A 57,503-nucleotide genomic window follows, 5' to 3' on the forward strand; every position below is an offset into this window, starting at 1 on the left:
GCCCAGGCGTACCGCCCGCCCGAAATGGTCCAGGGCCTCCATGTGCCGCCCCTGGTCGAAGCAGCACCGCCCGGCGTTCTCGTGCACCACGCTGCGCAGCACCTCCGGCGCCTCCGAACTCGCCGCCTGCTCGAACAGCCGGTCCGCCTCCGCGAAGTCGCCGCGCAGCCGCAGCACGTGCGCCAGTTCCGCCTGCGAGATCACCAGAGCCTGGGCGTCCCCCGCGGTCTCCGCGTGCGCCAGCGCGAGCCGGCTCGCCGCCGCCGCCATGCCCAGCTCACCGAGCAGCCGGTACACCTCCGCCCGTACGCTCAGCAGCCCCGCCCGGGCGACATGGTCGGTCTCCGCGGCGATCGGCTCGTCCAGCCGCTCACCCAGCTCCCGCAGCGCGTCCCGGTCGTCGACCACCTCCCGCAGCGTGCCGCCGTCCAGCCGCCACCGGATCGCCTCCAGGTCGGCGGCGGAGAGCGGCTTCAGCTCACCGCCCGGCGCCGGGATCTGCTCCGCCGGGGGCGCGGCCGTGGTCGCGCCGGGGGTGACGGCCGGGTGTTCACCGGTGGCGCTCTGGTGGGCCGTGACGGTGGGCTGTTCGCCGGTCGTGGTCCCGGGCCGGGCGATGGCCGGTTGTTCGCCGGTGGCGGTGCCGGCGGTGGCCCGGTGCGGGGTGACGGCCGGTTGTTCGCCGGTGATCGTGCCGAGGCCGTTCACCAGGCCGGTGATGTCGAAGTCGAGCACCAGCCCGTTGTCCGGTTCCGCGGTGGCTTCCGCCGGGGCGGCCGGGTCCATGGTGGCTTCGGCGGCGGTCCGGGTCTCGGTGGCCTTTCCGGAGCCGGACGTGTCCGCGCCGACCGGGGCGGGTGCGGGGGAGACCGGAGCGGACTGCGGCTTGGCGAACCAGCTTCCACCCAGATCGGCGTCGGCGTAGCGGCGCGGGCCGTCCGGACCGGCCGTGGCCAGTCGGGCTACCGGTTTCGGATCGGCCGTGGCCGGCCCGGCTACCGGTTTCGGATCGGCGGAGGGTTGCGGTGCGGTCGCGTTCCGGTCCGGGGCCGCCGTCGCCCGGTCTTGCACCGTCGCCCGGTCCTGCGTCGTCGCGGGGCCTTGCATTGTCGCCGGGCCGTGCGTCGTCGCGGGATTTTGCCTCGTCGCCGGGCTTTGCTGAGGTGCCGTCTGTGCTGGTGCAGTGGCGGACTCGGCCGGCCGTGGCGCCGCCGGCGCTGTGCCGTGCCGCGGAACCGTGGTGGCTGCCGTTTGCCGCGGCGGCGCAGCGACCGGGATCTGCGGCGGTGCCGTCGCGGCCGGGAACGGTGCCGGCACTGCCGAGACGGGCCCGGCCTGTGGCAGTGCGGACGTGGGCCGGATCTGCGGCGACGAAGTGGCGGCCCGGTCCGGTCGTGGCCGGGCCTCCTGCGCTGCCGGGGACAGCGGCGCTGCCGTGGACTGCGGCGCTGCCGGGGACTGCGGCGCTGCCGTGGACTGCGGCGCTGCCGGGGACTGCGGCGCTGCCGTGGACTGCGGCGCGGGCGGGCGGAAAGCCGACGGCTCCGGACCGCCCAGCGGCTCGTCCTGAGCCGGCACGTCCACGATGCGGCACCGGCCACCGTTGATCGGCGTGGGATCGACCCGGGGATGGACGCGCGGCGGCTCGGTCACCGGCGGCACAGCCCGGGCGTCCCGGGGCGCCAGCACCTGCGGACCCCGCCAGGCGTCGACCGGTGGCTGGGCCCCGAGCACCGGGTACCCCTGCGGCGGCGTCGGGACGTCCGCAGCCGGGTTCCCCGCGACCGGACCGGTGACGTCGCCGGCGTGCCGGTGCGCGCCCCGGCGAACCGTGGGCATCCCCTCCGGCGGAGTTCGCCCAGGTCCGGGCGGCCGACCGGCGGACCACGGGGACATCTCGCCCGGCGCGGCCATGGGGTTTCGGGCCGCCGACGAAATCTGGCCCGGCAGCGGAGGACGGTGCACCGGCGACGCCATCGGGGCGCGCGGCGAGGAACCCTGTGCCGGTAGCTGAGGCAGGCCGGGTGCGCGCAGCTCCTCCGGACGCGGCGGCGGAGCCATGGCCGGCGGCGGGGGCGAGGGCGTGGCCGGCGGCGGGGGCGCGGCTTGGCGCGAGGCGGCGGGAGCCTGCCCAGCGAGCTGCGGCACGCCGTGATCCGGTCCGCTGCCGGGCAGTCCCGCAAGGTCCGACGCGGCCGCTGGCCGGCCTGCCGTGCCGGTGTGTTCGGTGGGGTCGGGTCGCTGCGCGGGTGGCCGTCCGGTCATGCCCGACCGGGCTGCCGGCTGTCCCGCGCCGCCCGGCCTGGTTTCCTGACGTCCGGCGGAGGCCGGCCCGCTCTCCTGACGTCCGGCGCCGGTCGGCCCGCTGTGCGACGGCTGGTCGGCACTCCCGCCGACCGGCCGGCGGGCAACGTCGCGCTCGTCGAGCGGCGGGCGCGCACTTCCGTCGGCCGCGGCCGGCCGTGCGGGCTCGGCGGTACCACCGGCCGGGATCGGCGGCGGAGCCGGCGTGACCACCCGAGGCGGCGTAGCGGACGGCGGCGCGTCGACCACCCGCGGAACGGCCGGCGGGTCAGCCTTCTTGATCACCTTCGGCGGGGCCGGCGGCGCCGCCTTGCTGATCACCCGGGGGGTGGTGGGCGGCGCGGCCTTGCTGATCACCCGCGGGCCGTCGCTGGACTCGACCGTCCCACCACGGTGCTCGCCATCGGGAAGCGCACCGGCCCGCTGCCCGCCCACGAAACCCTCAGACCGTCCGTCGCTCCGGAGGTCGTCGGACCATGGGCCGCCTGGAGTCCCGGATGGCCGCTGGTCGCCTCGGGCGTTGTCGGACCACGGGCTGTCCGGGATTCCGTCGGGCTGCTCGTCGCTTCGGGTCCCGTCGGGCCGGGGCCGACCCGAGAGCTCGCCACGCCGATCCTCACCCGAGCGGGCCGCGCGCCGTTCGTCGTCCGGGAACCGCGCCGGCTGGTCGAACTCACCCGGTGCCGTCCGTCCGCGTCCACCCGGCCCGGACGCATCCGGAACGTCGTGGAACGCCGCGGGCACACGGTCCGTACTCCGGCGTGGCGGCCGGTACACCTCGAGCGGATCTTGGTCCACCGGCCGGTCCTCCTGCGGAGGCGCCGGGACCCGTGCCCGTCCGGCGGCGGCCGGTGGCGGTGGGGGAGTCGCGTCGAAGCCGTGCTCGGCCGGTCGCGGTTCCGGATTGGCCGGCCGGCGGCGGCGTCCACCGGGCGGCCGGATCGGGCCTTCCTCGCCGCCGTCATCCCACACGATCGCGGCCCGACCGAGGTCCCGCCGGGCGTCGAAACCGCGCTCACGAGGCTCGGACTCGCCGGACAACCCAGGTTCACCCGTCACCGGCCGCCCGGAGGCAACGCGCCCGTCCGCCGCAGCCCGCCCGGGAGCGCCGGCCCGCCCGGGAGCGCTGCGCCCATCCGTGGCGGCCCGCCCGGAAGCGTTGCGGCCGTCGGTGCCGGCCTGCCCGGGAGCGTTGCGGCCGTCGGTGCCGGCCTGCCCGGGAGCGTTGCGCCCGTCCACCGCGGCGCGGCCCGAGGCGCCCAACTCGTCCGCTGCGGGCCGTCGGTCCTCTGCCGGCCGTCCGTCCACTCCGGGCCGCCCACCAGCGACGCCCCGTCCGTCCGTGACGCCTCGGCGGTCTGTCGTGGCTCGGCCGTCCGCCGAGGCCCGGCCGGTAGCCCGCCGCCCGTCGGACCCGGGCCGGTCGGCCGGGGAGCCTGCGCCCGACCGCCCTCCCGGCGGGGTCAGACCCGCGGGGGTCGCGCGCCCAGGGTCGTCGGCGTTCTTCCGGTCGCGCCGCTTACGCCGCCCCCGGTCCAGGTCGATGACCCCGGCGCCGGTCTCGTCGAGGTCGATGACCACCCCGGCGTCGGGATCCACGTCGATGACGGCGTGCTCGTCGTCGAGATCGGTGAAGGCCACCCGCGGATCCCGATCGCGCTGGAAGACGGCCCGGTCCCGGTCGCGCTGTGCGGCCTCGCGCTCGTCCCAGGGGGGTCCGGCCGGCGCGGCCCGTCCGGCGGCGGGCGGACGAACCGGAACCCGGCCCGGCGGAACCCGGCCCGGCGGAACCCGGCCCGGCGGAACCGGACCCGGAGAAACCCGGCCCGGCGGAACCGGACCCGGACCCGGACCCGGACCCGGGGAAACTCGGCCCGGCGGCACCCGCCCCGGCGGAAGTCGGTCGGGCGCGGGCGGCGGGTCAGCGAGCGGCGCCCGGGCGGAGGCGGCCACGTCGTCCCGGGACCGTCCCGGCCGGGCGTCGCGCTCGGGCCGGCGCGGTGTGGCCCGGCCGGCGCCGCGGGACGGCTGCCGTTCGTCGTACCGATCGCTGCGGACCGGTGCCCGCCGCGGGCCGGCCGCCGGCCGCGTCACCTCGGGTTCCCGGTAGTCCGGCGCGTCGAAGTCGGCGCCGAGTTCCGGCCGGTTGACGTCGACGACGTCGTCGTCGGCGAGTTCGGTCGACAGATCGTGCGGCACGAAGTCCGGATCGTCCAGCCACCCGGGACGTTCGCCGTCGAAGGCCGACTGCATCAGCTTGTCGCGGCTGGCCGAACGCTGATAGCTGTCCCGGCGCTGCCGGCGGGCGGCCAGCTCGTCGTGACCGGACTCGTCGGGCTCGTCGTCCCAGGACGGTGGCCGGGCCGGGCGGCGGTTCTCGGAGCCGGACGGGCGACGGGTGGGCAGCACCGGCTCGACCATGTCCCGACGCGGGGAGTAACGATCCTCGGCGACAGCGGCGTTGTCTGTGTACGACATCGAGGAATAGTCGGAGTACTCCCCGTCCCAGTACTCGTCGTCCTCGAAGCTCATGCCGCAACCACACCGAATGGGCCGGCCGAACCGGTGAAAATGGCGGGTCGGCGGCGCAACACACGGCGGCGGTCGATGATCCGCCGGCGCCGCTGCCGCATATCCCGCCCCCGCTCTCGACGTCGTTGCCGCACCCGTCCGCGCCCCCCAGCGCGGGTGTTCGGGAAGCGTAACCACGGGTTCGGCACCCGCGCCACCACCCGTGGGAGCGCTTCACCCGCCCCGGCGGTGCCGTTGCGGGCGTCGTCCGGCCCGGCCGCCGGACCCGGCGGGACGGGTCGTTCCACAGACAGTACGTACCCGGATGCGATCTGGTTCACCACCACCGGGCAGGACGTACGTCGGATCCCGGAAATTGACGGACGGTAACCATTCCGTCGGAACGCCTGCCATTCTCAACGCCGGTCGGGACAGCGCTTCCCGCTCGGCGGGCCCGACGGAATTAAGCCATTCTTAATGGCCCCCTCAGCATCCCCACGACAATGCCGCCCGGGGTACGTCATTACGTGTCGTGACCAACGCCACCGGCGCGTTCCACGGATCAAGGCCGCCCCGGATGTCACGGTGGAGGAGCGGTCCAGCCGGGGCGGCCCGGCGTGGTGCCGGCCTGGGCTGGACCTGCGAGCCCACCGGCCGGCGGCAGCCGCCCCCGACAGTAAGTCCGCCGACCGGTCCCGGAACGGCGGCGAGGTGCACCTCGCCGCCGTTCACCCTCGATCGCCCGCCCCCACGTTCAGTACCGGCCGTCACCGACGAACGGCCCCACGTTCTCCGGCAACACCATCCCGGCGGCGGCCAGGTCCCGCAGCAACCCGGACAACTCGCCGCGGGTCAGGGCGCCCGGCATGTCCGGCTCCCGGTGCGGGACGTCGAGCGCCTTCGCGGCCTCGATGGCCCGTACCCCGATCGCGGCCTCCACCGCCCACAGCCGATGGGCGCGCATCGCCAGGTGCGCCGACGCACTCAGGTCGCGGTGCAGCCGCAGCAGCCGGCGCAGGTCCGCGGCGAGTTGCTGGATCGGCGGTCCGAACGGCTCGGGTGTCCGGCCGGCCCGCTCCGGCCAGATCTCCGCAAGGAACGCACACCAGCGCGGCGCATACACCACCGCCGCCCCGAGCAGGGTCGGGGTGGCGGCGATTAGGACGAGTTTGCCCACGTCCATGAGGGTCACGGCGCACTCCAGCGGAGGCGGTGCGGTGCGCCTCCACTCCCGACGATCCGCGTGACCGGGAACACCGTCAAGGCCACTTTGTGCGACATCTGACATCGATCATCGGGTACGCCTACCGGTCACGCGCGGCCCGGTGGCCTGCCGCCTTCCGGTGCGCGGCAACCGGGTGTTCACACCACGACCGCGCGCCGACCCGAGTCCGGCCCACCCTGCGCGAGTCCTCCACCCACCGGTGTGGGTAACGTGGCCGAGGTTGCGGTAAGGAGGTAGATGTGAGCCGATATGTCCGGGTCGTCGCCGCCACGGCACTGGCCGCCCTGCTGGCCGCATGCAGCGACCAGCCACGCCCCCAAGCATCCGCCCCGAACCCGGCCGCCTCCGCCCAGCCGCCCGGCGCGGGCGCGCGGTCGAATCCGGCACCGTCCGGCCCCGCACGATCCGGCCAACCGGCCGCACCGGCCCCGCCCGGCGGCGCACCCGCGCCGGGCCGCCCGGCCCAACTGCCGCTGGGCGGCACGAAGCTGTTCCCGGCCTACCGCGTGGTCGCCTACTACGGCACTGCCGGCACCAGCGTGCTCGGCGTGCTCGGCGAGGGCACGCCGGACCGGATGCTGCCCAAGCTGCGCGCGGCGGCCCGCGGCTTCGCCGGCGACCGCAAGGTTCAGGTCGCCTACGAGCTCATCGCGACCGTCGCGCAGGCCAAGCCGGGCAGCGACGGCGACTACAGCCAGATGATCGAAGAGGCCAAGATCCAGCGGTACGTCGACCAGGCGCGCCGCAACAAGGTGCTGGTGATCCTGGATCTGCAGCCGGGGCGGGGGAGTTTCCTGCCGCAGGCCCGGCGGCTGGAGCGGTTCCTGGTGCAGCCGCACGTCGGGCTGGCGCTGGATCCGGAGTGGCGGATGCCGCCGGGCAAGGTGCCGGGGCGCACCATCGGCCGGGTCAGTGCCGCCGAGGTCAACAGCGTCTCGGAGTACGTGTCGGGGCTGGTCGCCCGGCACCGGCTGCCGGAGAAGCTGTTCGTGCTGCACCAGTTCCGCTCGTCCATGATCCCGGACGTCGGCAAGGTCCAGAAGCGACCGGGCCTCGCCATGGTGCAGCACATCGACGGCTTCGGCACCCGCTCGGAGAAGGACGCCACCTGGAAGCGGTTGCGCCGGCCGCGGCAGTTCCACATGGGATACAAGCTGTTCTACGACGAGGACATCAAGCGGTACCGGGCGCGGGACGTCCTGAAGTTCAAGCCGGTGCCGGATCTGGTCAGCTTCCAGTGAGCCGGTTCGACCCGAGGATCCGGGTGATCGTCACCTCGATCACGACGCGCTGCGGGTTGGGCCGGGGCACGCGGTAGCGCTCGGCGTACCGTCGTTCCGCCTCGGCCACCGCGGCCGGGTCGTCGCGGATCACCGCGAGCCCTTCCACCGTGCTCCACCGGGCGCCGTCCACCTGGCAGATCGCCACCCGTCCGTCGCCGGCCCGCACGTGCCGCACCTTCGCCGAGGTGCCCGAGCTGATCACCCGGGCCAGCCCGGACTCCGGGTCCAGGGTGGCGCCGACCGCGACCACGTGCGGTGAGCCGTCGGCGCGCAGCGTGGTGAGCGTGCACAGGTGCCGTTCCACCCAGAACTCCCGCAGCGCCGCGGACTCCAGGGAGAGCCGCCCGCTCACGCTGGGCTGCCTTTCGCGTGCGCTCCTGGCCCTTGCTTCGCTGCGGTGCAGTCGCTCACGCTGGCTCCGCGGGGAGCACGCCGCGCCGGACCGCGTCCACCAGCCGGGCGTGGTCGCTCTCCACCTGGTCGGCGTACGCCCGGGCGAACCGGCACAGCGCCTCGTCGAGCTTGCCGCTGTTGCCCGCGTACCCGGCGATCATCGATGCTCCGCTGGTCCGGGCGTGGCTCTTGGCCAGCAGGTATCCGCAGATGCCGGCGTAGTCGGCCAGCGCTCCCGCGCTCATGTCCTCCACCAGGATGGCGCCCTTCATGTCGCGGAACTGTCGCACGTAGAACTGCAGGTCGCCGACCGTGGTCCAGCCGAGCAACGGGTCGCTGACGGTCTGCAGGGCGTGCTGGTACTCGACCACCCGCTGGCCCTGGTGCCGGTGCCAGGCCGAGTCGCCGTGCAGGTGCGGTGCGATCACCGAGCGGCGGGCCTGCTTGAGTTGCAGGAACACCACGTCGTCGGGGCTGCTGCCCTCGCACAGCGCGACGTAGGCGCGCAGTCCGACCGAACCCACGCCCACCACCTTGTGTGCGATGTCGACGATCCGGTACCCGGCCAGGATGCGGGCCCAGTGCGGTGGCAGCGTGCTGAGGTATCCGTCCAGCGCCTCGGCGAGTTGCTCGGCGTCGGCCGGGCTGGGCCGGGTGATCAGCGGCGGTTCCTCGATCAACCGGACCGACCCGTCGCGCTGCTCGGTGAACCGGGGCAGTGCCCGGTCGCTGGTGCGGCGGCGGGCCCGGCGGGCGGCGCGGTCGATCTCCTCGCGGAAACTGGCGCGGCTGGTGGCGGCGCGCAACCGGTCCACGTCCAGCCGGTCGAACGAGCGGGCCAGCAGCGGTTGCGCGGCGAGGTGGCCGATCTGCTCGCGGTACTCCTCGACGCAGTGCACGACGGCGTCGCCGCAGGCGGTCTCCCGGAAGCCGTTCTGCCGGCCCGCCACGTACACGCTGACCACCAGCCGGCGCAGGTCCCACTCCCACGGGCCGGGATGCGCCTCGTCGAAGTCGTTGAGGTCGAAGACCAGTTCCCGTTCCGGGGAGGCGTAGAAGCCGAAGTTGCCCAGGTGGGCGTCGCCGCAGATGACCGGCGTGATGCCGGTGGCCGGCAGACCGGCGAAGTCGTCCGCCATGACGCCGGCCGAGCCGCGCAGGAACGCGTACGGCGAGGCGGCCATCCGGCCCACCCGCACGGGTACGAGTTCCGGCACCCGCCCGGTGTGCGCGTCGGTGATCTGGCGTACCGGGTCGGCCCGGTCCGGTGGCGGCGACCAGGCGGCCAGGTCCGACCGGTGGGCGCGTTCGCGCAGCGAGCGGCCCAGTTCGTAGCGTTCGGCGCGCGGCGGGGCGGGCCGGCGCAGCGAGGCGAAGCGGTCGTCGCCGCGGGCGCCGACGCCGATGAGGCCGCGGGTGCTCGGTGCGTTCATCACCGCCGAGCCTACGTGCCGGACACGCTGATCTGCGCGCGGATGTTGACGCCGCCGCTGTTATCGCTAACATCAGGGGGTCGGGTTGCGGGGCCGGTCGACGCTAGTCTCTCCTCGAGGCCGAACACGAGGACGAGGTGCGTGAGTGGACATCAGGGGGTCCCGCAGCCCGGCGATGACGGACGTCGCGCGGCTCGCCGGTGTGTCGCACCAGACCGTGTCGAGAGTGCTCAACGGGCACCCGAACGTCAAGGAGCAGACCCGCCTGCGGGTGCGCGCCGCCATCGCGGAACTGGGCTACCGCCCCAACCGGGCGGCCCGGGCGCTGGTCACCGGCCGTTCCCAGCTGATCGGCATCGTCGCGCTCAACAGCACGCTGTACGGCCCCTCCTCGCTGCTCGCCGCGTTCGAGCAGGCGGCCGCGGAGGCGGGCTTCGCGGTGAGCGTGGGCAGCGTGGGCCGGCTCGACCGGGAGTCGATCGCCGGTGCCGTGGACCGGCACCTGGACCAGCGGGTCGCCGGCCTGGTGGTGATCGCGCCGGTGGCGTCGGCCGGCGAGGCGCTCGAGGAGATCGCGACCGGGGTGCCGCTGGTGACCATCGACGGTGATCCGCGGCGGGCGCACGCGCTGGTGACCGTCGATCAGGTGGCCGGGGCCCGGGCCGCGACCCGGCACCTGCTGCAGGCGGGACACCGTACGGTGTGGCACGTCTCCGGCCCGGCCGACTGGTACGACGCGGCCGGCCGGATCGAGGGCTGGCGCCAGGCGCTGGAGGAGGCGGGTGCCGAGGTGCCACCGCTGCTGCCGGCCGACTGGTCCGCCGCCGCCGGGTACGCCGCCGGTCAGATGCTGGCTCGGATGCCGGAGGTCACGGCGGTCTTCACGGCCAACGACCACCTCGCCCTCGGCCTGCTGCGCGCGCTCAGTGAACGCGGCCGCCGGGTGCCGCACGACCTGAGCGTGGTGGGCTTCGACGACGTACCCGAGGCGGCCTTCTTCATCCCGCCGCTGACCACCGTCCGGCCGGCCTTCGACGCGGTGGCCCAGGCGGGCCTTGATCTGCTGCTCGCCCAGATGGTCGACACGGCCGACCCGGACAACCGCATCGTCATCGCTCCGTCGCTGGTCAAGCGCGAAAGTGTGGCGCCGCCCCGATAGTCCGGACGGCCGGGTGGACCAGCCGTTTCGGCTACGTGTCGGCAATGTTGCCGCCAGCCGTTGACACTTCAAATGTTAGCGATAACACTCGACCGCACGCCGCTCGTCCGTCGCGGAAGGTGCATCCCCCATGAGTGTTGGCAGTCCCACGTCGTACGTCATCGGTGTCGACTTCGGCACGCTGTCCGGCCGCGCGGTCGTGGTCCGCGTCGCCGACGGCGCCGAACTCGGCTCGGCGGTGTACGAGTACCCACACGCGGTGCTGACCGAAACGTTGCCGGACGGCACCCGCCTGGGTCACGACTGGGCGCTCCAGGTGCCGGGCGACTACGTCGGGGTGTTGCGCAACGCGGTACCGGAAGCGGTGCGCGCGGCCGGCGTCGACCCGGCCGACGTGGTCGGCATCGGCACCGACTTCACCGCCTGCACGATGGTGCCCACCCGGGCCGACGGTACCCCGCTCAGCGAGCTGGACGAGTTCCGCGGCCGGCCGCACGCGTACGTCAAGCTCTGGAAGCACCACGCGGCCCAGCCGCACGCCGACCGGATCAACCACCTCGCGGCCAAGCGCAACGAGCCCTGGCTGCCCCGCTACGGCGGGCTGATCTCCTCCGAGTGGGAGTTCGCCAAGGCGTTGCAGGTGCTCGAGGAGGACCCCGAGGTCTACGCCGCGACGGAGCGCTGGGTCGAGGCCGCCGACTGGATCGTCTGGCAGCTCACCGGCGCCTACGTCCGCAACGCCTGCACGGCCGGTTACAAGGGCATCCGCCAGGACGGCCGGTACCCGTCGCCGGAGTTCCTCGGCGAACTGAACCCGGACTTCGCCGACTTCGTCCGGACCAAGCTGGATCAGCCGATCGGGCAACTGGGCGACGCCGCCGGGCGGTTGCGTGCCGAGGCCGCGGCCTGGACCGGCCTGCCCGAGGGCATCGCGGTCGCGGTCGGCAACGTCGACGCGCACGTCACCAACGCCGCCGCGCAGGCCCTCGAGCCGGGGCAGATGGTCGCCATCATGGGCACCTCGACCTGCCACGTGATGAACGGCGACGAGGTGCGCGACGTACCCGGGATGTGCGGCGTGGTGGACGGCGGCATCGTCGCCGGCCTGTGGGGCTACGAGGCCGGGCAGAGCGGGGTGGGCGACATCTTCGGCCACTACGTCGCCCGGCTCGGCGGCGAGCACACCCATGAACGGCTCACCGAACTGGCCGCCCGGCAGCGCCCGGGCGAACACGGCCTGCTGGCGCTGGACTGGCACAGCGGCAACCGTTCCGTGCTGGTCGACCACGAGCTGTCCGGGCTGCTGGTGGGGGAGACGCTGGCGACCCGGCCGGAGGACGTCTACCGGGCGCTGATCGAGGCGACTGCGTACGGCACCCGCACCATCGTGGAGACGTTCACCGCGGCCGGCGTGCCGGTGCGGGAGTTCGTCGTGGCCGGTGGCCTGATGAAGAACCCGTTGGTCATGCAGATCTACGCGGACGTGCTGCGGATGCCGTTGTCGGTGATCGGGTCCGACCAGGGGCCGGCGCTGGGCTCGGCGATCCATGCGGCGGCCGCCGCCGGTGCGTACCCCGACGTGCGGTCCGCCGCCGCGGCGATGGGCCGCAAGCGGGAGGCGGTGTACCGGCCGGATCCGGACGCGGCCGCGGTCTACGACGAACTGTTCGCCGAGTACACCAAGCTGCACGACTACTTCGGCCGGGGCGGCAACAAGGTGATGCGTACGCTGCGGGCGATCCAGCGCCGGGTCGCCGGGACCGGTGCCGCGTGAGTCTGCTGGGGGCGGTCCGGGACACCGTCGAACAGCTGCGCCGGCAGGTCGCCGACCTGCACGCCGAACTGCCCCGCAACGCGCTCGTGGTGTGGACCGCGGGCAATGTCTCGGCCCGGGTGCCCGGCGCCGACCTGTTGGTGATCAAGCCGTCCGGGGTCAGCTACGACGAGATCACCCCGGAGAAGATGGTGGTCACCGACTTCGACGCGAACCTGGTCGACGGCGAGCTGCTGCCGTCCAGCGACACCGCGGCGCACGCCTACGTCTACCGGCACATGCCGGCGGTCGGCGGCGTGGTGCACACCCACTCCACCTACGCCACCGCGTGGTCCGCGCGGGGCGAGGCGATCCCATGTGTCCTCACCATGATCGCCGACGAGTTCGGCGGCGAGATCCCGGTCGGCCCGTTCGCGCTGATCGGCGACGACTCCATCGGCCGCGGCATCGTCGAGACGCTGCGGCACCACCGCTCGCCGGCGGTGCTGATGCGCAATCACGGGCCGTTCACGGTCGGCAGGGACGCCCGCGCCGCCGTCAAGGCCGCGGTGCTCTGCGAGGACGTCGCCCGTACCGTGCACATTGCGCGCCAGCTCGGTGAGCCGGTCGCGATCGACCGGGCGGACGTCGACTCCCTCTACGCCCGCTACCAGAACGTCTACGGACAGGAGCCCACACAGTGAAGCCGCAGATCTGGTTCCTGACCGGCAGTCAGCACCTGTACGGCCCGGAGACCCTCGACCAGGTCGCCGCCCAGTCGGGGCAGATCCAGCAGACCCTGACGGCCGGCGGGCTCAGCGCGGAGCTGATCGGCAAGCCGGTGCTGACCGACTCCGCCGCGATCCGGGACGTGATGCTCGCGGCCAACGCCGACCCGGCCTGCATCGGGGTGGTGGCCTGGATGCACACGTTCTCCCCGGCCAAGATGTGGATCACCGGCCTGGACGCGCTGCGCAAGCCGCTGCTGCACCTGCACACCCAGCTCAACGCGTCGCTGCCGTGGGCGTCCATCGACATGGACTTCATGAACCTGAACCAGGCCGCGCACGGCGACCGGGAGTTCGGCTACATCCAGTCCCGGCTCGGCGTGGCCCGCAAGACGGTGGCCGGGCACACCTCCGACCCGGAGGTGGTCCGCCGGATCGACGGATGGATCCGGGCCGCCACCGGCGCGCAGCACCTGCGCACGCTCAAGCTGGCCCGGTTCGGCGACAACATGCGCGACGTCGCGGTCACCGAGGGGGACAAGGTCGAGGCGGAGCTGCGGTTCGGCGTCTCGGTCAACACGTACGGCGTGAACGACCTGGTCGCGGTCGTCGACGCGGCGGACGACGCCGCGGTGGACGCGCTGGTCGGCGAGTACGCCGACGCCTACGAACTGGCGCCGGAACTGCGCAAGGACGGCGCCCGGCACGATGCGCTGCGCTACGCCGCGCGGATCGAGGCCGGCCTGCGGCAGTTCCTCACCGAGGGCGGCTTCGGCGCCTTCACCACGAACTTCGAGGACCTCGGCGGGCTGCGGCAGCTGCCCGGCCTGGCCGTGCAGCGGCTGATGGCCGACGGCTACGGCTTCGGCGGCGAGGGGGACTGGAAGACGTCCGCGTTGCTCGCGGCGGTCAAGGCCATGGGTACGGGGACCGGCCGGGGTACCTCGTTCATGGAGGACTACACGTATCACTTCGGGCCGGGCGAGCCGAAGATCCTGGGCGCGCACATGCTGGAGGTCTGCCCCAGCATCGCCGCCGCACGACCGTCCTGCGAGATCCATCCGCTGGGCATCGGCAACCGGGAGGACCCGGTGCGCCTGGTCTTCGACGCCGGTGCCGGTCCGGCCGTGGTGATCGGCATGGCGGACATGGGGGACCGGTTCCGGCTGGTCGCCAACACCGTCGAGGTGACGCCGCCGGACGAGCCGCTGCCGAACCTGCCGGTCGCCCGGGCGGTCTGGAAACCGGCGCCGTCGCTCTCCACGTCGGCGGAGTCCTGGCTGACCGCGGGCGGGCCGCACCACACCGTGCTCACCCAGGCGGTGGGGGTGGAGCCGCTGCGCGACTTCGCCCAGATGGTGCAGACCGAACTCCTGGTCATCGACGAGAACACCACCACGCACGATTTCGCCGATCGGGTGCGCTGGAACCAGGCGTACTACCGACAGTTCCCGAGGTAGTTCAAGGGCGTTGCTGTTTGTAACGCACTCCTAACAACACTGTCTGAAATTGTTTACTTCTGAGCGTACGCGCGGGAAAGTTGCGCCGTCGTGCGCGTCATTGGGGACCCTCACCATCGCAAGGAGAGAACGATGAAGTTGACGAGGTTCGCGTCAGTGGCTGCGGCCGCGACGCTGACGGTGGCTCTGGGCGCCTGTGGCTCGGCCGAGAAGACCGCCGACAAGGAAGGTGCCGGTGCGGCCGACAACGCCGGTGCGCTGATCGGCGTGACCATGCCGACGCGTTCCTCCGAGCGGTGGATCGGTGACGGCGACAACCTGAAGAAGCAGCTCGAGGCCAAGGGCTACAAGGTCGACCTGCAGTACGCCGAGGACGACATCCCGACCCAGGTGAACCAGCTGGACAACCAGATCACCCGGGGCGCCAAGCTGCTCATCATCGCGTCGATCGACGGCACGGCGATCACCACGCAGCTGCAGAGCGCCAAGGAGAACAACATCCCGGTCATCGCCTACGACCGGCTGATCCGGGACAGCCCGAACGTGGACTACTACGCCACCTTCGACAACTTCAAGGTCGGTGTGCAGCAGGCGACCTCGCTGCTCGTCGGCCTGAAGCTGCTCAAGGAGGACGGCACCACCAAGGGTGACGCCAAGGGTCCGTTCAACATCGAGCTGTTCGCCGGCTCGCCGGACGACAACAACGCCACCTTCTTCTTCAACGGCGCGATGTCGGTGCTGAAGCCCTACATCGACAACAAGACCCTGGTGGTCAAGAGCGGCCAGACCGACTTCAAGCGGGTCGCGATTCTGCGGTGGAAGCCGGCCGTCGCCCAGGACCGCATGGAGAACCTGCTGACCTCGACCTACAAGGGCGGCGCCAAGGTCGACGGCGTGCTCTCGCCGTACGACGGCCTGAGCATCGGCATCCTCTCCGCGCTGAAGAGCAACGGCTACGGCACCGCCGGTCAGCCGTACCCGGTCGTCACCGGCCAGGACGCCGAGGCCGCCTCGGTCAAGTCGATCATCGCCGGTGAGCAGTTCGCCACCATCTACAAGGACACCCGCAAGCTGGCGGACACCACGGTGCAGATGGCGGACGCGGTGCTCAAGGGCCAGAAGCCGACGACGAACAACGACAAGGACTACGACAACGGCGTGAAGGTCGTCCCGGCCCAGCTGCTGGACTCGGTGATCGTCTACAAGAGCAACTACAAGAAGGAGCTCGTCGACTCGGGCTACTACCAGGAGTCGGACCTGAAGTAACGCCACTCCGGTGCCCGTCGCTGAGCCTCAGCGGCGGGCACCGGTCCTTCTCCGTGCCGACCCTGGGGGATGAGCATGAGCGACACCATCCTGCGCATGCAGGACATCACCAAGACGTTTCCCGGGGTCAAGGCGCTCCAGGACGTCAACCTGTCGGTGACCCGCGGCGAGATCCACGCGATCTGCGGTGAGAACGGCGCCGGCAAGTCCACGCTGATGAAGGTGCTGTCCGGGGTCTACCCGCACGGCTCCTACGACGGCGAGATCACCTTCGAGGGCGAGGAGTGCCGGTTCTCCGGCATCCGCGACAGCGAGCACCGCGGCATCGTCATCATCCACCAGGAGCTGGCGCTGGCCCCGCAGCTCTCCATCGCCGAGAACATCTTCCTCGGCAACGAGCAGGCCACCCGCGGGCTGATCGACTGGAACCGCACCAACCACGCCGCCGGTGAGCTGTTGCGCCGGGTCGGCCTGCACGAGAGCCCGGTGACCCCGATCCTCGATCTGGGTGTCGGCAAGCAGCAGCTGGTCGAGATCGCCAAGGCGCTCTCCAAGAGGGTCAAGCTGCTCATCCTGGACGAGCCGACCGCGGCGCTCAACGACGAGGACTCGTCCCATCTGCTCGGCCTGCTCCGTGGGCTGCGGGACGAGGGCATCACCTGCGTGATCATCTCGCACAAGCTGAACGAGGTCATGGCCATCGCCGACCGGGTGACGATCCTGCGCGACGGCCGCACGATCAGCACCATGGACCTGCAGGCCGACGAGGTCACCGAAGACAAGATCATCTCCGGGATGGTCGGCCGGGACCTCGACCACCGCTACCCGCCGCACTCCTCGCACGTGGGCGAGGAGGTGCTGCGGATCGAGGACTGGACCGTGCACAGCCCCACCCAGCACGGCCGGGTGGTGGTCAGCAACGCCAACCTGACCCTGCGCCGCGGCGAGATCGTCGGGCTGGCCGGGCTGATGGGCGCCGGCCGTACCGAGCTGGCGATGAGCGTCTTCGGCCGCTCGTACGGCACCGGCATCTCCGGGCGGCTGATCAAGGACGGCCAGGAGATCCACCTGCGCTCGGTGCGCGACGCGATCAAGCACGGCATCGCGTACGCGACGGAGGACCGCAAGCGGTACGGCCTGAACCTGATCGAGGACATCAAGCGCAACATCTCCGCGGCCGCCCTGGGCAAGCTCGCGAAGCGCGGCTGGGTGGACGAGAACGAGGAGTTCAAGACCGCCAACGGGTTCCGGGACAGCATGAACATCAAGGCGCCCAGCGTGCTGAGCGTCACCGGCAAGCTCTCCGGCGGGAACCAGCAGAAGGTCGTGCTGTCCAAGTGGATCTTCACGAATCCGGACGTGCTGATCCTGGACGAGCCCACCCGGGGCATCGACGTCGGCGCCAAGTACGAGATCTATACGATCATCAACCGGCTCGCGGACGAGGGTAAGGCGGTGCTGGTCATCTCCTCCGAGCTGCCCGAGCTGCTGGGCATCTGCGACCGGATCTACACGCTCTCGGCGGGCCGGATCACCGGTGAGGTGGCCCGCGCCGAGGCCACCCAGGAGAACCTGATGACGCTGATGACCAAGGGAACGGAGTAACCCGCGATGTCTGTCGCACCCACCAACGCCGACTTCGCGGTGGCCGAGACACCGGCCGCACCGGCCGGCCCGACCGGGGACTCACCCCGGCGCTACAACCTGAACCTGCGCCAGAGCGGCATCTACATCGCGTTCGCGCTGATCGTCCTGCTGTTCACCGTGCTCACCGGCGGTGACCTGCTGGCGCCACAGAACATCAGCAACATCATCGTGCAGAACTCGTACATCCTGATCCTCGCCATCGGCATGATCCTGATCATCATCGCCGGCCACATCGACCTGTCGGCCGGCTCGGTGGTCGCGGTCTGCGGCGCGGTGGCGGCGGTGCTCATGGTCGAGCACGACGTGCCCTGGCCGCTCGCGCTGCTGATCACCCTGGTCGTCGGTGGCCTGATCGGGGCCTGGCAGGGCTACTGGATCGCGTACTTCGGCATCCCGGCGTTCATCGTGACCCTGGCCGGCATGCTGCTGTTCCGCGCGCTGACCCTGACCATCCTCGGCAACCGGGGCATCGGCCCGTTCCCCGACGAGGTCCGGACCCTGTCGAACGGCTTCACCGAGGGCTACCTGGGCAACATCGGCCTCGGCGCGCTCGGCGGCGCCGACCTGTTCAGCCTGCTGGTCGGCGTGGTGGCGGTCGCCGGCATCGTCTTCACCCAGTGGCGCACCCGCTCGGCCCGCCAGCAGTACGGCCAGGTCGTCGACCCGATGCCGCTGTTCATCGGCAAGATCGCCGTGGCCTCGTTCCTGGTCATCGCGGTCATCGTGCAGCTCGCCCGGTTCAAGAACCTGCCCTGGGTCCTGGTGCTGCTGGCGTTCCTGGTGCTGGCGTACTCGCTGCTGACCAACCGGGCGGTCTTCGGCCGGCAGATCTACGCGGTCGGCGGCAACCTGCAGGCCGCGACGCTCTCCGGCGTCAAGGTCAAGTCGGTGATCTTCTGGATCTTCGTGAACATGGGCGTGCTGGCCGCGCTGGCCGGCGTCATCTTCGCCGGCCGGCTCAACCAGGCCAACCCGACCGCCGGCGCCAACTTCGAGCTGGACGCGATCGCGGCGGCCTTCATCGGCGGCGCAGCGGTCCAGGGCGGCGTGGGCAAGGTCGTCGGCGCCATCACCGGCGGCCTGATCATGGGCGTGATCAACAACGGCATGTCGCTGATCGGCGCGCAGAGCGAGACGGTCCTGCTGGTCAAGGGCGCGGTGCTGCTGGCCGCGGTCGCCTTCGACGTCTGGAGCAAGCGCCGCGCCGGCGCCAGCCGCTGAGCACAGCCTCCGGGTCCGCGCCCGGATGCCCGCCGTACCGTCCCGGCGCCCGGTGGTCCACTGTGACCGCCGGGCGCCCGGCCGGTCCTGCGGGTCGTCTCCCAGGACAAAGTGCTCCGCGCCGTAACGCCACACGGTTGGCGGTGGCGCGTGTGGTTTTCGGGTGGTGTCCGCGCCGCAACTCGGCACGACCTTTGGCGGGCGGTTGGATGTGGAGGTTCTGGGTGCGGGACACGCCGAAACTCGACACGTAGGTAGAGGACTCGTTGGACCCGGCCGGGGGCGACGCCGACGGAGACCGCCGGGTTCCGGGTTGGCGGTTCGCCGCCGCGGAACCGGTCTGCTCAGCGGGCCGCCGCCAGCCCGAACGACGACGGCGCCACCGACGGGAACACCTCGCTCAGCGACCCGAGCCCGCACCGTTTCTGCAGAACCTCCCCGATCACCGCCCGATAGTCGGTCACCGCGGCCAGGTCGCCGTCCATCAGCGCACCCGGTGCCAGCCCGGGCCACGGTCCGTACACCCGGCCGCCGCGCACCCCGCCACCCAGCAGCAGCATCGCGTTGCCGTGGCCGTGGTCGACGCCGCGGGAGCCGTTCTCGGTCACCCGGCGCCCGAACTCGCTCACCGTCACCAGCGTCACGTTCGCCAGGCCGGCCGGGCCCAGGTCGGCGGCGAACGCGGCCAGGGCGGTCGCGGTGGCGTGCAGGTTGTCGTACATCCGCTGGCCCTTGACCGCGGTGCCGAGCCCTTCGTGCATGTCCCAGTCGCCGGAGTCGACGGCGGCGGCGGTCAGCCCGACGTTCGCCTTGATCAGCCGGGCGATGTCGCGCAGGGCGGCACCGAGCGGCGTGTCCGGGTACACCGTGCCGTTGGCCGGTGTGTAGCCGGTGCCGCGCAGGGCGGCGGTGGCGGTGAGCGCCGAGTCGGCGGCCACCGCGGGCGCGGCCAGCAGGTCCGGCGCGCCCTGGTAGAGCTGGCGCAGCGCGGCGGCCATCGGGCGGCGGGCGGACTCGCCGGCCAGCATGAAGCCGTCCACCGAGGCCATCGAGACGTCCGCGGCGGGGCCGGCCAGGAGCCGGGCCGGCATGGCGCTGCCCATGGACACCGCACCCAGCGGGCCGGTGGCGCCGGTCAGGCCGAGCATCCGGTCCAGCCAGCCGGTCCGCAGCGAGGTGCCGGCGGCGGCGCGCTCCATCTCCTCCATCGCGGCGAAGTGCGAGCGGGTCCGGTTGGGCTGGCCGACGGCGTGCACGGCGGCCAGGTTGCCGTTCTGCCACATCGGCAGCAGCGGGGCCAGCGCCGGGTGCAGGCCGAACATGCCGTCGCCCGCGATCACCTGGCTCTTCGGCAGCGCGATGGTGGGCCGGGCCCGGTAGTAGTCGGCGTCGCCGATCGGGGCGACCGCGGTCAGGCCGTCGAAGCCGCCGCGCAGCGACAGGACGACCAGCGTGTCGCCGGTGTAGCTGCCGGCGGCGAACGCCAGGTTGGTGGCCAGGCCCTCGCCGGCCAGGCCGGCGAGCGCTCCGGCGGCGCCGGCGGCGGCCGTGCGGCCGAGCAGGCGGCGCCGGGTCAGGTTCCGTTGTTCGGCACATCCACATTCGGTACGGGCGGTCATGGTCGTCACCTCAGCTGGAAGTAGGGCGAGTCGAGTACGAGCGCGACCAGGTACGGCAGGCTGCCCGTGACGGACGTGTCGGTGCTGGTGAGGGCGCTGCCCGGGCGTTTGCCGGCCACGGTCAGCACGGCGGCGACGTGCTCGGGGCGCATGGTGACACCGAGCAGGCGCCTGCTCAGCGCGTCGACGAGGCCCCCGTAGGTGGCGGGCCGGACCGGCACCAGAGCGGTCAGCATATTCGCGGGGCGGACCAGTTGTCGGGGATACCAGCCGGTTGCCAGGTTCAGGTGGTTGTTGCACCGCATCAGGAACGCGGACGGCGACGCCCAGGCGGCGGCCACGTCCGGGTAGCCGTTCGGCGGCGCCCAGCGCAGCGGCGCGTTCCCCGCGTTGACGAGCATGTGGTAGAGCGCGTCCAGGCCCTTCACGCCGGAGGTCTCCGGGGCCAGGCCGAGCGCCCGTACGGTGGCCGTCAGGTCCTCGAACGGGGTGCGCACCTTGCGCCCGGCGGACGCGGCGAACTCGGCGGAGGTGAACAGCGCCCGCAGCACCGGGGTGATCGCGGTGTCGTGCTGCTGGTACACGTCGGCCAGCGTGGCGACCAGGGTGGCCGGGGCCTCGTCGGCGACGAACCGCACGCACAGCCGGGTGGCGATCCGTTCGGCGGTGGCGCGGTGCCGGGCCAGGTGGTCCAGGAACGCGAGCGCGGCCGCTTCGCCGCCCTCGGCGGTGGCGTTGGCGTGGCTGAAGCCGAGCACGGCGACCGGGCCGGTGGCGTGCCGGGTGCTCTGGTAGGCGTACGTGCCAGTGGCGTTCACGGTGAGCCCGGTGAGCAGCCGCGCCGCCGCCTGGACGTCCGCCTCGGAGTAGATCATCCCGACGGTGTGCAGTTCCATCAGCTCGCGGGCGTAGTTCTCGTTCGGGTGCGACCGGGTGGACGACCGGTTGTCCAGGTAGGTCAGCATCGCCGGGTGCCGGGCCGCGGCCTTGAGCATGTCGGCGTACCGGCCGAAGGCGTGTTTGCGGATCACCTGCCGGTCGTAGTCGGCGCGGCTGTCCCAGACGCCGTTGGACGGGGCGGCGACGTGCAGGTGGTTGTTCCAGACGTGCACGGTCATCTCGAACAGCTGCCGGTTGCTCCACACGGCGCGCGCCACGGTGGCCCGGCCGAGCTGGTTGAACGCCTCGTAGGAGTGCTTCGGCAGGGCGGCCCGGACGGCGGCGACGTCCGCACCGGCCAGCGGCAGCCGGGTCAGCAGCGCGTCGCAGGTGGCGTCGGTGATCGTGGCCGGGTTCAGCTGCCGGTCGAGCCATCCGGACACCCCGAGTTTCGCCGCCTCGGCGAGGCTCGCCGGCGTGGGGCCGAACGTGGCGCGCCGGACCAGGTGCGCCACCGGGTCGGCGGGCAGCAGGCCCGCCGGGCCGGCCGCGGCGGCGGGTGCGGCGGCGGCCGCGTCCACCACGAGACCGCCGGCCACGGTGGCGGCCAGCGCGGCGGCGCCACCGGCGAGCAGGGTCCGGCGGGAGGGCTGCGATCCAGTCATGGCAGGCCCTTCGGCCGGCGCGGCGGACCGCATCGGACAACCCGCGGGGCGCTACCGAGCCGCAATCGCCGGGCACCCGTTCCGGCCCGGCGGCCCGGGACGTAGGCTTTGTGTTGTGGATCACACGGATGCCGCATTCCCGGCCATACCCGCGCGTACCCCGGCGTCCTGGGTCGTTGTCGGCCTCGACAACGGCGGCACCTGCAACAACGCCACCGTGCTGGACGCCACCGGCCAGTTCCTCGTCGACCGCCTGGTGGAGAACGCCAGCCTGGTGAACGAGGGCCCGGAGTCCGCGGTCGAGCAGCTCGCCGAGGCGTTCGACGGCATCCTCCAGCTGACCAGCACGCCGCGCACCCTGGTCCGGGCGGTCGGCCTGGACACGCCCGGCCCGGCCAGCGCGGACGGCGTGATCTCGTCCAAGGGCTCGACGAACTTCAACCAGGTCTCCTGGCACGGCTTCGACATCCGGGGCGCGCTGCAGGCCCGGATCGGCCTGCCGGTGATCTACAACAACGACGCGAACGCCGCCGCGCTGTACGCCCACCACCGGCACTTCGGCGCCGCGGCGGCGGAGCGCTCCTCGGTGTCGGCGATCGTCGGCACCGGGATGGGCGGCGGCGTGGTGGAGTCCGGCCGGGTGATCCGCGGCGCGGCCGGCATGGCCGGCGAGCTGGGCCACGTGCAGATCCCGTTGCACGACGTGCTGGAGCCGGGTCAGCCGGTGCCGCAGTGCAACTGCGGGTTCGCCGGCGACGTGGAGAGCGTGGCCTCGCTGACCGGCATCACCAACAACCTGCTGCCGTACTGGCTGGGCCGGCACCCGGACCACCCGCTGGCCGCCGAGCCGGTAGCCCGTGCGGCGAAGATGCTGCGCGGCTACGGCGAGAAGGAGGATCCGCTGGCGCTGTCCGTCTTCGGTCAGCAGGCCAAGGCGATCGGGAAGCTGTTCACCATCGCGGCCCAGTTCACCGACCCGTCGGCGTACTTCCTGGGCGGCGGCGTCGTCGAGGCGACGCCGAAATTCCGGCAGTGGTTCCTCAACACCGTGCGCGAACACACGCAGCTGCGCACCGAACAGACCGCGGCCGCGACGTTCGCGCTGGTACCGGACCTGGACATGGCCGGAGCCCGGGGCGCCGCGGTGGCCGCGCTGGACGCCGTGCGATCCACATAGGTCAACTTCTTAACATATGCATCATTGACCGTACTAGATATTGATCGTCCCCTTCAGTAGCGTCGCCAGTGCCGTCCGAGGCGGGGGCCGCGGACGCGCTGAAGGGGGAATTTTGATGCGACGAAGCATCGCGACTGCCGGAGCTGTCCTGCTCGGGCTCGTTGCGCTCACGCCGGGCGCCGCGCCCGGCGCGCCGTCCACACCAGATCCGGGGCTCTCGCCCGCCGAGAAGGCGGCCCAGAGCGTCGGCATCTCGGTGACCGCCAAGGCGGCTCCGGGCAAGAAGCCGGCCGGACCGAACCCGTTCCTGGCCCTGCTGCCCGAGGGCAGCAAGGCGGACTACAGCGGCTGGGCCCGGTACATGTCGGAGCAGGCCGCCAAGAAGGCCCAGGCCAAGCTGCGGGCGCAGGCCGCGCCCGGCGCTCGCGCTGCCGCGTCGCCACTGCTCGCCGACGAGGACGAGCCGGACGGCACCCGGGGTGCCAACGACAACCCGGCGTCCGCCCAGCGGATCAACGGTTTCGGCACCGCCGCCAACCAGAACTCGAAGCTGCGGATCCTCGGCCAGCTGGACCCCGAGGCGGTGGCCGTCGAGACGGTGGCCGCGAACGCCGAGGACGACGGCTCGATCCCGCTGGCCGGCGACACCGGTATCGGCGAGAGCCGGGGCGGCATCGAGACCAGCGCGGAGATCGGTGACGGCCCGCACGGCTCGGCCGGCAGCGGTTCCGGTGACTTCGACTTCTACCGGGTGCAGGCGGAAGCCGGCGAGGTGCTGACCGTGCAGACGGCCACCCCGACCGGCGAGCTGGACACCATCGCCGCGGTGTACTCGGCGGACGGCGAGCTGCTGGTCGGCAACGACGACTTCGGTGGCGAGCTGGACAGCCGGGTGACCTACCGGGTGCCCGCCGCCGGGACGTTCTACGTCCTGGTGTCCGGGTTCTTCGCCCTGCCGGCCGACCCGAACGACTCGGGCAGCGGCGAGGGTGCCGGCAGCGAGGGGCCGTACTCGGTCACCATCACGGCGGGGGAGGCCGACCAGGACTTCTTCGCGGTCAAGCTGCGCGCCGGTGACGTCATCGGTTCCACGGTCAAGGGCGCCGCGACGTACCTCACGGTCTACGACACCGTCCCGCGCGAGGTGCACGGGTCCGACCAGGACGCCAGCTTCATCTTCCCGGCGGAGTCGCCGCTGCCCGGTGGCGGCAACGCCACCACCGACTACGTGGCGACCGAGGCCGGCTGGCACTACGTCGGCGTGTCGTCGGGCGACGGCAACTACGACGTGACGGTCGAGGCGTACCGCCCGACGCTGCAGGGTGACCGGCCCAACCAGACGCTGTTCCTGGACTTCGACGGCGCCCGGGTCAACACCGCGATCGGCGGCTGGGGCGGCCCCGGCGTCCGGCAGCTGAGCCCGCTGGCCGCGTTCCTGGCCCAGTGGGGTCTCACCCGGGACCAGGAGGACGAGCTGATCGACGCGATCGTCGCCAGCGTCTCCGAGAGCATCAAGCACGACCTCGCCGAGGCCGGTCTCAACGGCAAGTTCAAGCTGAAGATCCTCAACAGCCGGGACCACGCCGACCCGTGGGGTCAGGCGAACGTGAGCCGGATCGTGGTCGGCGGCACGATCGAGGAGTCCGGCGTGCCGACCATCGGCATCGCGGAGAGCATCGACCCGGGTAACTTCGCCACCGAAGAGACCGCGCTGGTGCTGCTGGACGTGCTGAGCGAGCCGACCGGCCCGGAGACGTCGCTGAACACCTACATGACGTCCGCCAGCGACCGGGTGGCGTTCGTCGGCCAGGCGGTCGGAAACGTGACGGCGCACGAGGCCGGCCACTTCTTCGGCAACTGGCACACCGACAACACCAGCGAGCACGTCAACCTGATGGACTCGGGTGGCGCCAACTACCAGAACCTGTACGGCGTCGGGCCGGACGGCGTCGGTGGCACGGCGGACGACCCGGACGTCGACTTCGGCGACGACGTGTTCAGCGCCGAGGAAGGGTTCGTCGGTACCGAGGACACGCTCGGCCGGATCGTTTTCGGCGTGACGAGCTGACCCGGTAACGGATCACGAGAAGGGGTGTCCCGGCGTCTGCCGGGGCACCCCTTCCGCGTGGGTCAGTCCGCCAGCGCCGTGTCGACGTCGGGGTGCAGCGACAGGTAGTCGGTCAGGCCGAGCGTGGTGAGCAGCCGGCTCAGGAAGCCGGACGGCGCGGCCAGGCGCACCCAGCCACCGCGTTCCTGGGCCCGGCCGTGCGCGGTGACGAGCACGCCGACGCCCATGGAATCGCAGAAGTCGAGCCCGGACAGGTCGACCACCACCCGCGGGCTGGGGCGCTCGACGAGCCGGTTCAGATTCGCCTTCAGCGCCGGCGCGGTGTCGATGTCGAGCGATCCGCGGAGAACCAGTACGGCCGTGTTGGGTGGGTGGTGCGCGACCGATACCTGCATGGCTCCACCCTAGGTCAGCCCCGCCCGCGGGCCGAAATCCGCAGGCGGGGGAGACCGGGACCTGACTCAGATGTGGTTGCGCCACTTGCGGCCGCTGCGGCCGATCAGCCGGTCCGCGTCGGTGGGGCCCCAGGACGCCGCTTCGTACGTCGGGATCGGCGACTGGTCGTTCGCCCAGTGCTCGATGATCGGGTCGACGATCCGCCAGCACTGTTCCACCTCGTCGGAGCGGATGAACAGCGTCGGGTCGCCGACCAGGGCGTCCAGCAGCAGCCGCTCGTACGCCTCCGGCGACTCCTCGCGGAACGTCTGGTCGTAGGAGAAGTCCATGCTCGCGGTGCGCACCCGGAACGAGTGGCCCGGCACCTTGGCGCCGAAGCGCAGCGAGATGCCCTCGTTGGGCTGGATCCGCAGGATCAGCGCGTCCGCGTCCAGCTCGGTCAGCTGGGCGGTCGGGATGGGCAGGTGCGGCGGGCGCTGGAACTGCAGGGCCACCTCGGTGACCCGGGCCGGCAGCCGCTTGCCGGTACGCACGTAGAACGGCACCCCGGCCCAGCGCCAGTTGTCCACGTTCAGCCGCATCGCCGCGTACGTCTCGGTGCGCGAGAGCGGGTCGACGCCCTCCTCCTCGCGGTAGCCGGCCATCAGGTCGCTCCGGGTGCCGCCGCGGGTGTACTGCCCGCGCACCGCCAGGTCGGCGACGTCGCGGTTGGTGGGCAGCCGCACCGCCTGGAGCAGCTTCACCTTCTCGTTGCGCAGCCCTTCGGCGTCGAACGAGGCGGGCGGCTCCATCAGGGCCAGCGCGAGCACCTGCAGGACGTGGTTCTGCACGATGTCGCGCATCGCGCCGGCGTGCTCGTAGAAGCCGCCGCGGGTGCCCACGCCGAGCGTCTCGGCCACCGTGATCTGGACGTGGTCGACCCAGGAGCGGTCCCAGATCGGCTGGAAGATCGAGTTGGCGAAGCGCAGCGCCAGCACGTTCTGGACGGTGTCCTTGCCCAGGTAGTGGTCGATCCGGAAGACCTGCGGCTCGTCGAACGCGGCGTGCACGACGGCGTCCAGCTTGCGGGCGGTGTGCAGGTCGTTGCCGTACGGCTTCTCGATCACCAGGCGGGCGAACGCGCCCTCGCGGGCGTGGTTGAGCCCGGCACCGGCCAGGCCGTTGATCACCGGTTCGAACGCCTCGGCCGGGGTGGACAGGTAGAAGAGGCGGTTGCCCGCGGTGCCGCGCTGGGCGTCCAGCTCGTCGAGGACCTCGGCGAGCCGCTTGTAGGTGTCCGGGTCGTCGTACCCGCCGGGCACGTACCGGATGCCGCCCTGCAGCTGGGGCATGTCGCGCAGGCCCTTGTCGCCGAGCGCCTTCGCCACGAACTGCTCGTCGTTCATCGCCGTGCGGGCCACGCCGACGAGCGCGAACTCGCCGGGGATGCGGTGGTGCCGGGCCAGGCTCTCCACGGCCGGGATGAGCTTGCGCCGGGTCAGGTCGCCGGACGCCCCGAAGATCACCAGAGTGGCGGGTGGGGCGCTGCGCTCCTGGGCGAGTTGTGGGGCGGTGTCCATGGGTGCGTTCGTCCTCCGGCCGGGCGTCTCGAGCGTCTGACTGAACCTTACGGGGGCGCTGCGGGTCACGGTTCATTCCGGTACGCCGATGCGACAAGGTCCATAGCCATAAAAGTGGCATATTGGGGTAGAAGCCATGTGAGGGGGAGTCTCGTGAAGTACCGCCTTGTGACCCGCAGCGACTTCGACGGTCTGGTCTGTGCCGTCCTGCTGCAAGTCCTGGACCTGATCGACGACATCACGTTCGTGCACCCCAAGGACGTGCAGGACGGGACGACGGAAATCACTGAGCGTGACATCCTGACGAATCTCCCGTACGCCCCGGACGCGCACATGGTCTTCGACCACCACCATTCCGAGACGCTGCGTAACACCGGCAACAAGAACAACCACGTGATCAACCCGGACGCGCCGTCCGCCGCCCGGGTGATCTACGAGCACTTCGGCGGCGCGGAGCGCTTCCCGGAGGTGCCGGACGACCTGATGCGCGCCGTGGACCAGGCCGACTCCGCCGCCTACTCGATGGAGGACATCCTCCATCCGACCGGCTGGACGCTGCTCAACTTCCTGATGGACAGCCGTACCGGCCTGGGCCGGTTCCGCGAGTTCCGGATCTCCAACTACCAGCTGATGATGCTGCTGATCGACGCCTGCATCCAGATGGACATCGACGAGATCCTCAAGATGCCGGACGTGGCCGAGCGGGTGGACCTCTACCAGGCGTGCTCGGCGATGTTCGTGGAGCAGCTGCAGCGGGTCAGCCGGGTGGAGGGCGACGTGGTGGTGGTCGACCTGCGCGACGAGGATCTGATCCAGGCCGGTAACCGGTTCATGGTGTACGCGCTGTACCCGCAGTCCCGGGTGTCGATCCACATCATCTGGGGGCGGCAGAAGCTGAACACGGTGTTCGCCTGCGGCAAGTCGATCCTCGACCGGACCTCACCGGTCGACATCGGCGAGGTGATGCTGCGCTACGGCGGCGGCGGCCACTTGGCGGCCGGCACCTGCCAGGTCCCGCACACCGAGTCCGAACGGGTGCTCGGCGAGCTGCTCGACGCGCTGAAGACGCCCCGGCCGGTCAGCGTCTAGCAGGCGCACATCGGGGCGGGAAGTGGTCTTCCCGCCCCGTCGTGCGCGGGTCGTGGGCCATGCCCTGTGGCCCCACCCGCCCGTCGTGACCCGCGCCCCACGCGCTTCGCACGACACCCGCGCCCACCTGCGCGGGACAATCGGAGTTACGGGCCGTCCCGGTAGCTCCAGGCGCCCACCTTGGCGCCGGCGCCCACCGGCTCGCCGGCGTCCGCCGGCTCCGTCTCCGCGGCCGGCGCCTCCGCCGGCCCGGCACCCCGCCGGCGCCCGCGGATCAGCGCCACCACGGCGGCCGCACCGGCCAGGGCGGCGACGATCCAGCCGGCCGCGGACCAGAAGCCGCCCCCGCCGTCCTCGGCCTGTGCCTGCCCGACCAGCTCGGCGAACTGCTCGTCCTCGGTGGCCGGCCCGGTGCCGCCGTGCCCCGAGGTGTGCCCGGGCGCCTGCTGGCCGTCCGACGGCGTGAGGGTGAGCGTGGCCGCGGGCAGCGCCGGGCCGGGCTTGCCGCCGGCGTACGTCGGCTCCAGCGTGAAACGCATCTGGCTGACCATCGGCAACGGGCCCAGTGCCACGCTCAGCTCGGTCGACTTCCCGGGCGCGAGGTTGCGTCCACCGGCCGCGATCCAGGTGATCGCGGCGGCGGTCTCGGTCACCGGCGTACCGCCGTGGATGCTGGTCAGCGGCTTGGTCAGCTTCATGTTCTCGATCTGCGGCGCCCAGTCCGGCACCGACAGCGGGAACACCTCGGCCACCGGGGTGTCCTTCGGCAGCACGAGCCGTACCTTGGTGATCGCGGTGGGTGCCGTGTTCGTCACGCGGAAGGTGACGTTGGCGCCGCTGCCCTGTGCCGCGCTGGGCGGCTCCACGGTCACGTCGGCGGCGGCGGGCGCGGCCGCGCCCAGGACGGCGGCGGTGACCGCGACGGCGAGCACACCAGCCCGGCGCGCGAGGAGATTTCGGCTCACGCGAGGTAGTTCGGATCGGGCGCGCGAATGGTTCAACCTCGCCCGGATTTTTTCCGCCGGCCGGCCGGGGGAGGATGAGGTCATGCGTGACGTGCCGATCGACGGCGACATGATCCGACTCGGGCAGTTCCTCAAGCTCGCCGACCTGATCGACACCGGGGGCGAGGCCAAGATCCTGATCTCCTCCGGCGACGTCACGGTCAACGGCGAGGTGGACCTGCGCCGCGGCCGCCAACTGCACCGCGGCGACGTCGTGCGGGTGCGCGGGCACGGGGCCCGGGTGGCCTGAGCGCCCGATTTCCACTCCACATCGGACGCGAAGCGTGCCCGAACGGGCATTCCCTGGCAAGCCGTGACCGATGGTTGACTTCAGTCGATCACAGGCATGTACTGATGACCGATGTGTTACCGGCATCACACAGTCGGTGACCGCCTCGCCGGGGAGGCCGCATGTCTCGTGCCCACGCACGTGCCGCTCTGTCCGCGTCCGCCGCCGCCGTTCTGGCCGTGGCCCTCACCGGCTGCGCCGGCTGGGGCGGCGATTCGGCCGGGGACGGCGGAGCCAACAGCATCAACGTGCTGATGGTCAACAACCCGCAGATGATCGACCTGCAGCGGTTGACCGCCGAACACTTCACCCGGGAGACCGGCATCGGCGTCAACTTCACCGTGCTGCCGGAGAACGACGTCCGCGACAAGATCAGCCAGGAGTTCTCCAGCCAGGCCGGACAGTACGACGTCGCGTCGCTGTCCAACTTCGAGATCCCGATCTACGCGAAGAGTAGATGGATCGCACCGCTGGACGACTACGTCGCCGCGGACACCGCGTTCGACCAGGCCGACATCCTGGCGCCGATGACCGAGTCGCTCACCGCCGACGACGGCAAGCTGTACGGCGAACCGTTCTACGGCGAGTCCTCCTTCCTGATGTACCGCAAGGACGTGCTCGACGCCCAGGGTGTCCGGATGCCGGCCCGTCCCACCTGGACCGAGGTCGCCCGGATCGCCGCCCAGATCGACGGCAAGGTGCCCGGCATGGCCGGCATCTGCCTGCGCGGCCAGCCCGGCTGGGGCCAGGTGTTCGCGCCCCTGACCACCGTGGTCAACACGTTCGGCGGGACCTGGTTCGAGCAGGACTGGACGCCGAAGGTGAACGCGCCGGAGTTCCGGCAGGCCACCCAGTTCTACGTCGACCTGGTGCGGGCGCACGGCGAGGTCGGTGCACCGCAGGCCGGCTTCACCGAGTGCCTGAACAACCTGGTGCAGGGCAACGCCGCGATGTGGTACGACGCCACCAGCGCCGCCGGATCGCTGGAGGCCGCCGACTCGCCGGTCAAGGGCAAGATGGGGTACGTCGCGGCGCCGGTGGAGAAGACCCCCAGCTCCGGCTGGCTGTACGCCTGGTCCTGGAGCATCCAGCAGGCCAGCGAGAAGAAGGACAACGCCTGGAAGTTCATCTCGTGGGCCTCCAGCGCCGAGTACGAGCGGCTGGTCGGCGAGCAGGTCGGCTGGTCCAGCGTGCCGGCCGGGAAGCGCGCCTCGACCTACCGGAACCAGGACTACCTGCGGGTGGCGTCCGCATTCGCCGCGCCCACCCGGGACGCCATCGCCGGCGCCGACCCGCGCAATCCGGGCGTGCAGCCGCGCCCCGCGATCGGCATCCAGTTCGTCGACATCCCGGAGTTCACCGACCTGGGTACGCAGGTCTCGCAGTACGTCAGCTCGGCCATCGCCGGGCAGATGAGCGTGGACGAAGCCCTCGACCGCGGCCAGCGCCTCGCCGAGGACGTCGCCGAACGCTACAAGTCGCGTGAGGAAGGCTGAGGTGCGCCCATGACGTCCGTGGCCGAACAGACCGACAGCCGGGCCGGCACCCCGGCGCCGCAGCCCGGATCGGCTCGCCGGGCCACCGCCTGGGCCCGCCGGGCGCCGCTGCTGCCCGCACTCATCTTCATGATCGTGGTGACCCAGCTGCCGTTCGTCGCCACGCTGGTCATCTCGTTCATGGACTGGAACGCGTACTACCCGGAGGAGCGGGGCTTCGCCGGCTTCGACAACTTCGTCCGGGTCTTCACCGACATCAACATGCGCGACGCGGTCTGGACCACCATCCTGCTCACCGCCGGCGTGGTGCTGATCAGCCTGCTGCTGGGCCTGGGCATCGCGCTGCTGCTGGACCGGAAGTTCCGGGGCCGCGGCGCGGTCCGCACCATGATGATCGCGCCGTTCCTGGTGGTTCCGGTGGCGGCCGCGCTGCTCTGGAAGCACGCGCTCTACAACCCCGAGTACGGCCTGTTCAACGGCGCGCTCACGTGGATCTGGGGGCTGTTCGGGGCGGATCCGCCGCAGCCGGACTGGATCAGCAACATGCCGCTGTGGTCGGTCATCTTCGCGCTGGTCTGGCAGTGGACGCCGTTCATGATGCTGATCCTGCTGGCCGGTCTGCAGGGCCGCCCGCTCGACGTGATCGAGGCCGCCCGCATCGACGGCGCCAGCACCTGGCAGATCTTCCGCAGCATGACGCTGCCGCACCTGCGCCAGTACCTGGAGCTCGGCGCGCTGCTCGGCTCGATCTACATCGTGCAGAACTTCGACGCGGTCTTCACCATCACCTCCGGCGGGCTCGGCACCGCGAACCTGCCGTACACCATCTACACGATCTTCTACAACGCGCACGACTACGGGCGCGCCTCCGCGGCCGCCGTGATCGTGGTGATCGGCACGATCCTGATCGCGACGCTCGCGCTGCGCACCGTGTCGTCGCTGTTCCGAGAGGAGTCCGGCCGATGAGCGTGAATGCCTCTGTCACGGATACCGGGCCGGTGCCGGCCACCCGCGACGAGCGGGGCGCGCCGGTGAAGAAGCGGCGGGAACGCGGCGGAGTGTGGCTGACGCTGCTCGCCTGGGTGACCGGCATCCTGTTCGTGCTGCCGGTGGCGTGGATGGTGCTGACCTCGTTCCACTCCGAGGCCGACGCCGCGCAGAATCCACCGGCGGTGTTCGCGCCGCTCACCCTGGAGGGCTACCGCGAGTTCTTCTCCGGCGGCGCCAGCCCGTGGCCGCCGCTGCTCAACTCGCTGACCGCGAGCCTGGTCTCCACCCTGCTCGTGCTGCTGCTGTCCTTCCCGGCCGCGTACGCGCTCAGCATCAAGCCGGTGAAGAAGTGGACCGACGTGCTGTTCTTCTTCCTGTCCACCAAGATGTTGCCGGTGGTGGCCGGCCTGCTGCCGCTGTACCTGTTCGCCCAGAACACCGGCCTGCTGGACAACATCTGGCTGCTGATCGTCTTCTACACCTCGATGAACCTGCCGATCGCGGTGTGGATGATGCGCTCGTTCCTGTCCGAGGTGCCGGTGGAGATGCTGGAGGCGGCGGCGATGGACGGCGCGGGGCTGACCAGGACGCTCCGGTCGGTGATCGCCCCGGTGGTTCTGCCCGGCATCGCCGCGACCGCGCTGATCTGCTTCATCTTCAGCTGGAACGAGCTGCTCTTCGCCCGGGTCCTCACCGCCACCGTGGCGGAGACCGCGCCGGTGTTCCTGACCAGCTTCGTGACCAGTCAGGGACTGTTCCTGGCGCAGCTGTGCGCCGCCGCGTTCGTGGTGTCCCTGCCGGTGCTGGTGGCCGGGTTCGCCGCCCAGGACAAGCTGGTCCAGGGGCTGTCCCTAGGTTCGGTGAAGTAGCGGCACCGGGGCGGGCTGCGGGCGGACCAGGCCGAGATAGGCCAGCTTCTGCTGGATGATCTCCGGCGTGAACGGCTTGAGCACGTACTCGTGGGCGCCGGCGGCCAGCGCGCGCACCATCTGACTGTGTTCGGCCTCGGTCGTCACCATCATCATGCACATGTCCCGCAGCGGAGGCATCTTGCGGACGTGGCGGATCAGCTCGAGCCCGTCCATCACCGGCATGTTCCAGTCGATCAGCGCGACGTCCGGCACGGTGGGAATCTCCACCAGCAGGTCCAGGGCTTCCTGCCCGTTGCCGGCCTCGTACGCGGCGAAGCCCAGCCCGCCCACGATGCGCTGCAGGATGTGGCGCATCGTGCTGGAGTCGTCGACCACGAGAGCCAGCATTTCAGTCGCCCTTCGGAGGAGGTGAAGCCACGAAGTCCCATCGGCCGGCGCGATCTCCGGCTGAGCTGTTCGCCGGACATTCATCCGGCCGGTCTTCCACCCGAAATCCGGCTTGGCGCTCAGCCGGAGCGGTACGGCGCCGAACGGGTAGATAGGCCGCGCCGCACGGGCTGGCGACGGTGGAAGTGGGGGAAGAATGCCGGTGCCCAGAGCGCTGCCGTGGTTCGTCGCCGCCGTGTTGGTTCTCGCCACCGGCACGGCCTGTGGTGGCAGTCCGGACGTGCAGGTCGTGCAGGCGGATCGCGGGATGGTCGGCATCGCGCTGCCGACCACCAAGTCGCCGCGCTGGGTGGGCGACGGGCAGAGCATGGTCCGGCAGTTCGAACTGCTCGGCTACCGCACCGAACTGGCGTACGGCGAGGATGACGTCAACGGCCAGATCAGCCAGCTGCAAGCCATGATCGACAAGGGTGCCAAGGCGCTGGTCGTCGGCAGCATCGACGGCGGTGCGCTCAAGGACGTCCTGTCCGCCGCCGCGGCCGCGAAGATCCCGGTCATCGCGTACGACCGTCTGATCCGCGACACCGGCGACCTGAGCTACTACGCGACCTTCGACAACTTCAAGGTCGGCGTTCTGCAGGCCGCCTTCATCGTCGACGCGCTGGGTCTGGCCAAGGCGGACGGCCCGTTCACCATCGAGCTGTTCGCCGGGTCGGCCGACGACAACAACGCCACCTTCTTCTTCAACGGCGCCATGAGCGTGCTCCAGCCGTACCTGGATGCCGGCAAGCTGCGGGTCGCCAGCGGGGAGACCAGCTTCCGGGAGGTGGCCACGATGCGCTGGGACGGCGCGGTGGCGAAGAAGCGGATGGAGAGCCTGCTCGCCGGGCCGCTCGCGGAGGAGCGGGTGGACGCGGTGCTGTCGCCGTACGACGGAATCAGCCGCGGCATCCTCGAGGCATTGCAGGCCGCCGGGTACGGCGGCGCGCGGAAGCTGCCGGTCATCACCGGCCAGGACGCCGAGATCGAATCGGTGAAGCTGATCGCGTCCGGCGAACAGACCCAGACGGTGTACAAGGACACCCGGGAACTCGCCAAGGTCGCGGTGCAGATGACGAATTCGCTGCTGACCGGCGGCGAGCCGGAGGTGAACGACACGAAGCAGTACAACAACGGCGTCAAGGTGGTACCGACGTTCCTGCTGCAGCCGGTGAACGTGGACAAGTCCAATTACCGGCGCGTGCTGGTCGAGGGCGGCTACTACACCGCCGACCAGCTGGCCGGGTGAAACGCGATGACGGGTCGAGCCGAACGATGAACGTACGCACCGCGGGACCGCTGCGCCGGTTCCTGGACCTTTCCATCCGCACGAAGTTGGCCACGCTGGTCGCCGCGAGCCTGATCGCGCTGGCCACCTGCCTGGGCGTGACGGTGGTCAACGACCGGACGGCGGTCCGCACGGCCGAGCAGCTGGAGCGCATCAACGCGGCGAGCACCCTGGTCCTGCAGCTCGACCGGGAGGCCAGCGAGCTGAAGGCCAACGGACTGCAGGCGGTCATCCGGGAGGATCCGAAGCAGCAGACCGCGGTGCTTCAGGCCCGGGTCGCCGTGACGAACGACCTGCTCACCCGGCTCGACAAGATCGGCCTGCCGGCCGGGTTGTCCGCCGCGGTACAGCGGATCACGAGCGTGGCGGCCGACTACACCGCCACCATCGACCGGTTCGTGGCCGGGGCGGGCGCCGACCCCGCGGGCGCCCGCCTGTCCTGGGAGCAGATCGGCGTCGACAACTACCTGATCAGCGCGGTGCTCGCCAACGAGCGGGGGCTGTTCATCGACACCGTCGCGCGGGCCGAGGCCGCCGCCGACGCCAGCCGGGCCCAGGCCGAGCGGGTCCTGTGGGTCGCGGTCGCGGTCGCCGCGGTGGTCGTGTGTCTCCTGGCCCGCCTCGTGGTCGTCGCCATCACCCGCCCGCTGCTGCGGGTTCGCGGCGCGCTGCAGGCGATGGCCGGCGGCGACCTGACCGTCGAGGCGGCGGCGCGCGGGCGCGACGAGGTCGGCCAGATGGCCCGGGCGCTCGCCGAGGCCCAGGCCAACATGCGCCGGGTCGTCTCCTCGGTGGCCAGCTCGGCGGAGTCGGTGGCCGCGGCGGCGGAGGAGATGACGTCCACCTCCCACACCATGTCGTCGTCCGCGGATCAGGCCGCCGGTCAGGCCCAGGGCGTCTCGCTCGCCGCGGCCGGCGTGTCCGACAACGTGTCCGCGGTGGCCAAGGGCACCCACGAGATGGGTGCGTCGATCCGCGACATCGCCCACAACGCCACGGCGGCGGCCCGGGTGGCGGCGCAGGCGGTCGGCGTCGCCGAAGCCGCCACGGCACAGGTCGGCAAGCTGGGCGAGTCGTCCAGTGAGATCGCCACGGTGATCAAGGTGATCACCAGCATCGCCGAGCAGACCAACCTGCTGGCCCTGAACGCCACGATCGAGGCGGCCCGCGCCGGTGAGATGGGCAAGGGTTTCGCGGTGGTCGCGGGCGAGGTCAAGGACCTGGCGCAGGAGACCGCGAAGGCGACCGAGGACATCTCGCGCCGGGTGCAGGCCATCCAGGGCGACACGGCCGGTGCGGTGGAGGCGATCGGCGAGATCACGTCCGTGATCGCCCAGATCAACGACTATCAGGCCACGATCGCCAGCGCCGTCGAGGAACAGACCGCCACCACCGAGGAGATGAGCCGCAGCGTGGCCATGGCCGCGTCCGGAGCGGGCGACATCGCGGCGAACATCACCGGCGTGGCGACCGCCACGCAGGTCAGCACGGAGGGCATCGCACAATCCCGGCAGGCGGTCACCGAGCTCAGCGCGATGGCGCACAATCTGCAGTCGCTGGTGAGCCACTTCCGGTTCTGACGGGTGCCACCCGGCTCCGCGGCGCCCGCGGTCAGGCGGATTCGCGGCGGATCAACCGGGTGGGCAGGATCATGGACGAGCGTTCCTGCCCCGCGATCAGCCCGATCAGCATCCGGGTCATCTCCCGGCCGAGGGCCTGGATCGACTGGTGCACCGTGGTCAGGGGCGGTTCGGTGCGCTCGGCGATGGCGAGATCGTCGAAACCCACCACCGCCACGTCGGCCGGTACCCGCCGGCCGGCGTCGCCGAGCACACGCAGGGCACCGGCCGCCATGTTGTCGCTGGCCGCGAACACCGCGTCGAGGTCGGGGTGGCGGTCGAGCAGAACCTTCATCGCCGCGGCGCCGCTGGCCTCGGTGAAGTCGCCCTCCGCCGTGCCGTGCGGGGTGAGCCCGGCCATGATCATCGCCTCGCGGTAACCGCGGTAGCGGGCCTCGCCGACGTCGGTGTACATCTGGCCGGTGATGGTGACGATCCGGGTGCGGCCGAGGCCGATGAGGTGCTCGGTGGCGAGACGCGCGCCGCCGAGGTTGTCGGAGTCGACGTACCACTGCGGCTCGGCGTGCAACGGCCGCCCGCCGTACACCGCGGGCAGGCCGGCCCGGCGCACGATGTGGGTCAGCGGATCGTCGCCGTGCAGCGCCATCAGCATGATGCCGTCGACGCCGCGCGTGTGCAGCAGGTTGGTCAGCCGGGACCGGCCCCGGCCGGAGCTGGCCAGGCACAGCAGCAGGTGCAGGTCGGTGTCCTCGAGCGCCGCCGACACGCCCACGATGACCTGGGCGAAGAACGGGTCGGCGAACAGCTCGGGATCGTCGTGGGAGACCGCCAGGGCGACGATCCCGGTCTGCTGGGTGGCCAGGGCCCGGGCCGTACGGTTGGGCAGGTAGCCCAGTGCCTTGATGGCCTTCTCGACGGCGTCGCGGGTGGCGCGGCTGACGTGCGGTGCGTTGTTGATGACCCGCGAGGCGGCCGAACGGGACACCCCGGCGCGCTCGGCCACCTCGTCGAGGGTGGGTTGCCGCCGAGGTGTCGCTGCCATCTCGATGCCGAGCCCTTCCTGTCGCCCGCCGGGCAGGCCCGGGCTGATCGATGGTATCCACCCCCGGCGGCGGCGTCGATGCGGTCTGGAAGCGGTCCCAGTGTGGTCCGGAGCGCTCGGCGGGATATTCACCAGTGTGCTTGACTTTTACAGTTGTGTTACCGAGCATCAGATCGACAGGCATAGATGGATGACGCTGGAAGCGCTTCCAGTCTTAGGAGAGTTGTCGATGAAGATGCCCACCCGTTCCCGGGCGCTCGCCGCCGCGCTGGCACTGGCCGTCCCCGCGGTCCTGCTCAGCGCGCCCGCTGCCCACGCCGATCCGATCAGCCAGACCAGCGGGTTCTATGTGAATCCCAATTCCAGCCCCGCGTCCTGGGTCGCCGCCAACTCCGGTGACGGCCGCGCGGCCGCCATCCGGACCGAGATCGCCCAGCGCCCGATGGCCAGCTGGTTCGGCAACTGGAGCGGCGACATCACGAGCGCGGTCGGCGGATACGTCGGTGCCGCGGACGCCGTGGACAAGCTTCCGCTCCTGGTCGCCTACAACCTTCCCGGCCGGGACGCGTGCGGCGGCCACTCCAGCGGGGGTGCCGGCAGCGTCGCCGCCTACGACGCCTGGATGAGCGCGTTCGCCGGCGCGATCGGCAACCGGCCCGCCGTGGTGGTCCTCGAGCCGGACGCGCTGGGCGACTTCAACTGCATGAACCAGACGCAGATCAGCGAACGGGTGGGCATGCTCTCCCGCGCCGTCGCCCAGTTCCGGTCCAAGGCGCCGAACACCTGGGCCTACCTCGACGCCGGCAACCCCGGTTGGGTCGACGCGCCGACCATGGCGCAGCGCCTCAACCAGGCCGGCGTGGGGAACGCGCGCGGCTTCGCGCTGAACGTGTCGAACTACTTCACGACCGGCGAGAACACCAACTACGGCAACCGTCTCGTCGGCGAGCTGCAGAGGCTGGGCCACCAGAAGTCGTTCGTGATCGACACCAGCCGCAACGGCAACGGCGCCAACGGTCAATGGTGCAACCCGGCCGGCCGCCGGATCGGCACCCCGACCCAGATGGGCGGCGGCGCGGAGATGCTGCTGTGGCTCAAGACCCCGGGTGAGTCCGACGGCAACTGCGGTGTCGGCGGGGGATCCACGGCCGGGCAGTTCCTGCCCGAGGTCGCCTACAAGATGATCTACGGGCACTGACCCGGAGAGCCGTGCGGCGGGCCGGACCGGGTGCGGGGACGGCACAGGTCAGTAACCGGCGGCCAGCCGCACGGCGGCGCTCGCGCCCGCCAGATGACCGGACGCGACGGCCGCGGCCACCGACGGCGGTACGGCGGTGGCCGCGTCGCCGGCCGCGTACAGCCCCGGCACCGCGGTCCGGCACATGCCGTCCACCTCGACCGCCTCGACGCCCAGCATCTCGTCGGGTTCGCGGACCGTGGCGCCGAGCATCCCGGCCAGCGGCGACCGCTGGTACAGGTACGCCTTGACCAGCAGGGCGCCGATGGCCAGCTCGGTACCGTCGGCGAACACCACGGCGCGCAGCTCGGTGCCGGGACCGTCGAGTGCGGCCACCGGTCGCTCGTCCCATCCCACGCCGCCGGCGGTCAGCAGGTCCCGCTGCGGCCCGGTCAGCGCGCTGCCGTTGGTCAGCAGCGTGATGTCCCGGCTCCAGGCCCGGAGGTTCAGGGCTCCGTGTACGCCGACCGCGCCGGTCGCCAGGACACCGAGCGGCCGGTCGCGGACCTCCCAGCCGTGGCAGAACGGACAGTGGAAGACCGAGCCGCCCCAGCGCTGGTCCATCCCGGGCAGCCGGGGATGGTGGTACCGCATCCCGGGAGCGAGGATCACGCTGCGGGTACGCTCGCCGCGCCCGTCGGCCGGCGTCACGGTGAAGCTGCCGTCGTGGTGGCGTTCGCCCCGGACGACCTCCCCGCCCCGAAACCGGACGGCGGGGTACGCGGCCAGCTCCCGGCGGCCCGCGGCGTGGAACTCCGCGGGCGCCCGCCCGTCCTGTCCGAGCAGGCCGCGGATGCCCGCGGCGGCCAGGTTGCTCGGCCGGCCCGCGTCCATGAGCAACGTGGCGCACCGGGCCCGGCCCAGGGTCAGCGCCGCACTCAGGCCGGCCGCGCCGCCGCCCACCACGATGGCGTCCCACACCTGTCCCGCAGTCTCCGTCATGGGTACCACCGAACCAGCCGGTGGCCGGCCGGACCATGCGGGATCCGCTCGCGCCGATACGCGCCTGTGCCCCGGTAGCATCGCGCGGTGGACATGATCGGTCAGGCCGTCGCGAGCCTGCGGGCCGGGCGCGGCACCGTGCGGCGGTTCCGCCGATCGGGCGCCTGGGGCATCGGGTACGCCGGTCTGACCGGCAGCGGCTTCCACCTGATCCTGCGCGGAACCGCCTGGCTGATCAGCGCGGACGCACCGCCCGTCGCGCTGCGCCCGGGTGACGTCGTGCTGATCACGTCCGGTGCGGACCACGGCCTGAGCGCGGCACCCGCCCGGCTCCGCGATCTCCCCCCGGTCGCCCTGGGCCTGGACCCGCCCGAGCCCGGGCCGGCCGACGTGGAGTTCCTCTGCGGCGCGTACCGGCTGGAGCGGGGCCCGGCGCATCCGGCGCTGGCCGCGCTGCCCGATCCGATCGTGGTGCCCGCGGACGGCGACCAGCCGGAGCGGTTGCGGGCCCTGGCCGACCTGTTCGACGCCGACGGGCTGCGGTCCGGGCCCGGCGCCGGGGTGACCTGGCCGGCGCTGCTGGACCTGATGCTCGTGCACGCCCTGCGCCGGTGGCTGGCCCGGCGGCCGGAGCACGGCCGGCTGATGATGACCGACCCGGCGGTCGCCGTCGCGCTGCGCGCCATCCACGACAGCCCGCAGACGCGGTGGACGGTGACGCAGCTCGGCCACCGGGCCGGCCTGTCCCGGGCCGCCTTCACGAGACGGTTCACCGCGTCGGTCGGCGAGCCGCCCATGCGGTACCTGACCGGCTGGCGGCTCAACTGCGCCGCGCGCCTGCTCCGGGACACCGGCGAGCCGCTGGCCGCGATCGCCCGCCAGGTCGGCTACGCCACCGAGTACGCCTTCGCCGCCGCGTTCCGCCGCGAGTTCGGCACGGCCCCGGGGCGGTTCCGGGAGCGGCAGGTTTCCGGTGCGCAGTAAACGGACATAAGGTGCTAAACCGCTCATCGGTAAGAAGGGAAACACGATGACGAACAGCACCAGGCGCCGGTGGCCACGGCAGGCTCTCCGCGTCCTCGGCGGTACGGTCGCGGCGACCGGACTCCTGCTCGGCGGTACGTCCCTGCCGGCGAGCGCCGCCGGCAACCCGTACACCCCGCGGAAGGTGTGCGGCAGCGGGTACGGCGTGCAGCGTGCGCACGCGCTGCCCGGCGCCACCGTCTATCAACTGTTCAACGGCCGGACCAACTGCGTCGTCACGATCAAGACCGCGGCGGTCGGCCGGCCCACGAAGATCACCGCCGGCCTGCGGGTCGCCGGTTCGTCGTGGGCCTACGACACCGGCCGGTACGCCTACTACGCCGGCCCGGTCAAGCAGGCCGGCGCCGGAAAGTGCGTCCGCTACTTCGGCTACTCCGGGGGCCGGAACTACACCGGCCCGTGGGGCAACTGCGGCTGACCGCACGGCGGGCCGCGTCCGGCGTACTACTTCCGTGGTATCGCAGATGCCTACGTGGGGATGACGCGGTCCGCGGCGATCGACGGCACGCTGAAGAGCATGAGCCACAGCAGCCTCGCGCCCACCGGGATCCGGCCATGACCAGCGCCCTCGGAATCGCGGTCGCGCTCTCCGTGCTGTCCGCGGTCAGTTACGCGGCGGCGGCCGTGGTGCAGGAACGACTCGCCGCCGCCGGTCACCGCAGCGTGCCGCGCTGGCTGACCGCGCTGACCCTCACCGGCGCCGGCGCGGGCCTGCACGTGATCGCGCTCGGGTACGGCACGGTCGGCGTGGTGCAGGCGCTCGGTGCGCTCACCCTGCTGTTCGCGCTGCCCATCGCGGCCGTCCGCACCCGGGTCCGGGTCACCGCCGGGGCCTGGCGGGACGCCGGGCTCACCGTGGCCGGGCTGGCCGGGATCCTGGCCCTGACCGCCGCACCGGACGGCCCCGCGGTCCTCACCGGCGGCGCCGGCTGGTGGCTGGTCACCGTCACGGTCGGCGGGGTGGCGCTGCTCGCCTGGACCGCGCGGGTCACCTCGTCCCCGCTGGCCCGCAGCCTGCTGCTGGCGGGCGCCTCGGGCGCGGCGTTCGGGGTGGCGTCGGTACTGATCAAGACGCAGACGGTGGGCATCGCGGCCGGCGGGATCGGTGCCGCCTCGGTGCCGGCCCTGACCGCGATCACCGTCCTCGCGGTCGGCGGCCTGCTGCTGGGCCAGCTCTCCTACCGTGGCGGCGGTCTGGCGGCGCCGCTGGCGATGGTCAGCGTGGCCAACCCGGTGGTCGCCACGGCGGTCGGCATCCTGCTGCTCGGCGAGGGCTTCCGGTTCGGGCTCGCCGGTGCGCTGCTGGCCCTGGTGGCCGCGGCGTTCGCCACCCGTGGCGTGATCGGGCTGGCGGTTCGTACCTCGGCTCCGGCCGGTCCGCCCCGAACGGGTGATGTCCGGCCGGCGCCCCGGCCCCGTCCGGCGGCGGCACGACCTGCCCCGTCGGCCCCCCGGACGCCGGAACCGGCGCGGTCGGATCAGCACCCGGAGCAATCCCCGGAGGACCAGACCGTGATCTTGTGCCATCATCAGCGGGTGTCGTCGTTGATACACGCCGAGTTGCTGGCCGATCACACCGTGGTTCTCACCGTGGCCGGCACGGTGGCCTACCAGAGCCCGGACCAGATATCCGGGGCCGTGCGGGCCGCGATCGTGCGGTGGGCCCCCGAGGCCATCCTGATCGACCTCGCGGACGTCAGCGTCCTCGACGCCGCCGGGGTGACGGCGCTCCTGGAAAGCCACCGCACGGGTGCCTGGGCGGGTGTCTCGGTCGTCGTGATCAACGTCGGGGCGTTCCTGATGGGCCAGCTCCGGGAGACCGGGCTCACCACCCTGGTCCGGGCGCAGCCCCCGGTCGAGGCGGAGGAAGTGGACGCCGACGACCGCCTGGAGACCCCGGCCACCTTCTGATCCACCGCCGCGTTCCGCGCTCGAGTGAGGCTCGATCGGCGCCTGCCATGCTGGCCGCCGAACCCCAGCCGTCACAACGAGGGATGGTGCCGTGGCACGTCGACTGTTCACCTCCGAGTCGGTCACCGAGGGCCACCCGGACAAGATCGCCGATCAGATCAGTGACGGCGTGCTGGATGCGTTGCTCGCCCAGGACCCGGCCAGCCGGGTCGCGGTGGAAACGCTGATCACCACCGGTCAGGTGCACGTGGCCGGCGAGGTCACCACGAGGGCCTGGGCGGATCTCCCGGCGATCGTGCGGGAGACGATCCTGACCATCGGGTACGACTCGTCGGGCAAGGGCTTCGACGGTGCGTCGTGCGGCGTCACCGTGTCGATCGGGGCCCAGTCGCCGGACATCGCGCAGGGTGTGGACCAGTCGCTCGAACTGCGGACCGGTGCGGTCGACTCGGCGCTGGACGCGCAGGGCGCCGGCGACCAGGGCATGATGTTCGGTTTCGCGTGCGCCGAGACGCCGGAGCTGATGCCGTTGCCGATCGCGCTCGCACACCGGCTGGCCCGCCGGCTGTCCGCGGCCCGCAAGGACGGCACGATCCCGTACCTGCGTCCGGACGGCAAGACGCAGGTGACCATCGAGTACGACGGCGCCCGGCCGGTCCGCCTCGACACGGTGGTCGTCTCCGCGCAGCACGCCCCGAACATCTCGCTCACGTCGCTGCTCACTCCGGACGTCCGCGACCACGTGATCCGGCCCGAGCTGGACGGCCTCGACCTGGAGACCGAGGGTTACCGGCTGCTGGTCAACCCGACCGGCCGGTTCGAGATCGGCGGCCCGATGGGCGACGCGGGCCTCACCGGCCGGAAGATCATCGTGGACACGTACGGCGGCTACGCCCGCCACGGCGGCGGCGCGTTCTCCGGCAAGGATCCGTCCAAGGTGGACCGGTGTGCCGCGTACGCGATGCGCTGGGTGGCCAAGAACGTGGTCGCGGCCGGGCTCGCCGAGCGGGTGGAGGTCCAGGTGGCGTACGCGATCGGCAAGGCGCAGCCGGTGAGCCTGTTCGTGGAGACCTTCGGCACCGAGAACGTGCCGGTGCAGCGGATCGAGAAGGCGATCGCCGAGGTGTTCGATCTGCGCCCGGCGGCGATCATCAGGGATCTGGACCTGCTGCGGCCGATCTACCGGCAGACCGCGGCGTACGGGCACTTCGGCCGCGAGCTGCCGGACCTGACCTGGGAGCGGACCGACCGCGCCGACGACCTCAAGGCCGCGGTGACCGAGTAGCACCCGGCCGGACGGCGCGGCCCGTTCAGCGGAAGTTGAACTCCTCGTAGTGGAGGGACCCGGACGGCACCCCCATCCGGCGGAAGTCGTGCGCCAGCGTTCCGGTCATCCGTGACGGCCCGCACAGGTAGACGTCCGCGCCGGTCACCCCGCCGCTCGCCGCCGCGATGCGGGCGGCCGTCAGCGATCCGTGCCGGGCCGAGAACACCACGTGGGCGTGCAGGTTCGGATGCCGGCGCGCCGCGTGTTCGATCTCGTCGAGAAACAGCGCGTCGGCCGGTGTGCGTACCGTGTAGAAGAAGTCGACCCGGTGCGCCGGCGGGTCCCCGTGGTCCAGGTCCCGGATCCAGCTGAGGAACGGCGTGACGCCGATGCCGCCGGCCACCCAGATCTGTCGCGGGCCGCCGCGCCGGTGGTCGAACATCCCGTAGCAGCCGACCAGTGTCGCCCGCGTCCCCTCGGCGAGGTCGCCGTGCACCCGGCGGGTGAAGTCGCCGCCGGCCTTGATGGTCAGGCGGAGCAGGTCCTCGCGGGGCGAGCTGCTGATCGTGAAGGGGTGCGAGCGGCGGAGCGGGCCGGGCGCCCGGAACCGTACGAACAGGAACTGCCCGGCCGTGAACTCCATCCGTTTCGCCGACCGTGGCCGCAGCGACACCTCCACGGTGGTGTCGCTGAGCCGGCGGACCGTCTGCACCACGTAGCGCCGGGTGCGCCGGAAGAACCGGGCCAGCAGGAGCGTGTACAGGTACGACCCGATGCCGGTGAGGTAGCCCGCCAGGACCACGGCCAGCGGCAGCACCGTGGTGGTGACCAGCGCGTCGACCAGCAGGGTGTGGGCCAGCGCCACGATCAGGAAGATCCCGATGAACCGGTGCGAGCTGCGCCACCGGTCGTAGGTGAGGCTGGCGAGGCGGCGCAGCACCGGCACCCGGGGCGCCACGGTGAGCAGCACCAGGATCGTGATGCCCGCCGCGGCGATCACGCCGGCCGGCGAGCCCGGCTTGACGTCGGCGGTGTCCAGCGGCACCAGCGCGACGTGTACCGGGATCAGCAGGAACCCGGACAGCCCGGCCCGCCGGTGCGCCCGGTACATCTTGTCCAGCCCGCCGAAGTGCGGCTCCAGCCACCGGGCGCGGGTGGCCAGCAGCAGGGCGACGGCGAACAGCAGCACCATCGTGGAGCCGATGAACTCGCCGGTGACCTGCCGGACGAAGCCGGGCCGTCCGTCGTCCCGGGGGAGGAAGGCCAGCCAGACCACGAGGTTGACGGCCGGAATCGCGGCGATCACCCGGTTACCCACAGTCGGCCAATTGCCTTCCGTCCGTTCAAGGGTGGCGGCGGGATGGTGGAAGGGCGTACCCGGGTGGCGTCGGTTCAGCGGTCTCGATCGCAGAGCGTGCAACGGGTGGCGTGGGGCGCGTTCCGCAGCCGGCCCAGCGGGATCGGCCGGTGGCACGCCTCGCACCGGCCGTAGGTGCCCTCGGACATGCGCCGGAGGGCCCGGGCGGTGTCGGCGATCCGCTGACGGGCGTCGGCGGCCTGGCCGTTCAGGGTGTGCACGTCGTAGCCGGCGCGCCGGGGCAGCCGGGCGTACACGGTGAGCTGGGTCAGCCGGGCGGTCTGCGCGGCGAAGTCGTCCTCGAGCATGGTGCGGAGCAGTTCCAGGGGCTCCGCGGGCAGCGGGGCCGTGGCGTGCAACGCAGGGGTCATGATGCCTCCAATGAGGTGGGCGACCGGTCAGACGATGGCGGGGTGGCGCCGGAGGGACATCGCGGCCAGTCCGGCGCCGTTCAGGGCGGCCGTGCGTGGGGTGGTGGCGCGGTGGACGCGCATGCCCAGCGCGCCGGCGACGGCGGCGCCCAGCCCGGGATGCAGGGCGCCGTCGCCCACCAGCAGTAGCCCTCGCGCCGTGGCGGCGCGCAGGCGCGGGGCGTCCAGGGTGGCGCGCAGGTCGTCCACGTGGCGGACGACGTTGTCGCTGATCAGGTCGACGGTGGCGCCGAGGGTGAGGTCCCCGGTGCCGATCTCGGTGCGGCGGGCGGCGAGCACCCGGCCGTGGTCGAGCAGGGCGACCTCGGTCAGTTCCGCACCGACGTCGGCGATCAGCAGCAGGCCGGCGGTCGCGCCGGAGCCGATGGCGGCGGCCCGGACGGAGTCGATGAACAGCACCCGGGAGGGCCGGAACACCAGCTCGAGCACGCGCCGGGTGGCGTCCTGTTCGGACCGCGAGGCGAGGACCGGCCGGCAGGCCACGACCACTCCGCCGGGCGGCACCGGCTCCGGGTAGCGGCCCAGCAGCCCGGACAGCAGCGCGGCGCAGCCGGCGACATCGGTGACCCGCCCCCGGCGCACCGGCGCGCCGGCCGCCGGGTACACGTCACCGGCGGACCCGCTGACCGTGCCGCGCTCTGCCGCCCACACGCCGGTGGTGCAGCTGCCCAGGTCCACGGCCAGTGCGGTGGGCGCGGCCCGCCGGTCCCCGGCGTGCTGATGCGGTGCTGCGGGCACGGTCACCCCGACCCCTTCCTGGCGTGGCACGGAACGAATGCGCCGGCCGAGGAGTCCATCGTCGCGGGCCGGGGGCCGCCCGGCAGGGTCGGTGACCGGAGCAGAACTCCGCGTGTTGGCTGCCGACGACCGGCAAGGTGCCGGGGTCCGCGGCCGGCCGGGTCAGCAGCCGACGAAGTGCTTGTCCGCGGACCAGCCGGTGTTCGCCCACTCCGTCGGCTCCGCGGGGGTGAAGCCGGGATACCGGCCGGCCAGCTCGCCGAGCAGCCAGTTCGCGAAGCGGGCGGCACCCTGCGGGCAGGTGTGGATGCCGTCGGTGCTGCGGTCCGGCTTGCCGTCCCGGGTCCGCTGGTACTTGTCGCCCCACACCGCGCCGGCGTCGAGCACGACCGCCCGCCCGCCGGAGGACTCGGCGACCGCGCGGGCACTGGCCGGGGCCCGGCCCATCTCGGCCAGGTGCGGCCGGTAGAAGTCGTCCGGCCGGATCGGCGGCGCGGTGACGAAGACCAGCTTCGCGCCCGCGTCGGTGACCGTGCCGAGCAGCCTGCGGTACGCCGCCTGCTGCTCCTGCGCACTGCCCCAGTCGTAGGTGGTGATCTGGTACACCACCACCGAGGGCCGGGCGGCGGTGATCTGTCCGGGCAGCTTCGCCCAGTTCTTGTCCGCGAAGGGGCCGACCACGTTCCCGCCGCCCTCGGAGGCGACGGACTGGAACCGCACGTCGCTGGCGGCGAACGCCTCGGTCAGGGCCACCGCCTGGCCGGCGGCGACCGAGTCGCCCAGCAGCAGCACGGTGGACAGCCCGCCCTTCCCCGGCGTGGCGGCCGGCCGCTCGGTCGCGGCGGTGGTGTCGGAGCAGGCGCCGGTGAGGCCGGCGAGCAGGAGCAGGCCGGTCAGGCCCACGGTGAATCTCGATGTCGTGGTCATGGCGTCCACCGTGCGGGTGCCGTGTCCCGGCGTCGCCACCGCTGTGTCGCAGGTGTGTCGCAGCGTCCGGCGCCGCCACCGCGGACTGGTCCGCGTTTCCCATACTGGCCGGGTGGCGACCATCCTGCTGATCGAAGACGACGCGCTGGTCCGGCGCGGGCTGCAACTCGCCCTGCGCCGGCACGGTCACGCGGTGCGGACGGCGGACACCGGCGAGGACGGCCTCCGGGAACTCCGGGCGGCCGAGCCGGACCTCGTGGTGCTGGACGTGATGCTGCCCGGAATCGACGGATTCGAGGTGTGCCGCCGGGTGCGGTCGGTGACCCAGGTACCGGTGATCATGCTGACCGCGCGGGGCGACGACTTCGACGTGGTGGAGGGGCTGGAGGCGGGCGCCGACGACTACGTCGTCAAGCCGGCCCGGCCCACCGTGCTCGACGCGCGGATCCGCGCGGTGCTGCGCCGCAGCACGGACCCCACCGAGGGGGTACGGGTGCACCGCGACCTGCGCATCGACACCGCCGCGCTGACCGTGTCGCGGCGGGGCGAACCGGTGCCGCTGACCCCGACCGAACTGCGGCTGCTGCTGACCCTGTCCCGCACGCCCGGGCGGGTGTTCAGCCGGCAGCAACTGCTGGAGGAGGTGTGGGAGCACCGCTATCTCGGCGACTCCCGGCTGGTCGACAACTGCGTGCAACGGTTGCGGGTGAAGGTGGAGGCCGACCCGGCCGCGCCGGAGTACGTCCAGACCGTGCGGGGCTTCGGCTACCGGTTCGGGCCGGTATGACGCGCCGGTGGTGGCCGCGTGGCCTGCGTATCCGTCTGCTGGTCGCGTTCGTCCTGGTGGCCGTGACCGGCGCCGGCGCCGCGGCCTGGTCCGGCGCCCGCTCGGCCAGTGCCGCGCTGGTCACCGTGACCGAGCGGCGGCTCACCGAGGCCGTCGCCGGTCAGCTGAACGCCCTCACGCCGCAGCTGACCTACCCGCCGAACCAGGCGGCCCTCGACCGGCTGCGCGCCGCCGTCGGCACGGACACCCTGGTCACGTACCGTGCGCTGCGATCCGCGGCGGGTGACCACACGGCCCTGGTCAGCGACGCGCTGCGCGACGCGGTGCGGTCCCGGGACCGGCTGTCCACCCAGCGGATCAGCGCGGGCGGCGTGCCGTGGCTGCTGATCGGCACCCCGGTCATGGTCACCGCCCCGGACGGCCGGCAGACCCGCTCCGGCATCGAGGTGTACGCCGTGCGCGACCTCGCCGCCGTCGAGCAGCAGGTCGACGGCATGACCCGGTCCGCGGCGCGCACCGCCGCGCTGGCGTTGCCCCTGGCGGTGCTGCTGGCCCTGTCCGCCGCCGGCAGCGTGCTGCGCCCGGTGCGCAAACTCCGCGACACCGCGCGCCGGCTGGCCGCCGGTGACCTGGACGCCCGGTCACCGCCCCGGGGTGCCGACGAACTCGCCGACCTGACCGTGACGATCAACCAGATGGCCGGATCGCTGCAGGAGTCGATGGCCGGGATGCGGCGCATGCAGGCCGACGCCAGACGGTTCGCCGCCGACGCCTCGCATGAACTGCGCACCCCGCTGAGCACGCTGACCGCGGTGGTGGAGGTGCTGGCGTCCGCCACCGACGGGATGGCGGACGACGCCCGCGAGTCCGCCGAACTGGCGATCACCGAGACCCACCGGCTGGTCCGGCTGGTCGACGACCTGATGGAGGTGTCCCGCTTCGACGGCGGCACGGCCCAGCTCCTGATGGAGGAGATCGACCTGGCCGACGCGGTGCGCGACTCCCTGCGGGCCCGGGGCTGGGCCGGCCGGGTGGACCTGGTCGCGCCGCCCGGCACCCGGCTGCGGGTGGACCGGCGCCGGCTGGACGTCATCGTGGCCAACCTGGTCGGCAACGCGCTGCGGCACGGCCACCCGCCGGTCCGGGTCCGGATCACCGACCGGCCGGCCCTGGTGTCGATCGAGGTCACCGACCGCGGGCCCGGGTTGCCCGGGCACGTGCTGCCCCAGGTGTTCGAACGCTTCTACAAGCACGACGCGGCCCGGTCCCGGACCCCCGGCAGCGGGCTGGGCCTGGCCATCGCCCGGGAGAACGCCCGCCTGCACGGCGGCGACCTCACCGCGGGCAACGCCGACGGCGGGGGAGCGCGGTTCGTGCTGCACCTGCCGAGGGAGGACACGTGAGGCGGAGCTGGCCGGCGGCGCTGGCGCTGCTGCTCGCGGGCTGCGGCATCCAGCCCTCCGGGGTGGACGACGCCGGCCGGGCCGCGACCGGGGTGGCGCCCGGCGTGACGCTGTACTTCGTGGACGACGACGGCCGGCTGCAGCCGCAGCTGCGGCGGATCAACCGCCTGGGCACGATCTCCGAGGCGCTGGCCCTGCTGCTCACCGGCCCGGGCAGCTCGGGCCTGCGTACCGAGATCACGCCGAGCGGGCCCGCCCCGATCGTGGTGGACCCCCGCCCCGGCCTGATCCGCCTGATGACGCCGCTGGCCGAGTACGAGGTCACCCCGCTGGGCATCGACCAGATCGTCTGCACGGCGCTGGGCGTCTGGGTGCAGAGCGGTGGTGCGGCGGACACCCGGGTGCAGGTGACGTTCACGCTGGCCAGCCCGGAGTCGGAGCGGCACCGGACCTGCCCGCGGACCGGCTGACCGGCGACCGGCCGGTCACAGGTCACCGAGGTCGATCTCCACCGGGGCCGGTTCCGGCATCGCCCACCACAGCACCGCCAACCCGGCCATCAGCAGGACGAACGCCAGCAGCCCGGTCCGGCCGTGCGCCCAGCGGGCCCGGAACCGGATCGGGTCCTCGACCAGGTACTTCGACGCCGCCGCCAGGCCGATCGCCCCGGCGCACACGGCCGCGGTGCGGACCCATCCGTCGAGACCGGCCGCGGACGCGGGAAGCAGCACCACGATCGGCCAGTGCCACAGATAGACCCCGTAGGAGATCAGCCCCAACCACCGCAGCGGCTGCCAGGCCAGGGCCCGGGCGACCACGGTACCCGGCGCCGACACGCACAGCCCGATCAGCAGGGCACCGGCCAGCGAGTGCAGGAACAGGCCGCCGGTGAACAACCACATCGAGCCGGTCCCGTCGGTGCGGCACCAGGCCGTACCGATCCCGGCCAGCAGCACCGCCGGGACGGCACCCGCCCGGGGACCGGCCGCCACCCGGGCCAGCGCCGTCCGCACCGGCCCGGTGGCCACCAGCGCGCCGAGCAGCAGGGAGAACGCCCGGGTGTCGGTACCGGTGTAGACCCGGCTCGGGTCCGCCGGGTCGACGAGCGCGATCATCGCGGCCAGCGAGGCGCCGGACACCAGGACCGCGACCGCCGCGACCGGGCCGTCCGCCCGCCGCCCGGACCGGGCGAGCAGCAGCACCAGCACCGGCCACACCAGATAGAACTGCTCCTCCACGGCGATGCTCCACAGGTGCCCGAACACCCGGGCCGCGCCGAACCGGTCCCAGTAGCCGGCCGACTCCGCGAGCAGGTGCCAGTTGACCAGGTTCAGCTGTACCCACGGGCCGTCCGACCGGGTGGTGCGTACCAGATCCGGCGGCCCGGCCGCCCAGACCACCAGGGAGACGCCGGCCAGCAGGACCGCCAGCGCCGGGACCAGCCGGCGGACCCGCCGGCCCCAGAACGCGACCAGCGACACCGTGCCGGTGGCGGCGACCTCCCGCAGCAGCAGGTCGGTGATCAGGTAGCCGGACAGGGCGAAGAACAGGTCCACCCCGAGGAAGCCGCCCGGCAGGTGCCCGGTGTGGAACAGCAGGACCCCGAGGATGGCCACCCCGCGGAGCCCGTCCAGTGCCGCCACCTGGTGCCCCGCCCGGGAGCGCTGTGCGAGAACCGTCATGCCCGACACGCTCGCCGACCGGTGTCCGAGCCGTGTCCGGACAATGTCGCAGCTTCGTCGCCATCGGTGTGGGAAACGTCATGCCCGGCGCGCTGAACGGGCGGCGGCGCGTCCGCGTCCAGGAGACGTGCGCAGACGATTCGCGATGACGGCGGCGATGCTGACCGCAACCGTACTGGCCACCGGTGCGGTCACGCCGGTGGCCTCGGCCGGCCAGAACGCCCGGGCGGAACGGGCGCCGGAGACTCCCGACCCCGGGCGGCCCGGCCCGTACCGGACCACGACCGGCGGGTACGACCTGTCCCCGGTGACGCTGCCCGACCTGGACGCCCCGGTCGCGTTCGGCGCCGTGGTGGTGGCGCCGTCGGACGCACCCGGCCCGCTGCCGGTGGTGGTGTTCCTGCACGGGCAGTACCCGACGTGTTTCGACGGGCCGGAGCGCGCCGACGCGATCTTCGCGGATCCGTGCCCCGACGGCTACCAGCCGATCCGCAGCGACCGCGGCTTCCTGCCGATCCAGGAACTGCTCGCCTCGCACGGCTTCCTCACCGTCTCGGTCGACGCGAACGGCGTGAACGCCCAGGACGCGCATCCGGCCGACGGCGGCGCCCGGGCCCGCTCGTCGCTGGTCCGCCGGCACCTGGACCGGCTGGCCGGCTGGGCGGCCGGTGGCGACGGCGCACCCGAGGTCCTCCGGAACGCGGCCCGGGCCGACCTGTCCCGGGTGGTGCTGGTGGGCCACTCCCGCGGCGGCGACGGGGTCAGCCGGGCCGCGATGGACAGCCGGTACCCGGCACCGCCCGGCCCGGACCCGGAACCCGACCCGGACCGCTGGCGGATCCGCGGGCTGGCCCTGCTCGCGCCGACGTCCTTCGGGCACAACCCGGTGCCGGACGTACCGTCGATGGTGGTGCTGCCCAACTGCGACGGCGACGTCGCCCGGCTCGACGGACAGGCCTACGTGGACGCCACCCGCGGGGTGGGCCGGGGCACCGCCCTGCACAGCGCCGTCTACCTGGCCGGCGCCAACCACAACTGGTTCAACTCCGAATGGACGCCGGGGCAGGCGCACGGGCCCGCGTGGGACGACTTCACCAGCGCGGAACCCGACGCCCGGTGTACACCCGGCACCGCGCCGGGCCGGCTGACCGCGGCCGAACAGCAGGCCACCGGTGCCGCCTACGTGGCGGCCGCCGCCCGGCTGTTCGGCCTGGGCGAGGACGCGGTGCGGCCGCTGCTGGACGGTTCCGGGTCGCGGGCGGCCAGCGCCGGCCGGGCCGACGTGCGGACCCACGCGCTGGGCGGCCGGCGGTCGCCGCTGGTCGTACCGGACCCGTCGGTGACCGCCACCGGCGCGCGGGTCTGCCGGCTCGCGGACGCCGACCCGGCCACCTCCTGCGGACTGCCGGCCGGCTCGCCGCACGGCGTCACGGTGGTCCGGGCCCAGACCGATCCGAGCCGGTACGGCGCCGCGCTGAGCTGGACGGACCCCGGCGCACCGGCCACCCTCCGCCCGGACCGGCCGGTCTCGCTGGCCGGCGCGCAGGCGGTGGCGTTGCGGGTGGTCGTGCCGCCGAACAGCACCGGCACCCGGCTCGAGGTCGCGGTCGCCGACCAGGCCGGCCGGCGCGCCGTGCTCGGCGAGGTCCGGCTGGACGGCATCCCCGGCACGACGAACACGTTCGCCGCCTGGGCACAGGAGGTACGGGTGCCGCTGGACGCCGCCGCCGCGGTCGACCTGGCGCACGTGGCCGAGCTGGTCGTCGTTCCGCGGAGCGCGTCCGGCCGGGCGTGGCTGCTGGACGCCTGGGGCTGGCAGCCCGGTACCGCCGAGACGGAACCGGCGGAGGCGGCCCGGGTCGACCTCGGATCGGCCACGGTCGCGGAGGGCGCCGACGGTGCTCCGGCGCTGCACGTGCCGGCCACCGTCACCGGAACCGTCACCGGTCAGGTGTGGCTGGCGGTCGTCGACGGCGCGGGCCACCAGGAGTCCCGGCTGGTCGACGTCCGGCCGGGCACCGAGTCGCTGGAACTGCCGCTGACCGTGCCGGGTGACCGCGAGTACGGCCCGAACCGGGAGTTCCAGGTCCGGGCGTGGGCGGCCCGCGACGCCGTGATCGGCGCGAACCAGGCCGAGATCATCGTCCGCAACGACGACCCGCTACCGCCGATCGAGGTCGTCCCGGTCGCCGACCGGGTCACCGAGGGCGGACGCCTCGCCTGGCGGTTCACCCTCGCGAAGCCGCTCCAGGTCGACCTGGACCTGCACGTCGGGGCCGGTCCCCGCGGCGACGGCGCGGTGCTGTCCACGGTCGACGTCGACCCGGACTGGCTGGCCCGCGCCGGGCAGAGCCCGCAGCCGGAACGCCCGCTCGCCCGCGGGTTGTCGTACTCGCTGACCGTGCCGGCCGGCGCGGTGACCGCGGAGCTGGCCGTGCCGACGGTGGCCGACGACCTCGCCGAACCGGACGAACACCTGCGCCTGGGCATCGACGCGCTCACCCCGGACGACGGGCTCGATCCGTGGCGGGCCGAGCTGGTCGGCACGGTGCTCGACCGGTGACCGCGCGATAGCCTGGCCCGATGGCATGCCGGATAACGGAACTCGTGCTGGAGGCCCACGATCCCGAGCTGCTGGCCGGGTTCTGGTGCACGGTCCTGGGCTACGTCGAACTCGGCCGGGAGGGTGACGCGATCGAGATCGGGCCGCCGGGCACCGGCTTCGGCGGCCCGCAGCCGACCATCGTGATCGACCGGACGGACGAGCCGAAGAAGGGCAAGCTGCGGCTGCACCTCGACGTCAACGCCACCGACCGCGACCAGGCGGCGGAACTCGACCGGCTGCTCGCGGCCGGCGCCCGTCCCGCCGACGTCGGCCAGACCGGCGACGAGAGCTGGCACGTCCTGGCCGACCCGGAGGGCAACGAGTTCTGCCTGCTGCGGCGGCGGGTCCCGGCGGTGTAGGCGGCGGAGCCGGTCAGGCCCGGCCGGCCCCCGCGTCCGGGAGGATCCGGCGCATCGGCCGCGGCGGCACACCGCGGCGTTTCCACTCCCGGGGATAGCCGAGCGACACCTCCTCGAACCGGACGCCGTCGTAGTGCGTGGTCCGCGGAATGTGCAGGTGCCCGTAGACCGCCACCACCGCGCGGTACCGCACGTGCCAGTCCGCGGTCAGCTCGGTGCCGCACCACTGGGCGAACTCCGGATGCCACAGCACGTCGGTCGGCTCGCGGACCAGCGGCCAGTGGCTGACGAGCACGGTGGACAGCGCCGGATCGAGGGCGTCGAGCCGGCGCCGGGTCCGCGCCAGCCGGTCGGCACACCACGACTCCCGGTCCGGGAACGGGTCCGGGTGCAGCAGCATCTCGTCGGTGCAGACCACACCGGCCGCGTACGCCCGGCTCAGCGACTCCTCCTTGGTGGACGTGCCCGGCGCGCGGAACGAGTAGTCGTACAGCTGGAACAACGGCACCACCGCGACCGGGCCGCCGGGGCCCGGCCAGACCGCGAAGTCGTCCTCCGGGGTGAGCACGCCGAGGTCCCGGCAGACCTGCACCAATGCCTCGTAGCGGGCGACGCCGCGCAGCGTGACCGGGTCGCTCGGATGGGTCCATAGCTCGTGGTTGCCCGGTGCCCAGATCACTGCGGCGAAGCGGCCACGCAGCTCGGCGAGGGTCCGTTCGATGTCGGCGACCTTCTCGCCGACGTCGCCGGCCACGATGAGCCAGTCGTCCGGCGTCTCCGGCCGCAGGCCGTCGACCACGGTCCGGTTCTCCGCGTACGAGACGTGTAGGTCACTGACCGCGAACAGATTGCCCGTCATCACGCCGATCATGCCGAAGACGAACCGCCGCCCGCCATCCGGCCCACCACCCGCCGTACTAGGATGCCGCATGGCGACTCCCCGGGTACGTTACGGACGCTGGGCCCTCGCCCTCGCCGGCGTCGTACTCCTGAGTGGTCTGCTGTTGTGGGTCCTACCGGCCTGGCTGACCCGTCATCCTTCGGCCGGGATGAGTTCGGCCGACCGTCTGAAGGCCGCGAACGACACCCGGGTACCGCTCGTCGCGCTGCTGGCGGCGATGGGCACGGCCGGCACCGTGTACCTCGCGGCCCGGTCGTTCCGGCTCAACCGCGAAGGTCAGATAACCGAGCGCTACACCCGGGCGGTGGACCAGATCGGGAACGACAAGCTGGCGGTGCGGATCGGTGGGATCTACGCCCTGGAGCGGGTCGGCCGGGATTCCGGCGCCGATCGGCGGACGGTGGTGTTCGTTCTGGGGGCGTTCGTGCGGGTGCAGTCGAACGACGGCCGCGGCGCGCACGATCAGCCGTCCGAGGACGTGTACGCGGCGCTGTCCGTCATCAACCGCCTCGCGCCCGGGTCCGGCGTCGTCGTGGACCTGCGGGGCGCGGACCTCCGGAACGCACGGCTCCCCTTCATGCACGAGGTCGAGGTGCTGCTCGACCGGGCCGTGCTGGCCGGGGCCTACCTGCCTGCCACCTGGACTCCGCCGACCTGAGGACCCGCGCGGCTGTCCCGTGCCGACCGCCCCGGCCGGCAGGACCGGCCGGCAGGACCGCCCGGTCGTCCCGCTCGGTGTCCCGGGCGTGCCGCACCGGCCGGCACACCTCGCGCGGACCGGCCGCCGCCGGCCGCGCCGCGACCGCGTCGGGCCTCGCGGGCGTCCGGCGCCTGGTCATGCCAGCAACGCCGAGGTGAGGCGGCCGCGCAGCCAGCCGGTGGCGCGCGGCAGCGGCCAGCCCAGGTCGTCGGTCAGGGTGAAGTACGCGGCGTTGCTCAGGTGGAACCACAGCACGTCGGTGGCCTCGTCGACGCTCAGGCCGGCCCGCAGCGCGCCGAGTTCGTCCAGCCGGCCGGCGGTCCGGGCCAGGCCCCTGCGCAGCCCGGCGTGCGCCATGTCCATGCTCTCCCGGACCGCCGGTTCCCGCGGCGCGGCCGCGACGACCTGGCGCATCAGCGGGGACCAGGTCGCGAACGCGGACCCGGTGCCCTCGACCACGACCCGGATCACCTCGTGCGGATCGTGCAGGGCCGCCATTCCCGCGTCGAACTCGGCCTGCCGCTCGTCGGTCGTACCGTCCTCGATCAGCTTCCGCAGCAGGCCGCTCTTGCCGCCGCCGACCGCGTACACCGTCGCCGGAGCGACCCGCGCCGCGCGGGCGATGTCCTCGACGCGGGTGCCGAAGTAGCCGTGCCGCACGAACAGGTCGCGGGCGGCGGACAGGATGGCGGTCCGGGTGAACTCGGCGTACTCGGCCCGTCTGCCGCCGGGTGGGGGAGTCACGGGCACAGTCTAGATCGTCTAGGCGCCGCTCTTCTCATCAGAGCTTGCTCTGGCCAAAATGCTGTGCTCTGATTGCCGCTCTGACCCCTTCCAGAAGGACCTTCTCCGTGACTGACCACACGCTGACCATGCTCCTGCAGGACCTGACGCGCGTGGTGCGCGACATCGACCCCGGACTCCGCAAGGAGCCCACCCCCTGCACCGAGCTGGACGTGGCGTCGCTGGAACGGCACCTCCTCGGCTGGCTGCACCTGTTCGACGTCGCGCTCACCGACCCGGCCGGGGAACGGCGACCGGACCCGGCGGCACACCCCGCGGCGGAGAGCCCCTCGGCCGCGGCCGCGGAGATCGAGAAGCTGACCGCGACGGTACGGACGACGACGGCCGCCGGCGTGCGGACCGCGGAGGTGAACGTGCCCCCGCTCGGCGGCGTGTACCCGGGCGCGGTCGTCCTCGACCTGCTGACCGCCGAGGTGCTGGGGCACGGCTGGGACCTGGCCCGCGCCACCGGCCAGGTCTGGCAGCCCGACCCGGCGGCGTGCGAACGGGCGCTGGCCACCCTCCACGGCATGGTGCGGCCGGAGTACCGCGGCCCCGGGATGCCGTTCGGGCCGGAGGTGCCGGTCGCCGTGGACGCCCCGGCCCTGGACCGGTTCCTCGCCTTCACCGGCCGCGAGCCGCACTGGGCGCCCGGACACTGACGGTCAGGCGGGTACGGCGGCCTCCTCGATCGGCCGCATGGTGCGGATGCCGGGGCTGACCGTCGCGGCCACCGCCGAGGCGGCCACCGCGGCCGCGGACAACAGCAGTGCCGACGGCCCGCCCCACGCGGCCACGACCGCACCGGCCAGCAGCGGTGCGGCCGCGGCGGCCGACATCGCGCCGGTGAGGATGACGCTCACCACCCGTCCCTGCAACCGGTCCGGTGTGATGGCCGCCTGGTAGCCGAACAGGGCGGCGTTGCACGCGGGACCGAGGAAGACGGCCAGCGCGATCGGGACGGCGGCGGCGACGCTGTCGGTGAACAGGGCGCTCGAGGCGACCAGGACCACCGCCGCCCAGCAGATCACCCGGACCAGCACGGCGAGAGGCAACCGGCGCTGCAACGCCGGCGCCGCCCCGGCCCCGGCCAGGCCGCCGACCGCGATGATCGTCTCGACCAGGCCGATGACGGCGGGTTCGGTGCCGTGCCGCTGCAACGTGACGATGATGGCGAAGATGGCCCCGCCCAGCGCGAAGTTCAGGGGCGCCGCGATGACCAGCACCGCGCGCAGGAACGGGTTGGTCAGGACGAAGCGCAGGCCCTCGGCCAGCGCGGCGGCGTGTCCGGCAGGTGGTTCGTCGCGGGCCGCCTGCAGCGGCCGGCGGATCAGCGCGACACCGGCCAGCGAGGCCAGGTAGGTGAGCGCGTTCCCGGCGAACGGCAACGCGTGTCCGAGCCCGAACAGCAGCCCGCCCAGCGGTGGACCGGCGAGGCCGGCGGCGTAGTTGCGTGCCTCGTTGCGGGCCACCGCGGTGGGCAACTGGCCCGGTTCGACGATGCTGCGCAGGGCGGCGTGCTCCACCGTGCTGAAGAACGTCTGCCCGACGCCGTCGACGAGCGCGACGGCCAGGATCACAGGGAGGCCCGCGCGCCCGGTCCAGAC

General features: G+C 72.6%; 49 protein-coding genes (2 of these 49 running past the window's edge). 29 read left to right on the plus strand and 20 right to left on the minus strand.

Annotated features, from left to right (window positions below):
- Together LDL48_RS44185 and LDL48_RS04340 are read right to left on the minus strand one after the other, a co-directional pair.
- A protein-coding gene (locus LDL48_RS44185; protein ID WP_272492995.1) for a hypothetical protein crosses the window boundary here: on the minus strand, positions 1–4,836 show its 5' portion. Its footprint begins 156 nt before the window's first position; only the first 4,836 of its 4,992 coding nucleotides appear in the window; its start codon is at positions 4,834–4,836; its stop codon lies beyond the left edge, outside the window.
- Positions 4,837–5,569: 733 nt separating this feature from the next.
- A complete protein-coding gene (locus LDL48_RS04340) occupies positions 5,570–5,998 on the minus strand; it encodes a hypothetical protein (protein WP_225253768.1) in 429 nt (142 codons plus the stop codon).
- A gap of 281 nt (positions 5,999–6,279) precedes the next feature.
- Between LDL48_RS04340 and LDL48_RS04345 the strand changes: the two genes are divergently transcribed.
- Complete coding sequence (locus tag LDL48_RS04345; RefSeq protein ID WP_225253666.1) at positions 6,280–7,281, plus strand: hypothetical protein; 1,002 nt, start codon at positions 6,280–6,282, stop codon at positions 7,279–7,281.
- On the opposite strand, the gene LDL48_RS04350 is transcribed toward LDL48_RS04345, so the two are convergent.
- Both LDL48_RS04350 and LDL48_RS04355 read right to left on the minus strand, forming a co-directional pair.
- Positions 7,268–7,675: a PPOX class F420-dependent oxidoreductase gene (locus LDL48_RS04350; protein WP_225253667.1), complete on the minus strand. Its 408-nt coding sequence runs from the start codon at positions 7,673–7,675 to the stop codon at positions 7,268–7,270. The genes LDL48_RS04345 and LDL48_RS04350 overlap by 14 nt on opposite strands.
- Positions 7,676–7,730: 55 nt before the next feature.
- A complete protein-coding gene (locus LDL48_RS04355; RefSeq protein ID WP_225253668.1) occupies positions 7,731–9,149 on the minus strand; it encodes a DUF2252 domain-containing protein in 1,419 nt (472 codons plus the stop codon).
- Positions 9,150–9,324: 175 nt separating this feature from the next.
- Here LDL48_RS04355 and LDL48_RS04360 point away from each other — a divergent pair, with 175 nt between their 5' ends.
- From LDL48_RS04360 to mmsB, 7 genes are all read left to right on the plus strand, one after another.
- The gene (locus tag LDL48_RS04360) at positions 9,325–10,308 is read left to right on the plus strand and encodes a LacI family DNA-binding transcriptional regulator (protein ID WP_225253769.1); all 984 of its coding nucleotides are present in this window, start codon (positions 9,325–9,327) and stop codon (positions 10,306–10,308) included.
- Positions 10,309–10,438: 130 nt separating this feature from the next.
- On the plus strand, positions 10,439–12,082 hold the full coding sequence (gene araB / locus LDL48_RS04365; protein WP_225253669.1) for a ribulokinase: 1,644 nt from the start codon (positions 10,439–10,441) through the stop codon (positions 12,080–12,082).
- Positions 12,079–12,765, plus strand: coding sequence for an L-ribulose-5-phosphate 4-epimerase (locus LDL48_RS04370; protein ID WP_225253670.1), 687 nt, complete (start codon positions 12,079–12,081; stop codon positions 12,763–12,765). The genes araB and LDL48_RS04370 overlap by 4 nt, the downstream gene beginning before the upstream one ends.
- Positions 12,762–14,249 (plus strand): L-arabinose isomerase, encoded by a 1,488-nt coding sequence (gene araA, locus LDL48_RS04375; protein ID WP_225253671.1) that lies wholly within the window; start codon positions 12,762–12,764, stop codon positions 14,247–14,249. The genes LDL48_RS04370 and araA overlap by 4 nt, the downstream gene beginning before the upstream one ends.
- 132 nt (positions 14,250–14,381) lie before the next feature.
- Positions 14,382–15,515 carry a multiple monosaccharide ABC transporter substrate-binding protein gene (gene chvE, locus LDL48_RS04380; protein ID WP_225253672.1) on the plus strand — a complete coding sequence of 378 codons (1,134 nt, stop codon included), beginning with the start codon at positions 14,382–14,384 and terminating at the stop codon, positions 15,513–15,515.
- A 75-nt stretch (positions 15,516–15,590) separates the two neighbouring features.
- Positions 15,591–17,120: a multiple monosaccharide ABC transporter ATP-binding protein gene (gene mmsA, locus LDL48_RS04385; RefSeq protein ID WP_225253673.1), complete on the plus strand. Its 1,530-nt coding sequence runs from the start codon at positions 15,591–15,593 to the stop codon at positions 17,118–17,120.
- Between the two features lie 6 nt (positions 17,121–17,126).
- Complete coding sequence (mmsB, locus tag LDL48_RS04390) at positions 17,127–18,383, plus strand: multiple monosaccharide ABC transporter permease (protein WP_225253674.1); 1,257 nt, start codon at positions 17,127–17,129, stop codon at positions 18,381–18,383.
- A gap of 344 nt (positions 18,384–18,727) precedes the next feature.
- Here the strand turns inward: mmsB and LDL48_RS04395 are convergent, their stop codons facing one another.
- Both LDL48_RS04395 and LDL48_RS04400 read right to left on the minus strand, forming a co-directional pair.
- Complete coding sequence (locus LDL48_RS04395) at positions 18,728–20,002, minus strand: DUF1501 domain-containing protein (RefSeq protein WP_225253675.1); 1,275 nt, start codon at positions 20,000–20,002, stop codon at positions 18,728–18,730.
- Positions 20,003–20,007: 5 nt separating this feature from the next.
- The gene (locus LDL48_RS04400) at positions 20,008–21,546 is read right to left on the minus strand and encodes a DUF1800 domain-containing protein (protein WP_225253676.1); all 1,539 of its coding nucleotides are present in this window, start codon (positions 21,544–21,546) and stop codon (positions 20,008–20,010) included.
- Between the two features lie 115 nt (positions 21,547–21,661).
- Between LDL48_RS04400 and LDL48_RS04405 the strand changes: the two genes are divergently transcribed.
- Positions 21,662–22,723 carry an ROK family protein gene (locus LDL48_RS04405; protein ID WP_225253677.1) on the plus strand — a complete coding sequence of 354 codons (1,062 nt, stop codon included), beginning with the start codon at positions 21,662–21,664 and terminating at the stop codon, positions 22,721–22,723.
- A 115-nt stretch (positions 22,724–22,838) separates the two neighbouring features.
- Positions 22,839–24,791: a PPC domain-containing protein gene (locus LDL48_RS04410; RefSeq protein WP_225253678.1), complete on the plus strand. Its 1,953-nt coding sequence runs from the start codon at positions 22,839–22,841 to the stop codon at positions 24,789–24,791.
- Between the two features lie 62 nt (positions 24,792–24,853).
- Here LDL48_RS04410 and LDL48_RS04415 read toward each other — a convergent pair whose 3' ends face one another.
- Together LDL48_RS04415 and zwf are read right to left on the minus strand one after the other, a co-directional pair.
- Positions 24,854–25,186 carry an STAS domain-containing protein gene (locus tag LDL48_RS04415; protein WP_225253679.1) on the minus strand — a complete coding sequence of 111 codons (333 nt, stop codon included), beginning with the start codon at positions 25,184–25,186 and terminating at the stop codon, positions 24,854–24,856.
- A gap of 66 nt (positions 25,187–25,252) precedes the next feature.
- Positions 25,253–26,746, minus strand: a complete 1,494-nt coding sequence (gene zwf, locus LDL48_RS04420; protein ID WP_225253680.1) for a glucose-6-phosphate dehydrogenase — start codon at positions 26,744–26,746, stop codon at positions 25,253–25,255.
- A 153-nt stretch (positions 26,747–26,899) separates the two neighbouring features.
- On the opposite strand from zwf, the gene LDL48_RS04425 reads away from it, so the two are divergent.
- Positions 26,900–27,835, plus strand: coding sequence for a DHH family phosphoesterase (locus LDL48_RS04425; protein ID WP_225253681.1), 936 nt, complete (start codon positions 26,900–26,902; stop codon positions 27,833–27,835).
- 146 nt (positions 27,836–27,981) lie between these two features.
- Here the strand turns inward: LDL48_RS04425 and LDL48_RS04430 are convergent, their stop codons facing one another.
- Positions 27,982–28,800 carry a DUF1775 domain-containing protein gene (locus LDL48_RS04430; protein ID WP_225253682.1) on the minus strand — a complete coding sequence of 273 codons (819 nt, stop codon included), beginning with the start codon at positions 28,798–28,800 and terminating at the stop codon, positions 27,982–27,984.
- 82 nt (positions 28,801–28,882) lie between these two features.
- Between LDL48_RS04430 and LDL48_RS04435 the strand changes: the two genes are divergently transcribed.
- From LDL48_RS04435 to LDL48_RS04450, 4 genes are all read left to right on the plus strand, one after another.
- Positions 28,883–29,089 (plus strand): RNA-binding S4 domain-containing protein, encoded by a 207-nt coding sequence (locus tag LDL48_RS04435; protein ID WP_225253683.1) that lies wholly within the window; start codon positions 28,883–28,885, stop codon positions 29,087–29,089.
- 161 nt (positions 29,090–29,250) lie between these two features.
- Positions 29,251–30,624 carry an ABC transporter substrate-binding protein gene (locus LDL48_RS04440; RefSeq protein WP_225253684.1) on the plus strand — a complete coding sequence of 458 codons (1,374 nt, stop codon included), beginning with the start codon at positions 29,251–29,253 and terminating at the stop codon, positions 30,622–30,624.
- A gap of 9 nt (positions 30,625–30,633) precedes the next feature.
- Entirely contained in the window at positions 30,634–31,590 is a 957-nt protein-coding gene (locus tag LDL48_RS04445; RefSeq protein WP_225253685.1) for a carbohydrate ABC transporter permease, read from the plus strand.
- A complete protein-coding gene (locus LDL48_RS04450) occupies positions 31,587–32,483 on the plus strand; it encodes a carbohydrate ABC transporter permease (protein ID WP_225253686.1) in 897 nt (298 codons plus the stop codon). Before LDL48_RS04445 ends, LDL48_RS04450 begins: the two co-directional genes overlap by 4 nt.
- Here LDL48_RS04450 and LDL48_RS04455 read toward each other — a convergent pair.
- Positions 32,466–32,873, minus strand: coding sequence for a response regulator (locus tag LDL48_RS04455; protein WP_225253687.1), 408 nt, complete (start codon positions 32,871–32,873; stop codon positions 32,466–32,468). The genes LDL48_RS04450 and LDL48_RS04455 overlap by 18 nt on opposite strands.
- Positions 32,874–33,069: 196 nt before the next feature.
- Between LDL48_RS04455 and chvE (LDL48_RS04460) the strand changes: the two genes are divergently transcribed.
- Both chvE (LDL48_RS04460) and LDL48_RS04465 read left to right on the plus strand, forming a co-directional pair.
- A complete protein-coding gene (gene chvE / locus LDL48_RS04460; RefSeq protein ID WP_225253688.1) occupies positions 33,070–34,161 on the plus strand; it encodes a multiple monosaccharide ABC transporter substrate-binding protein in 1,092 nt (363 codons plus the stop codon).
- A gap of 26 nt (positions 34,162–34,187) precedes the next feature.
- A complete protein-coding gene (locus LDL48_RS04465; protein ID WP_225253689.1) occupies positions 34,188–35,780 on the plus strand; it encodes a methyl-accepting chemotaxis protein in 1,593 nt (530 codons plus the stop codon).
- Between the two features lie 31 nt (positions 35,781–35,811).
- Here the strand turns inward: LDL48_RS04465 and LDL48_RS04470 are convergent, their stop codons facing one another.
- Complete coding sequence (locus tag LDL48_RS04470) at positions 35,812–36,822, minus strand: LacI family DNA-binding transcriptional regulator (RefSeq protein WP_225253690.1); 1,011 nt, start codon at positions 36,820–36,822, stop codon at positions 35,812–35,814.
- Between the two features lie 229 nt (positions 36,823–37,051).
- Between LDL48_RS04470 and LDL48_RS04475 the strand changes: the two genes are divergently transcribed.
- Positions 37,052–38,020: a glycoside hydrolase family 6 protein gene (locus LDL48_RS04475; RefSeq protein WP_225253691.1), complete on the plus strand. Its 969-nt coding sequence runs from the start codon at positions 37,052–37,054 to the stop codon at positions 38,018–38,020.
- A gap of 48 nt (positions 38,021–38,068) precedes the next feature.
- On the opposite strand, the gene LDL48_RS04480 is transcribed toward LDL48_RS04475, so the two are convergent.
- Entirely contained in the window at positions 38,069–39,001 is a 933-nt protein-coding gene (locus LDL48_RS04480) for an NAD(P)/FAD-dependent oxidoreductase (protein WP_225253692.1), read from the minus strand.
- Between the two features lie 93 nt (positions 39,002–39,094).
- On the opposite strand from LDL48_RS04480, the gene LDL48_RS04485 reads away from it, so the two are divergent.
- From LDL48_RS04485 to metK, 4 genes are all read left to right on the plus strand, one after another.
- Positions 39,095–39,985, plus strand: a complete 891-nt coding sequence (locus tag LDL48_RS04485) for an AraC family transcriptional regulator (protein WP_225253770.1) — start codon at positions 39,095–39,097, stop codon at positions 39,983–39,985.
- A 46-nt stretch (positions 39,986–40,031) separates the two neighbouring features.
- On the plus strand, positions 40,032–40,463 hold the full coding sequence (locus LDL48_RS04490; RefSeq protein ID WP_225253693.1) for a hypothetical protein: 432 nt from the start codon (positions 40,032–40,034) through the stop codon (positions 40,461–40,463).
- 137 nt (positions 40,464–40,600) lie between these two features.
- The gene (locus tag LDL48_RS04495; RefSeq protein ID WP_225253694.1) at positions 40,601–41,956 is read left to right on the plus strand and encodes a DMT family transporter; all 1,356 of its coding nucleotides are present in this window, start codon (positions 40,601–40,603) and stop codon (positions 41,954–41,956) included.
- Positions 41,957–42,047: 91 nt separating this feature from the next.
- A complete protein-coding gene (metK, locus tag LDL48_RS04500; RefSeq protein ID WP_225253695.1) occupies positions 42,048–43,241 on the plus strand; it encodes a methionine adenosyltransferase in 1,194 nt (397 codons plus the stop codon).
- A 25-nt stretch (positions 43,242–43,266) separates the two neighbouring features.
- Here metK and LDL48_RS04505 read toward each other — a convergent pair whose 3' ends face one another.
- The 4 genes from LDL48_RS04505 to LDL48_RS04520 all read right to left on the minus strand — a co-directional run bounded on the left by LDL48_RS04505 (position 43,267) and on the right by LDL48_RS04520 (position 46,676).
- Positions 43,267–44,529 (minus strand): ferredoxin reductase family protein, encoded by a 1,263-nt coding sequence (locus LDL48_RS04505; protein WP_225253696.1) that lies wholly within the window; start codon positions 44,527–44,529, stop codon positions 43,267–43,269.
- A gap of 86 nt (positions 44,530–44,615) precedes the next feature.
- Positions 44,616–44,951, minus strand: coding sequence for a TraR/DksA family transcriptional regulator (locus tag LDL48_RS04510; protein ID WP_225253697.1), 336 nt, complete (start codon positions 44,949–44,951; stop codon positions 44,616–44,618).
- 27 nt (positions 44,952–44,978) lie between these two features.
- Entirely contained in the window at positions 44,979–45,755 is a 777-nt protein-coding gene (locus LDL48_RS04515) for an acetate and sugar kinases/Hsc70/actin family protein (RefSeq protein WP_225253698.1), read from the minus strand.
- 156 nt (positions 45,756–45,911) lie between these two features.
- Positions 45,912–46,676, minus strand: coding sequence for an SGNH/GDSL hydrolase family protein (locus LDL48_RS04520; protein WP_225253699.1), 765 nt, complete (start codon positions 46,674–46,676; stop codon positions 45,912–45,914).
- Between the two features lie 112 nt (positions 46,677–46,788).
- Between LDL48_RS04520 and LDL48_RS04525 the strand changes: the two genes are divergently transcribed.
- Genes LDL48_RS04525 through LDL48_RS04535 form a run of 3 tightly spaced genes read left to right on the plus strand, consistent with a single transcriptional unit; the run spans position 46,789 to position 49,336 of the window.
- Complete coding sequence (locus LDL48_RS04525; protein WP_225253700.1) at positions 46,789–47,463, plus strand: response regulator; 675 nt, start codon at positions 46,789–46,791, stop codon at positions 47,461–47,463.
- Positions 47,460–48,866 carry an ATP-binding protein gene (locus LDL48_RS04530; RefSeq protein ID WP_225253701.1) on the plus strand — a complete coding sequence of 469 codons (1,407 nt, stop codon included), beginning with the start codon at positions 47,460–47,462 and terminating at the stop codon, positions 48,864–48,866. The genes LDL48_RS04525 and LDL48_RS04530 overlap by 4 nt, the downstream gene beginning before the upstream one ends.
- Positions 48,863–49,336, plus strand: coding sequence for a hypothetical protein (locus tag LDL48_RS04535; protein ID WP_225253702.1), 474 nt, complete (start codon positions 48,863–48,865; stop codon positions 49,334–49,336). Before LDL48_RS04530 ends, LDL48_RS04535 begins: the two co-directional genes overlap by 4 nt.
- A 15-nt stretch (positions 49,337–49,351) precedes the next feature.
- On the opposite strand, the gene LDL48_RS04540 is transcribed toward LDL48_RS04535, so the two are convergent.
- On the minus strand, positions 49,352–50,548 hold the full coding sequence (locus LDL48_RS04540) for an acyltransferase family protein (protein ID WP_225253703.1): 1,197 nt from the start codon (positions 50,546–50,548) through the stop codon (positions 49,352–49,354).
- A gap of 127 nt (positions 50,549–50,675) precedes the next feature.
- Between LDL48_RS04540 and LDL48_RS04545 the strand changes: the two genes are divergently transcribed.
- Complete coding sequence (locus LDL48_RS04545) at positions 50,676–53,111, plus strand: alpha/beta hydrolase (protein WP_225253704.1); 2,436 nt, start codon at positions 50,676–50,678, stop codon at positions 53,109–53,111.
- Between the two features lie 20 nt (positions 53,112–53,131).
- Complete coding sequence (locus LDL48_RS04550) at positions 53,132–53,512, plus strand: VOC family protein (protein WP_225253705.1); 381 nt, start codon at positions 53,132–53,134, stop codon at positions 53,510–53,512.
- Between the two features lie 13 nt (positions 53,513–53,525).
- Here the strand turns inward: LDL48_RS04550 and LDL48_RS04555 are convergent, their stop codons facing one another.
- Positions 53,526–54,371, minus strand: coding sequence for a metallophosphoesterase family protein (locus LDL48_RS04555; RefSeq protein ID WP_225253706.1), 846 nt, complete (start codon positions 54,369–54,371; stop codon positions 53,526–53,528).
- A gap of 70 nt (positions 54,372–54,441) precedes the next feature.
- Here LDL48_RS04555 and LDL48_RS04560 point away from each other — a divergent pair, with 70 nt between their 5' ends.
- Positions 54,442–55,071: a hypothetical protein gene (locus tag LDL48_RS04560; RefSeq protein WP_225253707.1), complete on the plus strand. Its 630-nt coding sequence runs from the start codon at positions 54,442–54,444 to the stop codon at positions 55,069–55,071.
- Positions 55,072–55,248: 177 nt separating this feature from the next.
- Here the strand turns inward: LDL48_RS04560 and LDL48_RS04565 are convergent, their stop codons facing one another.
- Positions 55,249–55,857, minus strand: coding sequence for a TetR/AcrR family transcriptional regulator (locus LDL48_RS04565; protein ID WP_225253708.1), 609 nt, complete (start codon positions 55,855–55,857; stop codon positions 55,249–55,251).
- 107 nt (positions 55,858–55,964) lie between these two features.
- Here LDL48_RS04565 and LDL48_RS04570 point away from each other — a divergent pair, with 107 nt between their 5' ends.
- Complete coding sequence (locus LDL48_RS04570) at positions 55,965–56,558, plus strand: TIGR03086 family metal-binding protein (protein WP_225253709.1); 594 nt, start codon at positions 55,965–55,967, stop codon at positions 56,556–56,558.
- A 3-nt stretch (positions 56,559–56,561) separates the two neighbouring features.
- On the opposite strand, the gene LDL48_RS04575 is transcribed toward LDL48_RS04570, so the two are convergent.
- A protein-coding gene (locus LDL48_RS04575; RefSeq protein WP_225253710.1) for an MFS transporter crosses the window boundary here: on the minus strand, positions 56,562–57,503 show its 3' portion. 285 nt of this gene lie beyond the right edge of the window; 942 of the gene's 1,227 nt are visible here — the last part of the coding sequence; the start codon falls outside the window, past its right edge — the gene reads right to left on this strand; it ends in the stop codon at positions 56,562–56,564.

The organism is Jidongwangia harbinensis (genome assembly GCF_020216025.1).
Taxonomy (GTDB): domain Bacteria; phylum Actinomycetota; class Actinomycetes; order Mycobacteriales; family Micromonosporaceae; genus Actinoplanes; species Actinoplanes harbinensis.

Bases quoted from the DNA above. Each gene is read 5' to 3' on its own strand.
- zwf (WP_225253680.1), bottom strand. From the start codon at position 26,746: ATGGACACCGCCCCACAACTCGCCCAGGAGCGCAGCGCCCCACCCGCC.
- LDL48_RS04340 (WP_225253768.1), bottom strand. From the start codon at position 5,998: ATGGACGTGGGCAAACTCGTCCTAATCGCCGCCACCCCGACCCTGCTC.
- LDL48_RS04465 (WP_225253689.1), top strand. From the start codon at position 34,188: ATGAACGTACGCACCGCGGGACCGCTGCGCCGGTTCCTGGACCTTTCC.
- LDL48_RS04450 (WP_225253686.1), top strand. From the start codon at position 31,587: ATGAGCGTGAATGCCTCTGTCACGGATACCGGGCCGGTGCCGGCCACC.
- LDL48_RS04435 (WP_225253683.1), top strand. From the start codon at position 28,883: ATGCGTGACGTGCCGATCGACGGCGACATGATCCGACTCGGGCAGTTC.
- LDL48_RS04540 (WP_225253703.1), bottom strand. From the start codon at position 50,548: ATGACGGTTCTCGCACAGCGCTCCCGGGCGGGGCACCAGGTGGCGGCA.
- LDL48_RS04475 (WP_225253691.1), top strand. From the start codon at position 37,052: ATGAAGATGCCCACCCGTTCCCGGGCGCTCGCCGCCGCGCTGGCACTG.
- LDL48_RS04560 (WP_225253707.1), top strand. From the start codon at position 54,442: ATGGCGACTCCCCGGGTACGTTACGGACGCTGGGCCCTCGCCCTCGCC.
- LDL48_RS04495 (WP_225253694.1), top strand. From the start codon at position 40,601: ATGACCAGCGCCCTCGGAATCGCGGTCGCGCTCTCCGTGCTGTCCGCG.
- LDL48_RS04555 (WP_225253706.1), bottom strand. From the start codon at position 54,371: ATGACGGGCAATCTGTTCGCGGTCAGTGACCTACACGTCTCGTACGCG.
- LDL48_RS04550 (WP_225253705.1), top strand. From the start codon at position 53,132: ATGGCATGCCGGATAACGGAACTCGTGCTGGAGGCCCACGATCCCGAG.
- LDL48_RS04440 (WP_225253684.1), top strand. From the start codon at position 29,251: ATGTCTCGTGCCCACGCACGTGCCGCTCTGTCCGCGTCCGCCGCCGCC.
- LDL48_RS04530 (WP_225253701.1), top strand. From the start codon at position 47,460: ATGACGCGCCGGTGGTGGCCGCGTGGCCTGCGTATCCGTCTGCTGGTC.
- mmsB (WP_225253674.1), top strand. From the start codon at position 17,127: ATGTCTGTCGCACCCACCAACGCCGACTTCGCGGTGGCCGAGACACCG.
- LDL48_RS04490 (WP_225253693.1), top strand. From the start codon at position 40,032: ATGACGAACAGCACCAGGCGCCGGTGGCCACGGCAGGCTCTCCGCGTC.
- LDL48_RS04360 (WP_225253769.1), top strand. From the start codon at position 9,325: ATGACGGACGTCGCGCGGCTCGCCGGTGTGTCGCACCAGACCGTGTCG.
- mmsA (WP_225253673.1), top strand. From the start codon at position 15,591: ATGAGCGACACCATCCTGCGCATGCAGGACATCACCAAGACGTTTCCC.
- LDL48_RS04480 (WP_225253692.1), bottom strand. From the start codon at position 39,001: ATGACGGAGACTGCGGGACAGGTGTGGGACGCCATCGTGGTGGGCGGC.
- LDL48_RS04445 (WP_225253685.1), top strand. From the start codon at position 30,634: ATGACGTCCGTGGCCGAACAGACCGACAGCCGGGCCGGCACCCCGGCG.
- LDL48_RS04520 (WP_225253699.1), bottom strand. From the start codon at position 46,676: ATGACCACGACATCGAGATTCACCGTGGGCCTGACCGGCCTGCTCCTG.
- chvE (WP_225253688.1), top strand. From the start codon at position 33,070: ATGCCGGTGCCCAGAGCGCTGCCGTGGTTCGTCGCCGCCGTGTTGGTT.
- chvE (WP_225253672.1), top strand. From the start codon at position 14,382: ATGAAGTTGACGAGGTTCGCGTCAGTGGCTGCGGCCGCGACGCTGACG.
- LDL48_RS04485 (WP_225253770.1), top strand. From the start codon at position 39,095: ATGATCGGTCAGGCCGTCGCGAGCCTGCGGGCCGGGCGCGGCACCGTG.
- LDL48_RS04355 (WP_225253668.1), bottom strand. From the start codon at position 9,149: ATGAACGCACCGAGCACCCGCGGCCTCATCGGCGTCGGCGCCCGCGGC.
- LDL48_RS04510 (WP_225253697.1), bottom strand. From the start codon at position 44,951: ATGACCCCTGCGTTGCACGCCACGGCCCCGCTGCCCGCGGAGCCCCTG.
- LDL48_RS04410 (WP_225253678.1), top strand. From the start codon at position 22,839: ATGCGACGAAGCATCGCGACTGCCGGAGCTGTCCTGCTCGGGCTCGTT.
- LDL48_RS04470 (WP_225253690.1), bottom strand. From the start codon at position 36,822: ATGGCAGCGACACCTCGGCGGCAACCCACCCTCGACGAGGTGGCCGAG.
- LDL48_RS04400 (WP_225253676.1), bottom strand. From the start codon at position 21,546: ATGACTGGATCGCAGCCCTCCCGCCGGACCCTGCTCGCCGGTGGCGCC.
- LDL48_RS04395 (WP_225253675.1), bottom strand. From the start codon at position 20,002: ATGACCGCCCGTACCGAATGTGGATGTGCCGAACAACGGAACCTGACC.
- araB (WP_225253669.1), top strand. From the start codon at position 10,439: ATGAGTGTTGGCAGTCCCACGTCGTACGTCATCGGTGTCGACTTCGGC.
- LDL48_RS04415 (WP_225253679.1), bottom strand. From the start codon at position 25,186: ATGCAGGTATCGGTCGCGCACCACCCACCCAACACGGCCGTACTGGTT.
- LDL48_RS04455 (WP_225253687.1), bottom strand. From the start codon at position 32,873: ATGCTGGCTCTCGTGGTCGACGACTCCAGCACGATGCGCCACATCCTG.